This is a genomic window from Arthrobacter sp. NPDC080082 (genome assembly GCF_040686595.1).
Lineage (GTDB): Bacteria > Actinomycetota > Actinomycetes > Actinomycetales > Micrococcaceae > Arthrobacter.
On the sequence record NZ_JBFBKQ010000002.1, the window covers coordinates 260914 to 314738 of the forward strand.

60 protein-coding genes and 1 riboswitch (2 of these 61 only partly in view) are annotated in these 53825 nt (G+C 69.2%); of the genes, 31 read left to right on the forward strand and 29 right to left on the reverse strand.

Going from position 1 to position 53825, the window contains the following annotated elements; translation table 11 throughout:
• Positions 1-197 carry the 3' end of an ROK family transcriptional regulator gene (locus AB0O44_RS05535; protein ID WP_290257630.1) on the forward strand. 1006 nt of this gene lie to the left of the window's left edge, so only the last 197 of its 1203 coding nucleotides appear in the window; the start codon falls outside the window, past its left edge; the stop codon is at positions 195-197.
• A gap of 33 nt (positions 198-230) precedes the next feature.
• Here AB0O44_RS05535 and AB0O44_RS05540 read toward each other — a convergent pair whose 3' ends face one another.
• Positions 231-428: a hypothetical protein gene (locus AB0O44_RS05540; protein WP_290257631.1), complete on the reverse strand. Its 198-nt coding sequence runs from the start codon at positions 426-428 to the stop codon at positions 231-233.
• Between the two features lie 58 nt (positions 429-486).
• Positions 487-993, reverse strand: a complete 507-nt coding sequence (locus AB0O44_RS05545; protein ID WP_290257632.1) for a DUF2004 domain-containing protein — start codon at positions 991-993, stop codon at positions 487-489.
• 108 nt (positions 994-1101) lie between these two features.
• Between AB0O44_RS05545 and AB0O44_RS05550 the strand changes: the two genes are divergently transcribed.
• A complete protein-coding gene (locus tag AB0O44_RS05550) occupies positions 1102-2520 on the forward strand; it encodes an aldehyde dehydrogenase family protein (RefSeq protein WP_364135225.1) in 1419 nt (472 codons plus the stop codon).
• A gap of 27 nt (positions 2521-2547) precedes the next feature.
• Here AB0O44_RS05550 and AB0O44_RS05555 read toward each other — a convergent pair whose 3' ends face one another.
• Positions 2548-3468, reverse strand: coding sequence for a LysR family transcriptional regulator (locus tag AB0O44_RS05555; protein WP_364135228.1), 921 nt, complete (start codon positions 3466-3468; stop codon positions 2548-2550).
• Between the two features lie 172 nt (positions 3469-3640).
• Here AB0O44_RS05555 and AB0O44_RS05560 point away from each other — a divergent pair, with 172 nt between their 5' ends.
• From AB0O44_RS05560 to nrdF, 8 genes are all read left to right on the forward strand, one after another.
• Positions 3641-5017 (forward strand): FAD-dependent oxidoreductase, encoded by a 1377-nt coding sequence (locus AB0O44_RS05560; protein ID WP_364135231.1) that lies wholly within the window; start codon positions 3641-3643, stop codon positions 5015-5017.
• Positions 5018-5028: 11 nt separating this feature from the next.
• Positions 5029-5760 carry a DUF1365 domain-containing protein gene (locus AB0O44_RS05565; protein ID WP_364135233.1) on the forward strand — a complete coding sequence of 244 codons (732 nt, stop codon included), beginning with the start codon at positions 5029-5031 and terminating at the stop codon, positions 5758-5760.
• Positions 5761-5762: 2 nt separating this feature from the next.
• Complete coding sequence (locus AB0O44_RS05570; protein ID WP_364135799.1) at positions 5763-7175, forward strand: class I SAM-dependent methyltransferase; 1413 nt, start codon at positions 5763-5765, stop codon at positions 7173-7175.
• Positions 7172-8419 carry a cyclopropane-fatty-acyl-phospholipid synthase family protein gene (locus AB0O44_RS05575; RefSeq protein ID WP_364135236.1) on the forward strand — a complete coding sequence of 416 codons (1248 nt, stop codon included), beginning with the start codon at positions 7172-7174 and terminating at the stop codon, positions 8417-8419. The genes AB0O44_RS05570 and AB0O44_RS05575 overlap by 4 nt, the downstream gene beginning before the upstream one ends.
• A gap of 560 nt (positions 8420-8979) precedes the next feature.
• Positions 8980-9225 (forward strand): glutaredoxin-like protein NrdH, encoded by a 246-nt coding sequence (gene nrdH / locus AB0O44_RS05580; RefSeq protein WP_120949950.1) that lies wholly within the window; start codon positions 8980-8982, stop codon positions 9223-9225.
• 42 nt (positions 9226-9267) lie between these two features.
• Positions 9268-9765 carry a class Ib ribonucleoside-diphosphate reductase assembly flavoprotein NrdI gene (gene nrdI, locus AB0O44_RS05585; protein ID WP_364135239.1) on the forward strand — a complete coding sequence of 166 codons (498 nt, stop codon included), beginning with the start codon at positions 9268-9270 and terminating at the stop codon, positions 9763-9765.
• A gap of 50 nt (positions 9766-9815) precedes the next feature.
• Positions 9816-11936 (forward strand): class 1b ribonucleoside-diphosphate reductase subunit alpha, encoded by a 2121-nt coding sequence (gene nrdE / locus AB0O44_RS05590; RefSeq protein WP_290257886.1) that lies wholly within the window; start codon positions 9816-9818, stop codon positions 11934-11936.
• A gap of 92 nt (positions 11937-12028) precedes the next feature.
• Complete coding sequence (gene nrdF / locus AB0O44_RS05595; RefSeq protein WP_290257638.1) at positions 12029-13003, forward strand: class 1b ribonucleoside-diphosphate reductase subunit beta; 975 nt, start codon at positions 12029-12031, stop codon at positions 13001-13003.
• A gap of 97 nt (positions 13004-13100) precedes the next feature.
• On the opposite strand, the gene AB0O44_RS05600 is transcribed toward nrdF, so the two are convergent.
• The 10 genes from AB0O44_RS05600 to AB0O44_RS05645 form a co-directional block, all read right to left on the reverse strand.
• Positions 13101-13616 carry a hypothetical protein gene (locus AB0O44_RS05600; protein WP_364135244.1) on the reverse strand — a complete coding sequence of 172 codons (516 nt, stop codon included), beginning with the start codon at positions 13614-13616 and terminating at the stop codon, positions 13101-13103.
• 89 nt (positions 13617-13705) lie between these two features.
• Positions 13706-15196, reverse strand: a complete 1491-nt coding sequence (locus tag AB0O44_RS05605; RefSeq protein WP_364135247.1) for a DUF222 domain-containing protein — start codon at positions 15194-15196, stop codon at positions 13706-13708.
• Positions 15197-15321: 125 nt separating this feature from the next.
• Positions 15322-16386, reverse strand: a complete 1065-nt coding sequence (locus tag AB0O44_RS05610; protein WP_364135250.1) for a spore photoproduct lyase family protein — start codon at positions 16384-16386, stop codon at positions 15322-15324.
• Positions 16387-16415: 29 nt separating this feature from the next.
• A complete protein-coding gene (rlmN, locus tag AB0O44_RS05615; RefSeq protein ID WP_364135253.1) occupies positions 16416-17660 on the reverse strand; it encodes a 23S rRNA (adenine(2503)-C(2))-methyltransferase RlmN in 1245 nt (414 codons plus the stop codon).
• A gap of 191 nt (positions 17661-17851) precedes the next feature.
• On the reverse strand, positions 17852-18826 hold the full coding sequence (locus AB0O44_RS05620) for an aldo/keto reductase (RefSeq protein WP_364135256.1): 975 nt from the start codon (positions 18824-18826) through the stop codon (positions 17852-17854).
• Between the two features lie 90 nt (positions 18827-18916).
• Positions 18917-19585 carry an alpha/beta hydrolase gene (locus AB0O44_RS05625; protein WP_364135259.1) on the reverse strand — a complete coding sequence of 223 codons (669 nt, stop codon included), beginning with the start codon at positions 19583-19585 and terminating at the stop codon, positions 18917-18919.
• Positions 19586-19590: 5 nt separating this feature from the next.
• Positions 19591-20379: a class I SAM-dependent methyltransferase gene (locus tag AB0O44_RS05630; RefSeq protein WP_364135262.1), complete on the reverse strand. Its 789-nt coding sequence runs from the start codon at positions 20377-20379 to the stop codon at positions 19591-19593.
• A 9-nt stretch (positions 20380-20388) separates the two neighbouring features.
• A complete protein-coding gene (locus tag AB0O44_RS05635) occupies positions 20389-21927 on the reverse strand; it encodes an EAL domain-containing protein (protein WP_364135265.1) in 1539 nt (512 codons plus the stop codon).
• Positions 21924-22313, reverse strand: coding sequence for an STAS/SEC14 domain-containing protein (locus AB0O44_RS05640; protein WP_364135268.1), 390 nt, complete (start codon positions 22311-22313; stop codon positions 21924-21926). The genes AB0O44_RS05635 and AB0O44_RS05640 overlap by 4 nt, the downstream gene beginning before the upstream one ends.
• A gap of 108 nt (positions 22314-22421) precedes the next feature.
• Positions 22422-23045: a GNAT family protein gene (locus tag AB0O44_RS05645; RefSeq protein ID WP_364135271.1), complete on the reverse strand. Its 624-nt coding sequence runs from the start codon at positions 23043-23045 to the stop codon at positions 22422-22424.
• 138 nt (positions 23046-23183) lie between these two features.
• On the opposite strand from AB0O44_RS05645, the gene AB0O44_RS05650 reads away from it, so the two are divergent.
• Entirely contained in the window at positions 23184-23402 is a 219-nt protein-coding gene (locus AB0O44_RS05650; protein WP_364135274.1) for a three-helix bundle dimerization domain-containing protein, read from the forward strand.
• 204 nt (positions 23403-23606) lie between these two features.
• On the opposite strand, the gene AB0O44_RS05655 is transcribed toward AB0O44_RS05650, so the two are convergent.
• Together AB0O44_RS05655 and AB0O44_RS05660 are read right to left on the reverse strand one after the other, a co-directional pair.
• Positions 23607-24269, reverse strand: a complete 663-nt coding sequence (locus AB0O44_RS05655; protein WP_364135277.1) for a ScbR family autoregulator-binding transcription factor — start codon at positions 24267-24269, stop codon at positions 23607-23609.
• A gap of 202 nt (positions 24270-24471) precedes the next feature.
• Positions 24472-25176: a class I SAM-dependent methyltransferase gene (locus tag AB0O44_RS05660; protein WP_364135280.1), complete on the reverse strand. Its 705-nt coding sequence runs from the start codon at positions 25174-25176 to the stop codon at positions 24472-24474.
• Between the two features lie 81 nt (positions 25177-25257).
• Here AB0O44_RS05660 and AB0O44_RS05665 point away from each other — a divergent pair, with 81 nt between their 5' ends.
• Both AB0O44_RS05665 and AB0O44_RS05670 read left to right on the forward strand, forming a co-directional pair.
• On the forward strand, positions 25258-25554 hold the full coding sequence (locus AB0O44_RS05665; protein WP_364135283.1) for a hypothetical protein: 297 nt from the start codon (positions 25258-25260) through the stop codon (positions 25552-25554).
• A 256-nt stretch (positions 25555-25810) separates the two neighbouring features.
• Positions 25811-26359 (forward strand): AAA family ATPase, encoded by a 549-nt coding sequence (locus AB0O44_RS05670; protein WP_364135286.1) that lies wholly within the window; start codon positions 25811-25813, stop codon positions 26357-26359.
• On the opposite strand, the gene AB0O44_RS05675 is transcribed toward AB0O44_RS05670, so the two are convergent.
• Together AB0O44_RS05675 and AB0O44_RS05680 are read right to left on the reverse strand one after the other, a co-directional pair.
• Positions 26356-27114 carry a polysaccharide deacetylase family protein gene (locus AB0O44_RS05675; protein ID WP_364135289.1) on the reverse strand — a complete coding sequence of 253 codons (759 nt, stop codon included), beginning with the start codon at positions 27112-27114 and terminating at the stop codon, positions 26356-26358. The genes AB0O44_RS05670 and AB0O44_RS05675 overlap by 4 nt on opposite strands.
• A gap of 130 nt (positions 27115-27244) precedes the next feature.
• Positions 27245-28300, reverse strand: a complete 1056-nt coding sequence (locus AB0O44_RS05680; RefSeq protein WP_364135803.1) for a DNA polymerase IV — start codon at positions 28298-28300, stop codon at positions 27245-27247.
• Positions 28301-28388: 88 nt separating this feature from the next.
• Between AB0O44_RS05680 and AB0O44_RS05685 the strand changes: the two genes are divergently transcribed.
• Positions 28389-29186 (forward strand): class III extradiol ring-cleavage dioxygenase, encoded by a 798-nt coding sequence (locus tag AB0O44_RS05685; RefSeq protein ID WP_364135292.1) that lies wholly within the window; start codon positions 28389-28391, stop codon positions 29184-29186.
• Here AB0O44_RS05685 and AB0O44_RS05690 read toward each other — a convergent pair.
• Entirely contained in the window at positions 29183-31621 is a 2439-nt protein-coding gene (locus AB0O44_RS05690) for an alpha/beta fold hydrolase (RefSeq protein ID WP_364135295.1), read from the reverse strand. The genes AB0O44_RS05685 and AB0O44_RS05690 overlap by 4 nt on opposite strands.
• A gap of 69 nt (positions 31622-31690) precedes the next feature.
• On the opposite strand from AB0O44_RS05690, the gene AB0O44_RS05695 reads away from it, so the two are divergent.
• Together AB0O44_RS05695 and AB0O44_RS05700 are read left to right on the forward strand one after the other, a co-directional pair.
• Entirely contained in the window at positions 31691-32320 is a 630-nt protein-coding gene (locus AB0O44_RS05695; RefSeq protein ID WP_364135298.1) for a TetR/AcrR family transcriptional regulator, read from the forward strand.
• Positions 32321-32343: 23 nt separating this feature from the next.
• Positions 32344-33198, forward strand: a complete 855-nt coding sequence (locus AB0O44_RS05700; protein ID WP_364135301.1) for a 3-hydroxyacyl-CoA dehydrogenase — start codon at positions 32344-32346, stop codon at positions 33196-33198.
• A 33-nt stretch (positions 33199-33231) separates the two neighbouring features.
• Here AB0O44_RS05700 and AB0O44_RS05705 read toward each other — a convergent pair whose 3' ends face one another.
• Positions 33232-33648: a VOC family protein gene (locus AB0O44_RS05705; protein WP_364135304.1), complete on the reverse strand. Its 417-nt coding sequence runs from the start codon at positions 33646-33648 to the stop codon at positions 33232-33234.
• 9 nt (positions 33649-33657) lie between these two features.
• On the reverse strand, positions 33658-34092 hold the full coding sequence (locus tag AB0O44_RS05710) for a universal stress protein (RefSeq protein WP_364135307.1): 435 nt from the start codon (positions 34090-34092) through the stop codon (positions 33658-33660).
• A 237-nt stretch (positions 34093-34329) separates the two neighbouring features.
• Between AB0O44_RS05710 and AB0O44_RS05715 the strand changes: the two genes are divergently transcribed.
• From AB0O44_RS05715 to AB0O44_RS05740, 6 genes are all read left to right on the forward strand, one after another.
• The gene (locus tag AB0O44_RS05715) at positions 34330-34749 is read left to right on the forward strand and encodes a hypothetical protein (protein WP_290257664.1); all 420 of its coding nucleotides are present in this window, start codon (positions 34330-34332) and stop codon (positions 34747-34749) included.
• Positions 34750-34830: 81 nt separating this feature from the next.
• A complete protein-coding gene (gene mscL / locus AB0O44_RS05720; protein ID WP_364135310.1) occupies positions 34831-35238 on the forward strand; it encodes a large conductance mechanosensitive channel protein MscL in 408 nt (135 codons plus the stop codon).
• 52 nt (positions 35239-35290) lie between these two features.
• Positions 35291-35512: a hypothetical protein gene (locus tag AB0O44_RS05725; RefSeq protein WP_290257666.1), complete on the forward strand. Its 222-nt coding sequence runs from the start codon at positions 35291-35293 to the stop codon at positions 35510-35512.
• A 186-nt stretch (positions 35513-35698) separates the two neighbouring features.
• Positions 35699-36400, forward strand: coding sequence for a DUF4397 domain-containing protein (locus tag AB0O44_RS05730; RefSeq protein ID WP_364135313.1), 702 nt, complete (start codon positions 35699-35701; stop codon positions 36398-36400).
• Between the two features lie 128 nt (positions 36401-36528).
• Positions 36529-37098, forward strand: coding sequence for a sigma-70 family RNA polymerase sigma factor (locus AB0O44_RS05735; RefSeq protein ID WP_290257668.1), 570 nt, complete (start codon positions 36529-36531; stop codon positions 37096-37098).
• Positions 37085-37978, forward strand: coding sequence for an anti-sigma factor (locus AB0O44_RS05740; protein WP_364135316.1), 894 nt, complete (start codon positions 37085-37087; stop codon positions 37976-37978). Before AB0O44_RS05735 ends, AB0O44_RS05740 begins: the two co-directional genes overlap by 14 nt.
• A 65-nt stretch (positions 37979-38043) precedes the next feature.
• On the opposite strand, the gene AB0O44_RS05745 is transcribed toward AB0O44_RS05740, so the two are convergent.
• The 3 genes from AB0O44_RS05745 to AB0O44_RS05755 all read right to left on the reverse strand — a co-directional run bounded on the left by AB0O44_RS05745 (position 38044) and on the right by AB0O44_RS05755 (position 40982).
• Positions 38044-39078 carry a Gfo/Idh/MocA family oxidoreductase gene (locus tag AB0O44_RS05745; RefSeq protein ID WP_364135319.1) on the reverse strand — a complete coding sequence of 345 codons (1035 nt, stop codon included), beginning with the start codon at positions 39076-39078 and terminating at the stop codon, positions 38044-38046.
• Between the two features lie 50 nt (positions 39079-39128).
• The gene (locus AB0O44_RS05750; protein ID WP_364135322.1) at positions 39129-40391 is read right to left on the reverse strand and encodes an MFS transporter; all 1263 of its coding nucleotides are present in this window, start codon (positions 40389-40391) and stop codon (positions 39129-39131) included.
• Between the two features lie 240 nt (positions 40392-40631).
• On the reverse strand, positions 40632-40982 hold the full coding sequence (locus tag AB0O44_RS05755) for a metalloregulator ArsR/SmtB family transcription factor (protein ID WP_364135325.1): 351 nt from the start codon (positions 40980-40982) through the stop codon (positions 40632-40634).
• Positions 40983-41087: 105 nt separating this feature from the next.
• On the opposite strand from AB0O44_RS05755, the gene arsB reads away from it, so the two are divergent.
• The 5 genes from arsB to AB0O44_RS05780 are packed head-to-tail and all read left to right on the forward strand — an operon-like array spanning position 41088 to position 45237.
• Positions 41088-42185 (forward strand): ACR3 family arsenite efflux transporter, encoded by a 1098-nt coding sequence (gene arsB, locus AB0O44_RS05760; RefSeq protein ID WP_364135328.1) that lies wholly within the window; start codon positions 41088-41090, stop codon positions 42183-42185.
• 23 nt (positions 42186-42208) lie between these two features.
• Entirely contained in the window at positions 42209-42625 is a 417-nt protein-coding gene (locus AB0O44_RS05765) for an arsenate reductase ArsC (RefSeq protein ID WP_290257674.1), read from the forward strand.
• Between the two features lie 2 nt (positions 42626-42627).
• The gene (locus AB0O44_RS05770) at positions 42628-44040 is read left to right on the forward strand and encodes an FAD-dependent oxidoreductase (RefSeq protein WP_364135331.1); all 1413 of its coding nucleotides are present in this window, start codon (positions 42628-42630) and stop codon (positions 44038-44040) included.
• Positions 44037-44552: an N-acetyltransferase family protein gene (locus AB0O44_RS05775; RefSeq protein ID WP_364135334.1), complete on the forward strand. Its 516-nt coding sequence runs from the start codon at positions 44037-44039 to the stop codon at positions 44550-44552. Before AB0O44_RS05770 ends, AB0O44_RS05775 begins: the two co-directional genes overlap by 4 nt.
• A gap of 40 nt (positions 44553-44592) precedes the next feature.
• On the forward strand, positions 44593-45237 hold the full coding sequence (locus AB0O44_RS05780; RefSeq protein ID WP_364135337.1) for a DNA alkylation repair protein: 645 nt from the start codon (positions 44593-44595) through the stop codon (positions 45235-45237).
• A gap of 28 nt (positions 45238-45265) precedes the next feature.
• On the opposite strand, the gene AB0O44_RS05785 is transcribed toward AB0O44_RS05780, so the two are convergent.
• Positions 45266-45517, reverse strand: coding sequence for a hypothetical protein (locus AB0O44_RS05785; RefSeq protein WP_290257678.1), 252 nt, complete (start codon positions 45515-45517; stop codon positions 45266-45268).
• A 133-nt stretch (positions 45518-45650) separates the two neighbouring features.
• Positions 45651-45845, forward strand: a riboswitch (cyclic di-AMP (ydaO/yuaA leader).
• Positions 45846-45847: 2 nt separating this feature from the next.
• Between AB0O44_RS05785 and AB0O44_RS05790 the strand changes: the two genes are divergently transcribed.
• Positions 45848-46609, forward strand: coding sequence for an NlpC/P60 family protein (locus AB0O44_RS05790; protein ID WP_364135340.1), 762 nt, complete (start codon positions 45848-45850; stop codon positions 46607-46609).
• A gap of 53 nt (positions 46610-46662) precedes the next feature.
• Here the strand turns inward: AB0O44_RS05790 and AB0O44_RS05795 are convergent, their stop codons facing one another.
• The 3 genes from AB0O44_RS05795 to AB0O44_RS05805 all read right to left on the reverse strand — a co-directional run bounded on the left by AB0O44_RS05795 (position 46663) and on the right by AB0O44_RS05805 (position 49317).
• Complete coding sequence (locus tag AB0O44_RS05795) at positions 46663-47289, reverse strand: dihydrofolate reductase family protein (RefSeq protein ID WP_364135343.1); 627 nt, start codon at positions 47287-47289, stop codon at positions 46663-46665.
• Positions 47290-47298: 9 nt separating this feature from the next.
• The gene (locus AB0O44_RS05800; RefSeq protein ID WP_290257681.1) at positions 47299-47676 is read right to left on the reverse strand and encodes a cupin domain-containing protein; all 378 of its coding nucleotides are present in this window, start codon (positions 47674-47676) and stop codon (positions 47299-47301) included.
• 84 nt (positions 47677-47760) lie between these two features.
• Positions 47761-49317: a DUF5129 domain-containing protein gene (locus AB0O44_RS05805; RefSeq protein WP_364135346.1), complete on the reverse strand. Its 1557-nt coding sequence runs from the start codon at positions 49315-49317 to the stop codon at positions 47761-47763.
• 112 nt (positions 49318-49429) lie between these two features.
• Here AB0O44_RS05805 and AB0O44_RS05810 point away from each other — a divergent pair, with 112 nt between their 5' ends.
• Both AB0O44_RS05810 and AB0O44_RS05815 read left to right on the forward strand, forming a co-directional pair.
• The gene (locus AB0O44_RS05810; RefSeq protein ID WP_364135349.1) at positions 49430-49885 is read left to right on the forward strand and encodes a hypothetical protein; all 456 of its coding nucleotides are present in this window, start codon (positions 49430-49432) and stop codon (positions 49883-49885) included.
• Positions 49882-51618, forward strand: a complete 1737-nt coding sequence (locus AB0O44_RS05815) for a DUF5671 domain-containing protein (protein ID WP_364135352.1) — start codon at positions 49882-49884, stop codon at positions 51616-51618. Before AB0O44_RS05810 ends, AB0O44_RS05815 begins: the two co-directional genes overlap by 4 nt.
• A gap of 13 nt (positions 51619-51631) precedes the next feature.
• Here AB0O44_RS05815 and AB0O44_RS05820 read toward each other — a convergent pair whose 3' ends face one another.
• On the reverse strand, positions 51632-52783 hold the full coding sequence (locus AB0O44_RS05820; protein ID WP_364135355.1) for a cation:proton antiporter: 1152 nt from the start codon (positions 52781-52783) through the stop codon (positions 51632-51634).
• Between the two features lie 191 nt (positions 52784-52974).
• On the opposite strand from AB0O44_RS05820, the gene AB0O44_RS05825 reads away from it, so the two are divergent.
• Positions 52975-53361: a hypothetical protein gene (locus AB0O44_RS05825; protein WP_364135358.1), complete on the forward strand. Its 387-nt coding sequence runs from the start codon at positions 52975-52977 to the stop codon at positions 53359-53361.
• Positions 53362-53418: 57 nt separating this feature from the next.
• On the opposite strand, the gene AB0O44_RS05830 is transcribed toward AB0O44_RS05825, so the two are convergent.
• Positions 53419-53825 carry the final stretch of a HAMP domain-containing sensor histidine kinase gene (locus AB0O44_RS05830; protein WP_364135361.1) on the reverse strand. Its footprint extends 592 nt past the window's final position, so 407 of the gene's 999 nt are visible here — the last part of the coding sequence; its start codon lies off the right edge, out of view — the gene reads right to left on this strand; its stop codon occupies positions 53419-53421.

Sequence of the window (53825 nt, forward strand, 5' to 3'; positions counted from 1 at the left end):
TCTGGACCTGCCTCGCCCCGGCCTACCTGGAGCTGGTCCCCGGGCTCGTGGCAGGCAACAGCGACACCGGCAAGATCCACGGCGTGGAGGTGGTCAGCACGGGCGTGGGCGACGACGTCGGCGCTGTCGGGGCCGCCTGCCTGGTGCTGGAGCACATGCTCGCCCCGCGCTCCCAGAGGCTGCTGCTGGAGGGCTGACGCCCGCTGAGGACCTGCCGCCGGTGAACGGCGTCAGTCGATGTCCTCCAGGACCGTGCCGAACGGCAGGGTTTCGTCGATGTGGGCCTGATGATCGTGCGGGTGGACCACCACCCGCACCCCGTGGGACCTGTCCGCCGCGGACTGCATGAGGACCGGCCGGACGGTGTTCACAATGCCCTCGCTCTTGCCTGCGAGGTACTCCTGGTAACTGGCTGGAAGCTGGATCATGCCAGCAGGATAGACCCCGCCGCGTCCGCGGGGGAGGGGCTTCCGGCCGGGGGCCTGCTCAGGACTCCCAGAGGATCTCGTCGTCGACGACCCCGTCCTCGTCGGTGGAGGCCACCAGTACCTCATCGGTGAAGTGCGCGCCCAGGGTGAAGTCGAGGACGAAGTAGCGTTCGGGCTGGCCGGGATAGATGCCCACGTGGCCTAGCTTGAGGGCCTTGAGGAAGACCTGATTGGTCAGCTGGGACTTGTCCTCGACGCCGAAGACCTGCCGCAGGTGTTCGGGCTTGAGGGCGTTGCAGTGGAAGCGCAGGTACTCCTGCGGGCTGCTGCCCTCCTGGTCCAGCTCCTCGGCGATCATTTCCCGCACCTGGTCCACCACCTCGGGCAGGAAGCGCAAGCGGTAGTCCACCTTGTGCAGGGCCGCCTCGTCAAAGTGGTCATGGGCGTTGACGTTCAGGTCCAGTTCCAGCGGGTGGCCGGCCAGTTCATGGGTGGCGGCGAAGTTATGGTCGCGCCCGTGGTTGAGCTCGATTTCTCCAAAATGCCGGCTGGATACCTTGCTCATGTCTTCAACATAGCCCTGAACCGGTGGCTGTTCCAGCATCACCGGGATTTAGCAGAATTTACCTGAAACCGCAGTCCGGGACGGGTGCGGTGACGGTACATTGATCGGATGCAGACCGTAGCCGCCGCCGTCGCCCGCGCCCGCGAAGAGTTCGACAGCGGGGTGACCCGGCCGTTGCAGTGGCGGCTCCAGCAGCTCGCCGCCCTGCGCCGCATGCTGGTGGAACGCCGGGCCGAGTTCGCGCAGGCCCTTTCCGCGGACCTGGGCAAGCACGAGACCGAATCGCAGATGACGGAGATCGGCTTCGTCACCGCCGAGGCCGCGCACCTGGAAAAACACCTCGCTGCCTGGCTGCGCCCGCGGCCGGTGCCCGTCCCGCTCTCCGTGCAGCCGGCCAGGGCCTGGACCGAGCTGACCCCACTGGGAGTGGTGCTGGTGATCGGGCCGTGGAACTACCCGTTGCAGCTGCTGCTCGCCCCGCTGGCCGGCGCCCTCGCCGCGGGCAACACGGTGATCCTCAAGCCCAGCGAGCACGCCCCCGCCACCTCCGCGGCCCTGGCCCGGTGGGTCCCGGAGTACCTGGCCGGCGCAGTGCAGGTCGTGGAGGGCGGCATCCCGGAAACCACGGAACTGCTGGCCGTCCCCTTCGACCACATCTTCTTCACCGGCGGGGAGGTGGCGGCCAAGGCCGTGCTGCGCGCCGCGGCGGAGCACCTGACCCCGGTCACGCTGGAACTCGGCGGGAAGTCCCCGGCCTACGTGGACGCCACCACGGACCTGGCCAAGGCGGCCCGGCGGCTTGCCTGGGGCCGGTTCATGAACGCCGGCCAGACCTGCGTGGCCCCCGACTACGTGCTGGCCACCGCCGAGGTGATCGATCCGCTGCAACGGGAACTGGCCACGGCCGTCACCGCCCTGTTCGGCAAGGACGCGGCCTCGAGCGACTCCTACGGCCGGATCATCAACGACAGGCACTTTGACCGGCTCGCCGCGCTCGCGGACGGCAGCACCGTGGTGCACGGCGGGGCCCGGGACGCGGCCACCCGGTACTTCGAGCCGACGCTGCTCCGGCCCGCGCCCGGCGACGCGGTGATGGGGGAGGAGATCTTCGGTCCGCTGCTGCCGCTGCTGGAGGTTAGCGGCCCCGGTGAGGCGATCAGCGCCATCAACGCCCGGCCCAAGCCACTGGCGCTCTACGTCTTCAGCGACGACGCCGGCACGCGCCGGGCGTTTTCCGAGCAGACCTCCTCCGGGGCGCTGTGCTTCGACGTCCCGGTGGCGCACCTGACCGTTCCCGGCCTGCCGTTTGGCGGCGTGGGCGGCAGCGGGATGGGCGCCTACCACGGCGAGCACTCGCTAAAGACCTTCTCGCACGAGCGGGCCAGCCTGTCCAAGCCGCTGTGGCCGGAAACCCTCGGACTGATCTTCCCGCCCTACACCCGCCTCAAGCACCGGCTGATCAGCAGCTTCGTGTCCCCGGCGGGAAAGAACCCGGGCAGGAACCACGGCGGGAACCAGAGCAGCTAGCCCCGGGGCGGGGGCCGCGATAACGGACTAGTCGCGGCGCGTGGTGCCCAGTTTCTGCAGGGTGTCGGCCAGCAGCTCCACGAACAGCTGCACCTGGGCGGTCTGCTTCTCCTTCGGCAGCAACGCGAAGACGTTGCGCGCCAGCCTGATCTCGGGGACGTCCAGGACCACGACGCCGTCGGGCCGGTGCAGCAGGGCCAGTTCCGGGACCAGCGCCGCGCCCAGGCCGGCGGCGGCCATCTCCAGGCTGGCGTGGAAGTCGTCGCTGTAAGCCACCACCCGGGGGTGCAGGTTGCAGCTGGCGAACAGCCGCTCGATCACGGTGGCGTCCGAGGTGCCCGGGTGGTGCATGATCCACGGCATGTCCGAGAGGTGGTCGGCGGCGACCTTTGATTCCGGGCCGATGCCCCAGCCGGCGGGCAGCACCACGCGGAAGTCGTCGTCGCCGATCCACTGCCGGTTGACCGTGTGCGGCCAGGCCAGGCCGGACTGGCCCACCTGGTAGACCAGGGCGACGTCGAGCTCGCCACCGGTGCGCAGGCCCTGGATGGTCTGTCCGGGTTCGGCGACGGAAACCCGCAGCTCGATGCCCAGCTTCTTCCACGCCGGGTTCTGCAGGATCCGGGGCAGCACGTAGGTGGCCAGGGAGGGGAAGATGCCCAGCCGCAGCTCCTGGCGGGGGCTCTCGTTCGTGCGGGCCGCGGCCGCCATGAGCGCGTCGATGTCGGTCAGCACCTTCGCCGCGTGCCGGGTCATGGTGACGGCGGCGTCGGTGGGCTGGATGCTCCGGGCCGACCGCTGGAACAGCTCCACCCCGGTGTCCCGTTCCAGGGCGGACATCTGCTGGGAGACCGCCGAGGAGGTGTAGCCCAGCCGGGTGGCGGCCGCCGCAAAGGACCCCAACCGAACCACTTCGACGAGCGTCCTGAGGTGAACGGGGTTGATCACGGAATTGCCCTTCGGTGTTTGCGGTGGGGCGGGAGCGAAATCCCGCTTCATTCTGGCACATTGGTCCTAGGCGTCCGCCGGAAAAGTAAGACTCATCCGGCTGCCTCGCGGTGACGAATTGCCCTTAGCAAGTTCCACCAGGACGATTCAGGCGAAGCAACAGGAGCAACCAGTGCAGCAAGCAGCAAGCATCCCGGACGGACGCCGGGTTGCCGTGATCGGCAGTGGCGTGGCCGGCCTGACGGCGGCCTACGTGCTGAACCGGCGCGACCAGGTCACGCTCTTCGAGGCCGATACCCGGCTCGGCGGGCACGCCCACACCCATGACGTGCGCCAGGCGGACGGCTCCGTGCTGGGCATCGACACCGGCTTCATCGTCCACAACGAACGGACCTACCCCACCCTGTTGCGGCTCTTCCGGGAACTCGGCGTCCAGACCCAGGACTCCGAAATGAGCATGTCCATCCGCTGCGACGGCTGCGGCCTGGAGTACGCGGGGGCCCGGGGCGGTGCCCGCGGCATCATTCCCCGGCCCTCCACCCTGCTGCGCGGGCGCTACCTGCGGATGCTGCTGGAAGTCACCCGCTTCTACCGCCGCGCCCGGGCCCTGCTGGCGGAGGCGGACAAGACCGGCACCGCCGGCCCCGAACTGACCCTCGGCGAGTTCCTGGCCCAGGAGAAGTTCAGCGACTACTTCATCGCCCACTTCATGACGCCCGTGGTCAGCGCCGTCTGGTCCTGCGACCCGTCGACCGCCCTGGCCTACCCGGCGCGCTACCTCTTCACCTTCCTCGGCCACCACGGCCTGCTCGGCATCAAGGGCTCCCCGCAGTGGCGCACGGTCACCGGCGGCTCCCGCAGCTACGTGGACAAGGTCGCCGCCGCCCTGCCGGACGTCCGCACCGGCAGCCCGGTCCTGCGGGTCCGGCGCCACCCCGGCGGCCTGGAAGTCACCACCCGCGACGCCGCCGGCGCCGAGACGGCGGAGAACTTCGACGCCGTCGTCATCGCCACGCACCCGGCGCAGGCCCTGGGCATGCTGGCCGACGCCACGGACGAAGAACGCGACGCCCTGGGCGGCATGCCCTACTCGGTCAACCAGACCGTCTTCCACCGCGACGACGCCGTGCTCCCCGCCAGCGAAAACGCCAAGGCCTCCTGGAACTACCGGCTGCCCGCCTGCGACGCCCGGCCGGACCGCGTGCTGGTCAGCTATGACATGACCCGTCTGCAGCGGCTGGAGCCGGTGGACGGCAAGCGCTACATTGTCAGCCTGGGCGAATCCGAACTGATCGGGGACGGCACGGTGCTGGAGCAGATGGTCTACGAACACCCGCAGTACACGCCGGACTCGCTCCGGGCGCAGGAACGCATCCTGGGCCTGGGTGATGACCGGCTGGCGTTCGCGGGCGCCTACCACGGCTGGGGTTTCCACGAGGACGGCGCGCTTTCCGGCGTCCGGGCCGCCGCCCGGCTGGGCCGCGACTGGGAAGCCGACGGTCAGGGCACCCGCAACGCCGAACTGTCCCCGGCCGCGGAGGGCCTGTGAGCCGGGGTCCTGTGAACAGCGGTGCCGCCATCTACCGGACGTCCATCTCGCACGTCCGTCGCACCCCGCTGCACAACGCCTTCACCTACCGCAGCTACAGCTGGTACGTCGACGTCGACGCTCTCCCGGAGCTGCCCCGGCCGCTCCGGCCGCTGGCGGGCTTTACCGCCGCGGACCATCTGGGTGACCCCGACGGGACACTCCGCGGCAACGTCGAACGCTACCTCGCCACCCAGGGCATAGACCTGGGCGGCGGCCGGATTACCATGCTGGCCAGTGCCCGCGTCTTCGGCCACGTGTTCAACCCGCTGAGCCTGTTCTGGTGCCACGACGCCGCCGGGGAGCTGCGCTGCGTCGTCGCCGAGGTGCACAACACCTACGGGGAGCGGCACTGCTACCTGCTGGAGACCGACGGCGCCGGCCGGGCCACCGTGCCGAAGGCGTTCTACGTCTCACCGTTTAATGACGTCGACGGCCGGTACCGGATGAAGGTCCCCGAACCCGGCGACCGGCTGGCGGTCTCAATCGTCCTGGAACGCGAGGGGCAGAAGCCCTTCATCGCCACCATGGACGGCACCCGCAGCCCGGCCACCACAGCCAACATCCTCGCCGCGGCGATCGCTGTCCCGCTGGCCCCGCTGCGGGTAGCGGCCCAGATCCGCTGGCAGGGCATCAAACTTTGGGCGCGACGCCTGCCCATCATCAAAAGACCACACCACCCCTCACAGGAGGCAGTCCAGTGACCATGACCGAAGCGACCGGATCCCCGCAGGGATCCCAGGAACGCGACTTCGCTCCGGCCCCCGCCGGATCCCCGGTGCCGTACACCGTGCCCCCGGCACCCGCCGTCGTCGACGCCGCCATCTGGCCGAGCATCGCCACCGTCCCCGCCGGGATCAAGGCCAAGGTGGCCGGCCGCGTGGCCGACGCCATCTTCCGCACCGCCGTGCAGCGGCTGCCCCTGGAGGTCCGCTACCCGGACGGCTCCGTCCTGGGCGAGGCCGGCCAGGGTCACCCGATCATGACCATGCACCGTCCCGACGACTTTGCGGCCCGCCTGGGCGACGGCGGACTGATCGGCCTGGGCGAGTCCTACATGGCCGGCGACTGGGACGCCGATGACCTCACCGCCGTGATGGAGGTCTTCGCCGCCCGGGTGGGGAAGCTGGTGCCCGAGCCGCTGCAGAAGCTCCGCGGGCTCTACCTGCCCCGCACGCCCCGGACAGAGAAGAACACCGAGCAGAACACCCGCTCGAACATTTCCCGGCACTACGACCTCTCGAATGACCTGTTCGCGACCTTCCTCGACAGCACCATGACCTACTCCAGCGCGCTGTTCCCCGAAAGTGGCGACGCGCTGCGCGCCGTGGTTTGGGACGACCTCGCCGCGGCACAGCAGGCCAAGATCGACCGGCTGCTGGACAAGGCCGGCGTCACCGCGGGCACCCGGGTCCTCGAAATCGGCACCGGCTGGGGCGAGCTGGCCCTGCGCGCGGCCGCCCGGGGGGCCACCGTCTACTCCGTCACGCTCTCCAGCGAACAGCAGGAGCTCGCCCGGAAGCGGGTGGCCGAGGCCGGGTACGCCGACGCCGTCACCATTGACCTCAAGGACTACCGCGCCGTGCAGGGCCAGTACGACGCGATTGTCTCCGTCGAGATGATCGAGGCCGTGGGCTACGAGTACTGGGCAACCTACTTCAAGACCATCGAGCGGGTTCTGGCGCCCGGTGGCAAGGTGGCCATCCAGGCCATCACCATCGGCCACGACAGGCTGATCGCCACCCGCACCAGCTACACCTGGGTGCACAAGTACATCTTCCCGGGCGGCGTGATCCCTTCAGTCCGCGCCATCGAAGAGATCACCGAGAAGCAGACCGGCCTCCGGGTCCGCGAACGCCTCGCCATGGGTGAGCACTACGCGCAGACACTGCGCCTCTGGGAGGAGCGGTTCATGGCCCGGGGCGGCGACGTCCGCGCCCTGGGCTTCGACGAGATCTTCCAGCGGATGTGGCTGTTCTACCTCTGCTACTCGCGGGCCGGGTTCGAAACCGGATACCTGAACGTGCAGCAGATCGTGCTGGACAAGGTCTCCACCCGGGCCTCCGCCGCCAAGGCCGCTGCCACCCAGGCCTCGGCTCACGAGCGGGGCACCAAGTGAGCGGGGGACTGGCCGGCACCATCGCCGAGGTCCTGCGCCCGGTGGTCCGCGGCGAACTGCCGGTGCGGCTGGTCGTCTGGGACGGCAGCGAGGCCGGTCCGGCCGGCGCCCCCACGGTGCGGCTGAACTCGCCCGCCGCGATCCGGCGCCTGCTCTGGGCGCCCGGGGAGCTCGGCGCCGCGCAGGCCTACGTCACCGGCGAACTCGACCTCGATGGCGACCTCAACTCGGCCCTGGCCCACATCTGGAAAGTGGTCCGGGACCGCAACCTTGCCGGCATCCGCCCCACCCCGGCCCTGCTGGCCGGCGTGGCCAGGATCGCCAAGGAAGCCGGAGCCCTGGGCGCCCCGCCCGAGCCGCCGGCCAGCCAGGCCAAGGTCAAGGGCCGGCTGCACAGCCTGCTCCGGGACCGTGCCGCCATCAGCCACCATTACGACCTCAGCAACGATTACTACGAGCTGATCCTCGACCCGCAGATGGCCTACTCCAGCGGGTATTGGACCAACCACCTCGAAGACAGCCACGCCGCCGAGGGCTACGGGCTCGAGGACGCGCAACGGGACAAGCTGGACCTGGTCTGCCGCAAGATCGGGCTCAAGCCCGGCATGCGGATGCTCGACATCGGCTGCGGCTGGGGCTCGCTGAGCCTGCACGCGGCCCAGCACTACGGCGTCGACGTCGTGGGCGTCACCCTCTCCGTGGAGCAGAAGGCGTTCATCGACCGCCGGGTCAAGGAACGCGGGCTCGAGGGTCGCGTCGACATCCGCGTCCAGGACTACCGGGAAATCCCGGACGGCCCGTTCGACGCCGTCGCCTCCCTGGAGATGGGCGAGCACGTGGGCCAGAAGAACTACCCGGTCTACGCGGCCGCGCTGTTCAACAACGTCAAGCCCGGCGGCAAGGTCCTGATCCAGCAGATGTCCCGCCACGGCAAGCACCCCGGCGGAGGCCCCTTCATCGAATCCTTCATCGCGCCGGACATGCACATGCGTCCGGTGGGGGAGACGCTGGGCTTCCTGGAGGACGCCGGGCTGGAGATTGAGGGCGTCCAGGGCATGCGCCGGCACTACGTCTACACCCTGGAGGCCTGGTACGAGCGGTTCGAGGAGAACCACGACGCCGCCGTCGCCATGATGGGCGAGGAGATCGTCCGCGTCTGGCGGCTCTACCTGGTGGGCGCGCTGCGCAGCTTCGCCGAGGGCCGGATGGGCGTGGACCAGATCCTCAGCAGCCGCCCCGAGTAGGAGCGCTCCACACTAAATACAGAAGGCGGCCACCGGAGGGTGGCCGCCTTCTGTCGTGCCGGCCACCCTGCTTTTCGTCCACCCGGGGGCGTGCCGTCACCCACTCCGGGACGTGCCCTCACCCACGCGAGCCCGTGGCCTCACGCACAGGAACGCGTGCCGTCACCCACAGGCGCCCGTGCCGCGGTGCACTACATGTAGTGCCGCCGCCCACTCAGGGCCACCAGGGACGCGCCCCGCGACACGCCGTGAATGTGCGACACGCGGGGTGGTTAATTGTGGCTAACCTGTCCACAGGGTGTGGACGGGGCCGCGAAAAAAGCCGCGATTCCGGACATTTTGAGACCCTCTGCTTGTGGATTAACGGTGGGTTAAATGACATACTTGTAATACATCATCTTGGGGTCCGCGCCGGGCTCTTGCACTACATGTAGTATCGACATACAGTTCGAGCGGAGCGGTTACAGGCCGCAAGGCGAGGCGGGTTCCGGGACGCGAAAGCAATACCGGGCAGGCCCCACCGGACCCGAACCACAGACTTCAACTAAGGGGACCAGGACATGACCGTAACGGTTTACACGAAGCCGGCCTGCGTGCAGTGCAACGCAACCTACCGCGCGCTCGACAAGAAGGGCATCGCCTACCAGAGCGTCGACATCTCCCAGGATGCCGAGGCCCTCGAGCGCCTCAAGTCCCTGGGCTACATGCAGGCCCCGGTCGTCGTGACCGACCAGGACCACTGGTCCGGCTTCCGCCCGGACAAGATCGAGGAACTGGCCCAGGCCTCCGCCGTCGCGGTCGCCTGAAAGCCTTCCCACAGCAGCACCACACCGGATGAGGTGACGACCATGGCCGCACCGGCAACCGCCGGGCCGCCGCTGGCAGCGACGACCGTGGACTCAGCCACGGATTCAAAGTCAGTGCAGACCACCGGCAGCCACCTCATCTACTTCTCCTCCACGTCGGAAAACACCCGTCGCTTCGTCCAGAAGCTCGGCGTCGACGCCGCCCGCATTCCCCTCCTGGCGAGGGAACCGGCGCTCGTGGCCACCGAGCCGTATGTCCTGGTGGTTCCCACCTACGGCGGGACCGGGGGAGAAGGATCCGTTCCGAAGCAGGTCATCCGCTTTCTGAACGACCCGAGGAACCGGCAACAGCTCCGTGGAGTGATCGGGGCGGGCAACACGAATTTCGGGGACAACTACTGCATGGCCGGCGACATCATTGCCGCCAAATGCAACGTCCCGCACCTATATCGATTCGAACTCATGGGGACGCCGGAAGACGTCGGCCGAGTACAACAAGGATTGGAAGAATTTTGGACACGACTGTCGCAGACGAAGTGACCGGGGCTCACGCCGTCGAAAAGCACACCGTGGCGGGCGAGAAGCCGGCGCTGCCGGCCGCCTACCAGGGCCTGGGCTACCACGAGCTCAACGCCATGCTGAACCTCTACGGTCCGAACGGCGAGATCCAGTTCGAAGCCGACCGCGAGGCCGCTCACCAGTACTTCCTGCAGCACGTGAACAACAACACCGTGTTCTTCCATGACCTCGAGGAAAAGCTCGACTACCTGGTGAAGAACGAGTACTACGAGCGGGAAACTCTCGACCAGTACACGATGAACTTCATCCGCGAGCTCTTCAACCGCGCCTACAAGAAGAAGTTCCGCTTCGAGACCTTCCTCGGCGCCTTCAAGTTCTACACCTCCTACACGCTGAAGACGTTCGACGGAAAGCGCTTCCTGGAGCGTTACGAGGACCGCGTCTGCATGGTGGCCCTGCACCTGGCCCGCGGCGACGAGCAGCTGGCCACCCAGATGGTCGACGAGATCATCGAGGGCCGCTTCCAGCCGGCCACTCCGACGTTCCTGAACGCCGGCAAGAAGCAGCGCGGCGAGCTGGTCTCCTGCTTCCTGCTCCGCATCGAAGACAACATGGAGTCGATCGGCCGCTCCATCAACTCCGCACTGCAACTGTCCAAGCGTGGCGGCGGCGTGGCGTTCGCCCTCACCAACATCCGCGAGGTGGGCGCCCCGATCAAGCAGATCGAGAACCAGTCCTCCGGCGTCATCCCCGTGATGAAGCTCCTCGAAGACAGCTTCTCCTACGCCAACCAGCTCGGTGCCCGCCAGGGTGCCGGTGCCGTGTACCTGCACGCGCACCACCCGGACATCTACCGCTTCCTCGACACCAAGCGCGAGAACGCGGACGAGAAGATCCGCATCAAGACCCTCTCCCTCGGCGTCGTGATCCCGGACATCACCTTCGAGCTCGCCAAGCGGGACGAGGACATGTACCTGTTCTCCCCGTACGACGTCGAAAAGGTCTACGGCATGCCGTTCTCCGACGTCTCGGTCACTGAGAAGTACTACGAGATGGTGGACGACTCCCGGATCAAGAAGACCAAGATCAAGGCGCGCGAGTTCTTCCAGACCCTCGCCGAGATCCAGTTCGAATCCGGCTACCCGTACATCATGTTCGAGGACACCGTAAACCGGGAAAACCCGATCGACGGCAAGATCATCATGTCCAACCTGTGCTCCGAGATCCTCCAGGTCTCCCAGCCCACGACGTACCACGATGACCTGTCCTACGACGCCACCGGCAAGGACATCTCCTGCAACCTGGGCTCGCTGAACATCGCGAAGACCATGGACTCGCCGGACTTCGGCCTGACCATCGAGACGGCCATCCGGTCCCTCTCCGCGGTCTCCGACATGTCCAACATCACCTCGGTGCCCTCGATTGCCCGCGGCAACGACCAGAGCCACGCGATCGGCCTCGGCCAGATGAACCTGCACGGCTACCTGGCCCGCGAGCGGGTCCACTACGGCTCCGAAGAGGGCCTGGACTTCACGAACATCTACTTCTACACGGTGCTGTTCCACGCGGTCCGCGCCTCCAACAAGCTGGCCATCCAGACCGGCCAGACCTTCGGCGGCTTCGAGAAGTCCAAGTACGCCTCCGGCGAGTTCTTCGAGAAGTACATCAACCGCGAGTGGGTCCCGGAGACGGCGAAGGTTGCCGAGCTGTTCCAGAACATCCACATCCCCACCCAGGATGACTGGCGCGAGCTGAAGGCTTCCGTCATGGAGCACGGCATCTACAACCAGAACCTGCAGGCCGTCCCGCCGACCGGCTCGATCTCCTACATCAACAACTCCACCTCCTCGATCCACCCGGTGGCGTCCAAGATCGAGATCCGCAAGGAAGGCAAGCTGGGCCGCGTGTACTACCCGGCGCCGTACCTGACGAACGACAACCTGGAGTACTACCAGGACGCGTACGAGATCGGCTACGAGAAGGTCATCGACACCTACGCCGCCGCCACGCAGCACGTGGACCAGGGCCTGTCCCTGACCCTGTTCTTCAAGGACACCGCCACCACGCGTGACATCAACAAGGCCCAGATCTACGCCTGGAAGAAGGGCATCAAGACCATCTACTACATCCGTCTCCGCCAGCTCGCGCTGGAAGGGACCGAGGTAGAGGGCTGCGTCTCCTGCATGCTCTAGCCTCCGACTGAGGCATGCGAGTACGACGGCGGGCGCCCGCCCGCCGTCGTACGCTTTAACTTAGAGAACCAACCCAACATTGAGGGGATGACATGACCGAGAAGGTCAAGCTGCTGAGCCACGTCGAGGCGATCAACTGGAACCGTATCCAGGACGACAAGGACGTGGACGTCTGGAACCGCCTGGTCAACAACTTCTGGCTGCCGGAGAAGGTGCCGCTGTCCAACGACGTCCAGTCGTGGAACACCCTGACGCCGGCCGAGCAGCAGCTCACCATGCGGGTGTTCACCGGCCTGACCCTGCTGGACACCATCCAGGGCACCGTCGGCGCCGTCTCGCTGATCCCGGACGCGGTCACCCCGCACGAGGAAGCCGTCTACACGAACATCGCGTTCATGGAGTCCGTGCACGCCAAGAGCTACTCCTCGATCTTCTCCACGCTGGCCTCCACCAAGGAGATCGACGAGGCGTTCCGCTGGTCCACCGAGAACGAGAACCTTCAGAAGAAGGCCCAGATCGTCATGGACTACTACCAGGGCGACGACCCGCTGAAGCGCAAGGTGGCCTCCACCCTGCTGGAGAGCTTCCTGTTCTACTCCGGCTTCTACCTGCCGATGTACTGGTCCTCGCGAGCCAAGCTGACGAACACGGCCGACCTGATCCGCCTGATCATCCGCGACGAGGCCGTCCACGGCTACTACATCGGCTACAAGTTCCAGAAGGGCCTGGAGAAGGTCTCCGAAGAGAAGCGCCAGGAGATCAAGGACTACACCTTCGAGCTGCTCTTCGAGCTGTACGAGAACGAGGTCCAGTACACGCATGACCTCTACGACGGCGTCGGCCTGGCCGAGGACGTCAAGAAGTTCCTTCACTACAACGCCAACAAGGCGCTGATGAACCTGGGCTACGAGGCCATGTTCCCGGCCTCCGTCACCGACGTAAACCCGGCGATCCTCTCGGCCCTGTCGCCGAACGCCGACGAGAACCACGACTTCTTCTCCGGGTCGGGCTCGTCGTACGTCATTGGCAAGGCTGTCAATACCGAGGATGAGGACTGGGACTTTTAGTCTCCACAGTCAGCATCGCATTTGAGAACGGCCCCGCACCTCCTGTGCGGGGCCGTTCTGTGTTGGCGGCGGGGTACCGGGGGATATCCGCGTCGCTTCAGCACTCGTCGATGATCTTTCCGACCACGCTGCCGACGGCGGCACCCAGGGCCGCACCACCGGCGCCACCGAAGTAGCCGCCGATCACTCCGCCCGCGCCGGCCAGGGTGCCCTGCCAGTTGCCTCCGGACTTCTTGTAGACCACGGTGGTTGATCCTCCGCCGCCGCCGTCGTCGGAGACGTAGGATCCGACGGCGCCGGAGGCGTAGGCCAGGGCGACCGGGCTGGCGTTGCCCTTCATCATGAGTTCCTCGTACGCCTTTTTGACCTCGTGGTAGGCCTTGGCGGCGTCGTGCTTGCCTCCGGTGGCCTTGTGGCCGAGCTCGCAGATGTGGGTCAGTACCGGCAGCTCTGCCTCGGTGATGAAGTTCAGCTCGTGCAGTTTGCTGAGCACGATCTTGTCGGCCTTCAGGCGGTCGCCTTTGGCCTCGGCCATGATGCGCTGCATCTCCCTGGCCGCCGCGCTTTGCATCTCGTAGACGCCAATTCCGCTGAAGGATTCGATGCTGGACATTGGAATGCCCTCCTAAGTGCTGGTTGAGGCGCAGGTCCGCGCAGTGGAATCTTGCTCCCGTCGCGGACGGAAGGGAATACCGAAACTATTCAGAAGCCGGCAGCGTCTTCGAGGCTCGGTTCACCGGAGTATCCGGGCAGGGCTGAGAGGGAATCCGGCCAAAGCGGCGGTTCCCAATCCTGCTGTTCGCTGCGGTAGCGGCGTCCGGTGGGGGAGACCCATTCCGGCGGCTCCTGAGGCGTAGCCGGCGTCGGCTGCCAAGCCGTGGTGTGTCTGAGTCGGTGGTGCTTCCGGCAGGGCTGGCCGAGGTTGCTAATCCCGGTGGTCCCGCCCTTCGCCCAGGCCAGCAGGTGATCTGCATCCGTATCGAGGGATGAGTTGTTACAACCTGGGAAGGAGCACTTGGCGTCTCGCAGCCGAAGCCATTGCCGCATTGCCTTGGGGATCCGGTAGCTGGTGCGGCCGATCTCCAGTGGCGCACCATCCCGGGGATCCACCAGCACCCGGTAGAATGAGTCCGCCCCGTCCGCCACCAGCCTCCCGGCCGTCGACGGCGGGATCGGTCCGAAGCCATCCAGCGTTGCAGGCTCATCGGTCAGCCCCAGTAGTGATAGCACCGGGACGGTGACCAGCACCTGCGCCCGCGGGACCGGCGCCCGGCTAATGGTGGACGCGGAGGCGGTCCCTTCAAGACCAGGGCCGGCGTCGCCGTCGACGTAGCCATCGGAACGGTCGGCCAGCAGCAGGGTAACGGCCACGTCTGCACGAAGCTGTGCCAGGGTCCGCGGCTCGTCCGGTCCCTGCAAAGCACGGGACGCGGAGGTGAGCCGGTCGAAGATTCCGGCCGCATCCACCGCCGGCAAATACGCATTGAGCCAGGCCATGCCGTCGCGGTCGGGATGGAACTCCACCCGCCGGTCGGCCGCGCCGCGGGTGTGCCGGGCCTCGATGCTGTCAGGATGATGCCGCTCGCGCCAGGTCCTGGCCTTTGCCCGGAACCGTCCGGGGACGAGTTCACCTGCGTAACAGCCGCGGGCCGGTGAGGAGTCGTCCGGGTCGAGGAAGTGACTCTCCAAGGCCGTGGCACCGGCGGGGGAGAGACTCGAGGCTTCGTCCACCATGATCCGAGCGTGCTGCCAGGAAACCTTGCCGGCACGCAACGCGCCCAGCGTCAGGGGCAGCGACGTCGTCAGGGACAACGCTTCGCAGATCAGTGCCGCGGCGGACCGTTCACTGACCGTCAGCACACCCGCGATTTCCGCGACCGTGCCCATCTCCCGTGCGGTGCACTCCTGGGGCGATGAGCTAATCCCGGCAACGACCTCCGCAAGCCGGACGTATTCGGCAGTCAGATGCACTTTCAGCGCGGCGGCCCGGGCTTCCAGACGCGTAACTTCCGCGAGCCCGTCCAGACAGGCGTCGGCGAGCAAAAGGGCTGGATCGGCGTCGGGCCCAAGTGCAGGGCCGGTCATAGGGCAGGAGAGCAGCTGCTCGAGCGCGGCGGCGGACTGCGTCAGGGCCGCTACCGCCGCCCTGATGCCTGCACTGGCGCCAGACTCGAAAGCCTCTCCGCTCTCCATGACTCAACACTAGGGCGAAGCACCGACATTTAAACCCGGACGCAGGCCCATCCGTGTCCGGGACCGGCGAGAGATAGCACGCCGGCGCGTAAGATAAGGGACTGCCAACCAGCTCCAAGCCTCCCTCAGAACGCGTAGCGGATACGACAATAGGGCGCGATGTCTGCAATGAGCTGCGTCAGTTGCCGCACGTAGCCAGCCTTGGTTCCAGACCGGTAGCGGACGTTCGTGAATCCGTTCGACGAGACCTTTGACTCCTGCAGGTCCGGGCGCCAGAGTGCCTTCTCAGCCTGCGGGTGCCAGCCCAGATTTACCTCGTGGAGCCCCTCGTTGTGCGTCAGAAAGATGACCTCCGCCGCGAGTTGGGCCTTCGCGGCGTCAGTCAGGGTGGCGTCGAGTTGACGCAGCAGTTCCTCCCAATCGTGCAGCCAGGTGTCCGTGATGATGACGGGGGAGAAGTTCACGTGCACCTCGTAGCCGGCTTCAACGAAGTCGTTGATGGCGGCCATTCGTTCAGCCATCGGCGAGGTCCGGACGTCGACGGACTTGGCCAGGGCCGCGGGCATCAGGGAGAAGCGGATCCTGGTGTGGCCGCCGTGGTCCCACGCGAGCATCGCCGGGTTCACATATTTGGTGGCAAACGAAAGCTTCGCGGTGGGCAGGTCGCGGAAGAGCATGACCAGGTCTTCCACGTTGTCGCTGATCAGGGCGTCGACGGAGCAGTCGCTGTTCTCGCCGATGTCGTAAACCCAGAGCTCCGGATCGCACTGGTTGGGCTCCAGCTTGATGCCCTGGCGCGTGGCGTGCCGCTCCAGCGTCCGGGCGATGTCGTCGATGTTCGCGAACACGGTGACCGGGTTGCTGTACCCCTTGTGCCGGGGCACGTAGCAGTAGGCGCATGCCATGGCGCAGCCGTTCGCCGTCGAGGGTGCAATGAAGTCCGCCGACCGGCCGTTGGGTTTGACGGTCAGCGCTTTTTTGACGCCGAGGACCAGTGCCTCCGTCTTGATCCTGGACCAGCGGGGCACGTTCGTTTCATCCCCGTGGACCTCGGGGATGTTCCAGTGGCTATCGATAAGGACGACGTCGGCGTCCGGCCATCGTGCGACGATCTCCCTGCCCCGGGGAAGCTCAAGCGCCGCAGGCTGGGCATAGATCCGCCGGATTTGTAGCAGGCGATTGAACTCCACGATTCCGTTCCCCTGCGGGCCCGAAGGGACTACTCGTCGGCGGCGGCGAGCTGGCCGCAGGCGCCGTCGATCTCCTTGCCGCGGGTGTCACGGAGGGTGCAGGGGACCCCGGCGGCGCGCAGCCGGGCGATGAACTCCTGGGCCACCGGCTTCTCCGAGGCGGTCCAGATGGAACCCGGCGTCGGGTTCAGTGGGATCGGGTTGACGTGCACCCAGCCGCGGCCGCGCTGGTTCAGCTTCTTGGCCAGCAGGTCGGCGCGCCACGGGTGGTCGTTCATGTCCTTGATCAGCGCGTATTCGATGCTGACGCGCCGGCCGGTCTTCCGGTAGTACTCGTACGCGGCGTCGATGGCCTCGTCGACCTTCCAGCGGTTGTTCACCGGGATCAGCTCGTCGCGGAGCTCGTCGTCGGGCGCGTGCAGTGACAGTGCGAAGGTGACCGGAATTTCCTCGTCGGCCAGCTTGCGGATGGCCGGGACCAGGCCCACGGTGGAGACGGTGATGTTGCGGGCCGACATCCCCAGTCCCTCGGGGGACGGGTCCACGAAGCGGTGCAGCGCCGCCATGACACGCTTGTAGTTGGCCAGCGGTTCACCCATGCCCATGAAGACAATGTTGGTGACGCGCTCGTCGTCGTGCTCCTTGGGGCCCAGCTCGCCCGCCGCGATGGCACGGTTGGCGGCGACCACCTGGTCCACGATCTCCGCGGTGGACATGTTGCGGGTCAGCCCCGCCTGGCCGGTGGCGCAGAACGGGCAGTTCATGCCGCAGCCGGCCTGCGAGGACACGCAGAGTGTGATCCGGCCGGGGTAGCGCATCAGCACGGACTCGACCAGGGCGCCGTCGAACAGCCGCCAGAGGAACTTGATGGTGTCCCCGTTGTCCGTGCGGAGGCGGCGGACCTCGGTCAGCAGCGGCGGGAACATCTCGGCCACGAGCTCCTCGCGCCCGGCCTTGGGCAGGTCGCTCATCGCCGCCGGATCCGTGGTCCAGTGCTGGAAGTAGTGCGTGGAGAGCTGCTTCGCGCGGAACGCGGGAACACCCATCTCCTTGAGCTTCGCGGCGCGCTCCTCCAGCGTGAGGTCAGCGAGGTGCGCCGGCGGCTGCTTCACCCGCGGCGAAGCGAACTGGAGGACCGGCCGGCCCTCCGAGGTGCGCGCCTGCTCCCAGCCTTCCGCCGTCGGGCGGACCTGCGGGCGTGCGCTGCCGACGGCGTCGCCGCCCTTCGCGCGGGTAAGGTCGGGGGCGTCGGAGGGAGAAGTTGAGGAAGTCATCCTTTCCATTGTCCCACGCCGGCCTACCACACGCTAAGCGCGGGGAAGCCCTGCGCCCGGGCGCGGCACCGGCGCGCCGCACCCAGGTGCCGCGCCCGCTGCTGCATCCGGCGTCCGGCCGCTGGCGTCCGGCACCGGCCGTCCGGCACCCGGCGTCCGGCGTCCGGCGGCCAGTGCACCGGGTACGGTCCCTAGTAGCCCGCGACCTCGTGCGGGACGTACGGGCTCTCCAGCTCCGCCATCTCCTCCGGCGTCAGCGTCAGCTCCAGCGAGGCGAGGGCGTCCTCCAGGTGCTGGGCCTTGCTGGCGCCCACGATCGGGGCGCTGACCACGCTGTTGGCGCGTACCCACGCCAGGGCAACCTGGGCGCGGGGCACGCCGCGGCGCTCGGCGATGGTGCGCACGGCGTCGGCAACGGCCCGGTCGCTGCTCTCGGCGCTGTAGAGGGTCTTGCCGAACTCATCCTTTTCCGAGCGGTTGGTCTTCTCGTCCCAGTCCCGGGTGAGCTTGCCGCGGGCCAGCGGGCTCCAGGGCAGCACCCCGATCTTCTGGTCGGCGCAGAGCGGGAACATCTCGCGTTCCTCCTCGCGGTAGACCAGGTTGTAGTGGTCCTGCATGGTGACGAACCGGGTCCAGCCGTTGAGCTGCTGCAGGTAGAGCGCCTTGCTGAACTGCCAGGCCGCCATCGAGGACGCGCCGATGTAGCGCACCTTGCCGGCCTTGACGACGTCGTGCAGCGCCTCGAGCGTCTCCTCGATCGGCGTCGAAGGGTCCCAGCGGTGGATCTGGTAAAGGTCGATGTAGTCGGTGCCCAGCCGGGTGAGGCTGGCGTCCAGTTCCGCGAAGATGGCCTTGCGAGAGAGTCCGCGCCCGTTGGGGCCGGGGCGCATGACGCCGTGGACCTTCGTGGCGATGACGGTGTCCTCGCGGCGGGTGAACTCGGCAAGGGCGCGGCCCACGATCTCCTCGCTGGAGCCGTTGGAGTAGACGTTCGCCGTGTCGAAGAAGTTGATTCCCGCGTCCACGGCCTGCCGGATCAGTGGACGGCTCTCCTCCTCGGGCAGGGTCCACGGGTGCGGTCCCCGCTCGGGGTCCCCGTACGTCATGCAGCCCAGGGCCAGCGGTGAGATGTCCATGCCGGTGTTGCCGAGTTTGATGTAATCCACGTCTGCCTTCCGTCGCAAATCCCACGGCCGCCGGTGCGGCCTTCGCCCCACGTTAGGCGACGAGTCTGGCAAATTGCGAGGAACGCACAGTCAGTGGGAGGAGAGGATTGCGACGACGGCGTCCGCGACGGCGCCGGGCTGGCTAAGGAACGGGGAGTGGCCCGAATCCAGGGCCTCGTACGTGGTGCACCGGCGGGCCATCCGCAACTGGAGCGTGGGGTCGAGGGCCTTGTCCTGCCGGCAGACGATGTACGTGCTCGGCGTCGTCAGCCAGGCGGTCCGTGCCGGGACACCGCGGCCGTGCCCCGAACGCTGGGGAACGAGCAGGGACGTGGCCCTGGCTCGGTCTTCGGGACTGCAGTCGGCATAAAGGAGGTCTCCGGCTAACTCCGGCCGCAGGCGTGAGGTCCCGTCGTCGTGGTGCTCGACGATGCTGTTGATGAGGGCCGCCCGTCCGCCGAGGGAGGCGCCGCTCTCTCCCGCCGCCGGGACGAAGGCCGCGACGTAGAGGAGGTGGCTGATCCGCTCAAGCCCGGTGATGACGGACCCGCCATAGGAGTGCCCCAGGACCAGCGGCGGGGATGCGCAGGAATCGACGACGGATTGGACGGCGTCCGTGTCGGCGGCGAGCGAGCCGCGATGAAGGTGGGGCGCATGGACCGTCAGGCCCCGCGAACGCAGTTCCTCGACGAGCTTGGCGAAGTGCCGGGGTTGGTGCCACAGGCCGTGAACCAGGACCACCTCGGCACGTGCCGGCACCGGCCCTACACTCCCTTGAGCAGGGCGAAGTAGCCGGGAACCTGCTGGGGGAGCCCCTCCGGCTTCATCGGAACGACTTCGATGTTGATCGGCCCCTCGGAACGCAGCTCCCACTCAGAGGCCGGGAAGGCCCGCTGCCGTTCCTTCCCGCCGAACCGTCCCGGCCGGGGGAGGTGCTGCAGGGCCCGCTCCAATTGCCGGGGGACGTGGTGGTGGCTGGCGCCGAGCGCGGTGAGGTAGTCCAGGCTCGATCCGGGGAAGTTGGTTTCGGCGAGGAACACCTGGCCCTGGCCGGCCACCAGCGTGCGAAGGTTCGCGGCCAGTGCGGCCTGGTGCGCGGGATCCAACACGTGGAAGACGCCCCGGACAAACACGTTCGCCGGACCGAGCCGGTCCAGGAGCTGCGCTCCGGCACCCTCGCCGGTGGCGTCGACGGCCAGGAAGTCGGCGTTGGGGATGTTCCGGGCCTCGTGGGCCGCGCGGGCGACGGCCCCGGGGGAGACGTCGATGCCGAGGACCTGCGGGAAGAGCCCGGCCAGCCAGCGGGTGTGCGTGCCGTTGCCGCAGCCGACGTCGATGACGGGCAGGGCCGGATCGAAGGCGTCCAGCAGGACGCTGGCATACTGGGCGTGTTCCGCAGCGGAATCCGAATCCCAGAGGACATCGCCGTCGCTGCCGGTCGCGCGGACGCCGGTCCAATACCGGTCCCACGCCGTGTGCGGGTCCCGCGGGGCCTTGGAGGTCAGGCGCACCACCGTCGGGACAAGGAGCAGCTGCTGCCAGAGCTTGGACATCCGCTTACTCTACCGGGGCTGGACCGCGCCGCGGAGCCGTTCGAGCACCTGCGCGGCGTCGACCGGGCGCCCGTACAGGTAGCCCTGGCCGTACTGGCAGCCCATGGCCTGCAGCCGGGACGCCTGGCCCTCGGTTTCGATGCCTTCGACGATGGCGTTCAGCTCGGCGGCCGCGATTAGCTGCAGCACGGCGGCGACAAACTTGTGCTGCCGGGGGTCCGATTCGAGGTTGCGGATCAGGGACTGGTCCACCTTGACGGTGTCCGCCGGGAGGGACCGCAGGTAGCTGATCGATGAGTAGCCGGTTCCGAAATCATCGATCTGAAGCCCGACGCCGAGGTCCCGCAGCCGGTGCAGGATTTGCTCCTCACCGGCGCCGCGGGACATGAGGACGGTCTCGGTGATCTCGAGGACCAGGCGGCGGGGCTCCACGCCGTGGCGTGCCAGGGTTTCCCGGACGTCGTCGACCAGGTCGTTGCGCAGGAGTTCCGCGGCGGAGAGGTTCACATGGAGTCCGAAGTTGGCCAGATCCGGGGCCTCGGCCTTCCAACGGCCCAGCTGGGCGATGCCTTCCTGGAGCACCCATCGGCCCAGTTCCAGGATCAGCCCGGTCTCCTCGGCGATGCCAATGAACAGGTCCGGCATGATGGTGCCGTGGACGGGGTGGTGCCACCGGACCAGGGCCTCGACGCCGGCGATCCTCCCCGTGGCGAGCTCCACCACCGGCTGGTACAGCAGGGCGAGTTCCCCACCGGCGGCGGCGCTGCGCAGCTCGGAGGTGATCCGCGACCGTTCCAGGACGGCGTCGAGCATGTCCGGATGGAAACGGCGGACCTTATTCCGGCCCTCGGACTTGGCCTGGTACATGGCGATGTCCGCGTCGCGGATGAGGTCCTCGGGCGAGTAGCCGGCGCGTTGGATGCAGACGCCGATGCTGGCCGTGGTCCAGACGGTCTCGGAGCCGATCTTCACGCTTTCCTGCAGCGCGTCGCGGGCGCGCTGGGCGATGGCGAGGGTCTCTTCCTCCGTGGCGCCGTCGATGAGGACGGCGAACTCGTCGCCGCCGAGGCGCGCTACGGTGTCCTCGGCCCGGACCACCGAGAGCAGGCGCCGGGAGACCTCCACCAGCACCGCGTCGCCGGCACTGTGGCCGAGGGTGTCATTGATGGCTTTGAAGGAGTCGAGGTCCAGCACCAGCACGGCGGGGACCCTGGCGGCGTCGGAGGTGGCCGCGATGGCGTCGCGGATCCGTTCGCTGAGCAGGTGCCGGTTGGCCAGGCCGGTCAGGGCATCCGTCTTGGCCATAAGTTCCAGTTCCACCTGGGTCCGGCGCAGCATGGCCGTCCGGGCGGCCACGCGCTCCTCAAGTTCTGCGTGGATGTGGCCGAGTTCCTCCGCCAGCAGGTTGATGCCGGTGATCACCGCATCGATCTCGTCACCGTTCTCGGAGGCAACGAGCCGTGCCTCGAGGTCGCCGGCGGCCAGGCGGACAATTCCTTCGACGAGTTCCTGCAGCCGTGGATCGGCGGTCTCCCCGTCAGGGCTCACGCCGTGGGACCAGCTTGTCCGGTAGTGAGCCACGCCAGGGCGTCGTCACGGGAGGTAAAGAACCGGGTGGGACACGGCGGGATGTGCACGCCGAGGAAGAAGTTCGCCAGGACACGGTCCACGGGCGACCGGCCCAGCAGCGCGATGCGCGAGGCGCTGCAGGGGATGGACCAGATGGCCCGAGCCTCCCGGCTCACCGACGCGACCGAGGCCATGTCCACGAGCATGGGATGGGGCTGGTCCTGGCAGACGTCGTTCACGGTGGCCATCGCGGCACGGGCGTCCTCGACCTGGATGTCCACCTTGGGCAGCCAGCGCAGGTGCACGAAACCGCCGTCGTCGAGCTCAACGCTGCCCTTGCCGCCGTCGACAATAACCGGTGCCATGTCCCCTTACCTTCCAACAGCGATGCCGAAATGTTCGGCAACTCCCTAAAGGTACCCCGGGGCGGGCCGCCGCCCGGCAAAACACGCAAATATTCGCCTCCGGCAGCGCTAGGCGGGAGCGCCCAGGGCCCGCCGTGCGGCAGCAATCGTCCGCACCGCCCGCGCCCGGGCTTCGGGCCAGGCTTCCGCGGGGAGGACGAGGACGGCCATGTCCCGCCAGCCGGAGTCCGTGGCGGGCGACGGGACCCTGCGGAAGCCCTCGACGGCGAACCCCAGGGTGGTCAGCGACTTCAGCGAGCGGACGTTGCGAGGGTCCACATCGCACTCGATCCCGTCGGCTCCGGCCGCGAACAGCCAATCGAAGACGGCGACCTTCGCCTCGTGGTTGGCGCCCGTGCCCCACAGCGCCGGGTCGATCACGGTGCGGCCCACCCTGACCCTGCCGTCCGAGACGCCGGTGATGCCGGTGGTGCCGGCGAACAGCGGCGATCCGGGCATCCTGTGGTGGTGGATGGCGAAGACCGCCAGTCCGTCGTAGCGCCGGTGGATGAATTCGATGAGTTGGCCGTAGGTGGCAGGCCGGGGGCCGCCGTCGCCGTAGCCCTGCGACCACACCGAGTCGTGCGTCAGCAGGCGGGCCAGGGGGTCGACGTCGGCGGCGGCGAAGGGCGAGAGTGCAAACCGGCCGTAGTGGGTCACCAGAACGGGCAGCCGGCGGGGGAGACGCACCATGGTGACCTTTCCTCAACAACGCCCCGGGGATGCGGGGTTGGAGGAAACTGTGCGGCAGGAAGATGAATGCCGGGTGACGCCGTCCGGAACGGCAGTGGATTCATTGACGGCGAATATCCGCTGGCTCACAATGACAGCATGAGCGACGCTGAGCAGGAATCGACCATCAGCCAGGTTACCGAGCGCCTCGCGGCACGCTTTCCCGAGGCTCCCCGGCACCGCATCGAGAGCATCGTGGGGGAGGAATACCACTCCCTGGACACGGGCCGGATCAGGATCTACGTCCCTACCCTGGTGGAAAACAGCGCCCGTTCCCGGCTGCACCGCGAGGCGGGCCGGCCGGACGACGGCGAGTAGCCGCCCCGATCCTTGGTTCCGCTGTCGGCGCCCGAAAGCCGCCGCTTAGTGAGTCCGGACGTGGGGAAACGGAAAAAGCCGTGTCGGCGCCCCCCAAAAAACTTGTGCGCCGACACAGCTACCGCAAAAGTGCGGTTCCTAATGGATATGTCACAACCTTAGGGCACGGCAGTCCCGTAAACAAGACGGGCGTCCGGTTTTTGTCTAACCCGTTACCGGGGCGGGTTCCAGGACAGCCTGGGGAATGAGCGCGGACAGCTTCTTGGCCTGTTCCAGCAGGTCTTCATGTAGGATTCCGGGCAGCATGATGTCCCACATCTGCTCGATGCGCTGCATGACATCCTGGCGTTCGGTCAGGACACAGGAGACCATCTGCACGCCGGTGAAAGAGGCCACCAGGTAATGAGCGAAAGCTTCCGCGTCGACGGAGGCCCGCAGCTGATGCGCGGCCCGGGCCTGGGCGGCCAGCTCCTCAATGGTGGCGATCCAGTCCACGTAGGGCTCCCGGACCGGTGGCCCGAACGATGTGGCCTCGAACGTCAGGCGCGTCCCGGCGCGGACCACGGGTTCCTCAAGCAATTGGCGCCCGAACGTGGCGCAGATCAGAATCATCGACTCGAGGGGTGGCAGGCCTTTGGCCAGGACCCGCTGGCCCTCGGCCTCCGCCAAGCGGTGCTGTTCGGCTATGACCGCCCGGGCGAGGGCTTCCTTGGAGGGATAGTGGAAGTACATGGCGCCCTTGGTCACCTGGGCCCGCTCCGCCACCTGGGTCAGGCTGGTGCTGCCGTAGCCCTGTTCCTCGAAAACCGCTGCGGCACCGGCGATGACCGCCGCTCGGGTAGCTTTTGCGCGATCCTGAAGGACCATCTATCAACCTCAGACTGGTGGACGTGCACTGCGCGCCGGACGCCGCAGGGCGCGCCGCCGGTCCCCGCGGTTTCCGCGGACCCCTCGATCGTAACAAGGCGGGGCGAACGACGGCGCACGGCGCACCACCAGCTGCCATGCGCCGGGAGCCCATTCTTCGTTCAGGGGACGCCCAGCGCGGGGGGCCTGCTGAGGCGGCGCGTCAGGGTGCTTCGAGGACGAAGAAGATGAACGACAGGAACGCGGAGCGTTCGCCGGCGGCGATGCGGCGTGGAAGCAGCTCCGAGGGTGTGGTCGGCGAGGGGGCCGGTTCGGCGACCCGGACCACTCGGTAGCCGGCCGCGGAGAACGCATCAAACATGGCGTGCAGCGGCCGGTGCCAGAAGGTGAGCACTGCGGGCTCGCCGTCGAACTCGAATTCCTCGGAGTACTCCCGGGTCACGAAGTAGTCCTCGCCGGGATAGTTGACGACGCTGACCGTCGGATGGTTCACCGACAGCATCAGGCGGCCGCCCGGGACCAGGATGCGGCGAAGCTCGGCCAGGGGTGCCGACCAGTCCTTAAGGTAGTGAAGGGCCAGCGAGCAGACGACGTCGTCGAAGGTGTTGTCCGGGAACGGCAGTACTTCGGCTAGGTCAGCGACGTGGAGGTCCGCGTCCGGTCCCAGGCGCCGCCGCGCGAGGTCGATCATGGCCGGGCTGACATCGATCCCGGTCACCGAGGCGCCCCTGGTCAGCAGCGCCTCCGCCAGCGGGCCGGCCCCGCAGCCGGCATCCAGGATCCGCTTGCCCTGGACGTCGCCGGCTAGGTCCAGCATCGCGGGCCGCTCGTAGTGCGCGTTGAGGAGACTGGACTCGTTCTCCGCGGCGTACCTCGCCGCAAAGCCGTCGTAGAGTGCTGCCTTCATGGATCCTCGCCTTCGTGGATGTCACTGCTGCTTCGGACGGTCCGGCCGATCCTAGCAAAGGGCCCGGGTTAGAGTGCAGCCATGATTGTGTGGATCAACGGAACCCACGGGGCGGGCAAGACGACGACGAGTGCCCTGGTGCAGGAGCTCTTGCCGAATTCCCGGGTCTTCGACGCGGAGAAAGTGGGGGAGGTCCTCATGGACGTCACCCCGGCGCTGCCGGATATGGGGAACTTTCAGCATTGGGATCCCTGGCGGCCGCTGGTGGTGGAGACGGCCCGCCGGCTCCTCGAGTACACCGGCGGCACGCTGGTCATTCCGATGACGGTGCTCGTAGAGAGCTACTGGCGGGAAATCAGCGCCGGACTGGACGGCTAATGGCATCCCGGTTCAGCACTTCGTCCTGCATGCGGACGAACAGACGCTCCGGGACCGAATCCAGAAGGATGAGGTCCTTGGCCCGTCGTCGTTCCGCTTCGCCTACGTCGAGCCGTATGCCGAGGCCGCCGAGGCTTGGCTGCATAAGGAGGCCGAGGTCATTGATACGACCCGGATTTCACCGGAACTGGCAGCCCGCCGGATCGCAGAGCGGGTGCTCCGCCGGGACACACACGCAACGGTCGGGTCCTGACCCGTGGCCGCCTCCCTGATTCTGATCAACGGGCTGCCCGGATCCGGTAAGACCACCCTCAGCCGACAGCTCGGCGATATCCTGCAGCTCCCCGTCATCTCCAAGGACGTACTCAAGGAGACGCTCGCGGACACCGCCGGCGGCTGCGTTTCCGGCGGCCGGCTGGGGCAGATCGCGTCCGACACCATGTGGCAACTGGCGGCGGCGGTGCCGGGCGCCGCCGTCGTCGAATCCTGGTGGTACCGGCCCCGCGACCTGGAGCACGCGAGGCGAGGGGCCGCCCTGTCCGGCGCCCCCGCCATTACGGAGATTTGGTGCGACGTCCGCGCGGAGACCGCCCGGGCGCGCTATGAACGGCGGGTGCGCCACCCCATCCACGCCATGGACCCGGCGACCGTCGACGCGACCTGGGCGGAGTGGTCGGAGCACGGCGCCCCGCTGGAGCTGGGGGCGACCCTCCGGGTTGACACGGAAACCGCCGTGGATCTGGCCGGCCTTGCGGACCTGATCCGGGCCGCCGTGGAGCGGCCCGGATCGGTCGGTGCGGGCTAACCCGCGGGTGCCACGACGACGGCGGGCGAACCCTGGTTCACCGGGTTGGCGGACGACGACGGCGCCACCACCCCGAAGTCGTAGCCCTCGGCGCGCAGGGCGTCGATGGTGGACGACAGGTAGGTCCACTGCGACGCCGGGCAGTTCAGGACGTCTTCGGCATCGTGGAGCAGGATAATCGCTCCCGGGGCGGCCTCTGCCATGACGTAGTTCTGTACGCCCGTGGCACCGGGGCACTCGAAGTCGCCGGGATTACCGACGTCCCAGTGCCAGAGGACCCCGCCGCTCATGCCGAGCGTCTTGAGGTAGCCGGCCGCATAGGTGGTGCTGTTGCCGAACGGGAAGCGCAGCAGTTTCGGGGTGGATCCGGTAACGGCCGAGATGGCGTCGTTGGTGCTGTCGATCTGGTCCTTCTGCTGGGCGTTGCTCAGCTCCGGGAAATTGGGGTGGTTCCAGGAGTGATTGCCGATCACGTGCCCCTCGGCCTTGATCCGTCGGACCAGGTCCGGGTACTGCTGGGCGTTCACGCCCTGAAGGAAGAAGGTCGCCTTCACGCCCTTCTGCTTCAGGACGTCGAGGACGAAGGCCGTTCGCTGCGGTGAGGGCCCGTCGTCGAAGGTCAGGCCGATCAGGGGCTTGTCCTCCGCCCGGGCGACCGCCGCGGGGCCGCCCAGGAGCGCCGCCACCACCAGACCCGCGGTGACCAGCGCCTTGATGAGAATGCTCTTTCTTGTGGTGTTTCGGGTGGTTTGCATGGTGCATCGATCCCTTCCCAAGGTTGTCTAAACCCTTGTTAACCGAGCACCCTACGGCCGCCTCCGTGGGCTGTAAACACGTAATTTCCAAGCAGCGCCGGGGAAAAAACAGGTACCGCGCCAGCCGTCCTCACCAGCCTCCGCGGGTAGGCGTGTGCCCCTGCCGCGCATCGTCGGGCATGGTCATCTCGGCCCGCAGCCCGAGCAGCCGGATGGGCCGCCCGGGGTCGATTTCCGCGGCGATGGCCAGGGTGCGGGCCAGGATGTCCGCGCCGTCCGAGGTTTGCGGAATCTTGCGGGCCAGGGTTTTGGTGGTGAACGGCGCGTAGCGGACCTTCAGGGTGAGTCCGACGACGGGCCGGCCCTCGGCGGCGACGTCGCCCAGGACCTGGGCCACCAGCTCCCGCAGGGCGGATTCGACCTGGCCGGGGCTGGTGAGGTCCTGCTGGAAGGTTGTCTCCCGGCTGTGCCCCCTCACCACCCACGGGGTGCTGTCCACGGTGGCGGAACCGTCACCACGGCCAAGCTCCGCATACCAGGGGCCCATCTTTGGCCCGAACTCCGGGACCAGGGCGGCCGGGTCCGCCGCGGCCAGTTCGGACACGGTGGTGATGCCCAGCGCGGCGAGCCGGGCGGAGACCTTGGCGCCGATGCCCCACAGCTCCCGGGTGGGCCTGGCGCCCATGACCTCCAGCCAGTTCTCAGCGGTGAGCCGGAAGATGCCCGCCGGTTTGCCGAAGCCGGTGGCCACCTTGGCCCGGACCAGCGTGTCGCCGATGCCCACGCTGCAGTGCAGCCGGGTCTCCTCCAGCACCGCGGCCTGGATGGCCCGGGCGTAGGCCTCCGGGTCCGCCGTCGTGATGCCGACGAATGCTTCGTCCCAGCCGAGTACCTGGACGGTGGCGCCGGGCTGGTCCCGCAGCACCGCCATCACCGTCTCGGAGGCCGCGAGGTAGGCGTCCCGGTCGACGGGGAGGATGACGACGCCGGGCACCTTGCGGGCGGCGACCCGCAGCGGCATCCCGGAGCCGATGCCATAGGCCCGGGCCTCGTAGGACGCCGTGGAGACCACCGCGCGCTCGGCGGGATCGCCGCGGCCGCCGACGATCACCGGCCTGCCGGCAAGCTCGGGCCGCCGCAGGACTTCGACGGCGGCGATGAATTGGTCCAGGTCGACGTGCAGCACCCAGGGGTTTCCGGTCACGCGACCAGTCTGCCGCAAAGCAGTTTAAACAACACTTGAAACTTCAACTAAAACCTCATAAACTGGAGGTATGACATCGACAGCTGACCGCGCACCCGTCCTCTTCCTCAGCCACGGCGCTCCGCCGCTCGCGGATGACGCCACCTGGACCCGGGAACTCAGCGACTGGTCCGGCACCTTCGCCAAGCCCAAGGACGTCCTGATGATTTCCGCTCATTGGGAGAACGCTCCGGTCACGCTCAGCGCCACCACCCGCAGCCCGGGCCTTGTCTACGACTTCGGCGGCTTCGCCCGGAAGTACTACGAGGTCACCTACGACGCGCCGCAGGCCCCGGAGCTGGCCGCCGAGGTGGCCAGGCTGGTGGCGGACCACGGCCACCACGTGGAGCGGGACGAGAGCCGCGGCCTGGACCACGGCGCGTATGTGCCGCTGAAGGAGATGTTCCCCCAGGCTGACGTCCCGGTAGTGCAGATGTCCATGCCCACCCTGGACCCGGAAGGCCTGTTCACCCTGGGCCGGTCCCTGGCCCCGCTGCGCGACCGTGGCACCCTGATTGTCGGATCCGGGTTCACCACCCACAACCTGCGCTGGTTCAACCCCGCGGGCGGCCCCGACAGCACGCCGCCCTCGGTCTCCCGCGAATTCGACCACTGGGCCGAGGAAGCCATGGCCCGCGGCGACGTCGACTCCATCCTGGACTTCCTGCACAAGGCGCCGGCGGCCCGCGAGGCGCACCCGCGCAGCGAGCACTGGGCACCGCTGTACGTGGCGCTCGGTGCCGCCTACGAATCCGGTGACCTCAACGCGAAGACGGCGATCGACGGCTTCTGGTTCGGACTGTCGAAGCGGTCCTGGACCCTGACCTAGGCCGGGTCCGGCAGTAGTTCGGCCCCTGCCTGCGTGGCGGGGGACTGGGTTGCGGGGCTGGTGCGCCGGCCGAGGAAGTCCTCAACCACGGCGGCGAACTCGTCCGGGCGCTCGATCTGGGGCATGTGGCCGGTGTTGGCGAAGACGTGCGACTCCGCCCCCGGGAGGGCCGCGAGCGCTGCCTCGAGGTGGTTGAAGGGCAGGATGTGGTCGTGGTCGCCCCAGACCACGAGTGCCGGAACATCCCTGTGCGCCAGGGCGGCGAGCAGCTCGCTCCGCCACTCCGCGCGGACGCCGGTGATGGTCCCGAGGTCGCGGGCAACATCCAGCAGCGTCTTCCGGTGCGAGGCGCGCCGGGACAGGGCCAGGGCGTGCGCCACCCGGTCCCGCGTCACCAGCGACTTGTCATAGAACAGCGACTGCACCGTCCGCAGCGAGGCCGCTTCCGCCGGGCGCATCAGCAGCGCGGCCACGGGCCGCAGCGCCAGCAGCCGCAGCACCAGGGTGACCTCCTTGCCGAAGCCGGCGCTGTTGGCCAGCACCAGGGCGGCGACCCGCTCCGGGTGGTCCGCCGCCAGCTTCATGGCGACGGCGCCCCCGAGGGAGTTGCCCATGACCGGCAGCGGCTCCCGCACCCCGACGGCGTGGAGGAAGCCAGGGAGGATGCCGGCGAGCCGGGCGAGCGTCGCCGCTCCGGGCAGCCGCTCCGAATAGGCGAAGCCCGGCAGATCGACGCTGTACACGGTGTGCCGCCCGGCCAGCAGCTCATGCTGTTCGTTCCAGTCCTCCAGGCTCTGTCCGATCCCGTGGAGCAGCAGCACCGGGCTGCCGCTGCCGGTCTTCCGGTAGCGCAGCCGCGTGCCGCCTACCTGGATGTAGCCGGTGCCCGGCAGTTCCAGCGGGTCCTTCGGGGCCGGGGCCGCCGGCGCCCCGGCGCGGACGCGCTGGCCGCGGCGCCCGAACCGGACCCGGTCGGTCAGCCGGCCGGCGCGCAACAGGGCGAAGTCGCGGAAATAATTCTGGTGCAGCCGCCACGGCGAGCCGGCCCCCTGGCGCGGCAACAGGTCCGAACCGCGGAAGATGTACCCGGCCTTCAGGTCGATCAGCGACGTCAGCTCACCCTGGGAAACCTCGGCCGGTGCGGCCGGAGCCACCCACTGCCGGTCCCGCCGGTCCATGTGCTTCAGGAGCCGGACCACGTAGCCGGCCACCAGGTCCGCCTTCAGGGTCCAGGAGGCGTTGGTGTAGCCGATGGTCAGCGCAAAGTTGGGGACGCCGTCGAGCATCATGCCCTTGTAGGTCAGCGTCCGGCCCACGTCCACCGGCTCCCCGTCAACGGTGAGCGACATGCCGCCGATCACCAGCAGGTTCAGCCCGGTGGCCGTAACAATCACATCGGCCGGCAGGAAGCCGCCCGAGGCCAGTTCGATGCCTTCGGGGGTGATCCGCGCGATCCGGTCCGTGACGATGTCCGCGGTACCGGCGCTGATGGCGCGGTACAGGTCGCCGTTGGGGATGGCGCAGACCCGCTGGTCCCACGGCTGGTAGGTGGGCGCCAGGTGCGTGTCCACCGCGAACCCGGACGGCAACTTGGCCACCGCCGACTTCCGCAGGATGGCCTTCATGGTCTCCGGGCGCCGCCGGCTCAGCTGGTAGGTGAACATCGAGAACAGGATGTTCTTCACGCGCACGACGTCGTAGGCCAGCTGGGCGGGCAGCTTGCCGCGCAGCCGGTCGGCCAGGTGGTCGCGGGCGGGGACCGGGGCAATGTAGGTGGGGGAGCGCTGCAGCATGGTGACCCGCGCGGCCGTCTTAGCCATCGAGGGCACCAAGGTCACGGCCGTGGCACCGCTGCCCACCACCACCACCTGCTTGCCGGTGTAGTCCAGGTCCGCGGGCCAGTGCTGCGGGTGCACGATGGTGCCGGCGAAGTCTTCCGCGCCCTCGATGGCCGGGCTGAAGCCCTCGTCGTAGCGGTAGTAGCCGGAGCAGACCGAGAGGAACGAACACGTCAGTGTCTGCCGCTCACCGTCCTGAGCCTCGTCGGGGCGGTATTCGCCGTCGCCGGTCCGGACCACGGTGACGGTCCACTGCGCGGTCTCACTGGACCAGTCGGCCGAGACTACCCGGGTGTTGAGCCGGATGGCGGGCTCAAGCCCCTCGTCGGCCACCGTGGACCGGATGTAGTCGCGGATGGAATCGCCGTCCGCGATCGCCTTGGCGCCCTCCCAGGGCCGGAACGAATACCCGAGGGTGTACATGTCGCTGTCCGAGCGGATGCCCGGGTACCGGAAGAGGTCCCAGGTCCCCCCGACCGCCCCGCGGGACTCCAGCACCGCAAAACTCTTCCCCGGCAGCTCGCGCTTCAACCGGCTGGCAAATCCGATGCCGCTCAGGCCCGCTCCGACAATCAACACATCCACGTGTTCGCTCATACGGCCAAGTTATCGACTCGGTGTCGAAAGAGTCAACAGTCTGTTGAGACGAGGCGCTACGATGGGCGCATGGCTGAACGAGGCAGGCGAAGCGCCCGGATTTCGGGCGACGAACGCCAGGACGCAATCCTCATCACCGCCGAGGCGCTGCTCGCCGAGCGGTCCTTCGACGACGTCTCGATCGAGGACCTGGCCCGCGGTGCCGGCATCTCCCGGCCCACCTTCTACTTCTACTTCCCCTCCAAGGACGCGGTGCTGCTGGCGCTCCTGGACCGGGTCATCACCGAAGTGGAGCACCGGGTGGGGGCCCTGCCGCGGGACTTCGGCCGGGACGCGGTGGCCGCCTGGACCCGCTCGATCGGCGTCTTCGTCGACGTGTTTACCGACCACCGCGGCGTTGCCACCGCCGCCATCGCCGCCCGCGCCCGGAACGAAGAGGTCCGCGCGCTCTGGTCCCGGTCCATGCAGTCCTGGGTGGACTTCTCCAGCGACGTTATCGCGGCCGAACAGGCCCGCGGCGCGGCGCCGGACGGAGCCGATCCCCACGACCTGGCCGTCAGCCTCAACCTGATGAACGAGCGGGTCATCACCGCCGTACTCAACCGGGAAACCCCGGCGCTGGAGGAGTCCCGCGCCTTGGATGTCCTGTCCACCATCTGGATCCGCAGTATCTACGGCACCACCAACCCCGGCGCGTAGCCGGACGGAAAGGAAGTACCCGCATGGCCCCGATCCACAACCTGACGGTCCTAGGCGCCGGCGTGCTCGGCTCGCAGATCGCCTACCAGGCCGCCTTCCACGGGTTCGCCGTCACCGCCTACGACGTCGACGACGACGCCCTCAGCGCGGCACGGGTACGCTTCGACCGGCTCGCCGCGATATACCGCAGCCAGGTGCCCGGCGCCGCCGACGGCAAGGCTGAAGAGGCACTCACCCGGCTGCGGCTCACCTCGGACCTGGGCGACGCCGCGGCCGACGCGGACCTGCTGATCGAGGCCGTGCCCGAGGTACTGGAGCTCAAGCGCGAGATATACCGCTCCCTCGCGGCCCTGGCCCCGGAGCGGACCATCTTCGCCACGAACTCCTCCACCCTGCTGCCGAGCGACCTCAAGGAGTCCACCGGCCGGCCGGACCGCTTCCTGGCCCTGCACTATGCCAACAACATCTGGGCGCAGAACATCGCCGAGGTCATGGGCACCGCCGAGACCAGCCCCGAGTCGTTCGACGCCGTCGTCGCCTTCGCGCGGGAGAGCGGCCTGGAGCCGGTGGAAATCCGGAAGGAGAAGGCCGGCTACGTGCTGAACTCGCTGCTGGTGCCGCTGCTGAACGCCGCCGCGGGCCTGCTGCTGCAGGGCGTCGCGGATCCGCAGACCATCGACAAGACGTGGCGGATCGCCACCGGGGCCCCCAGCGGGCCCTTCCAGATCTTCGACGTCGTCGGCCTCACGACGGCGTACAACATCTCCTCGAACGCGCCCGACGCCGGCTCGCAGGCCTTCGCACGCTACCTGAAGGAGAACTACATCGACCACGGCAAGCTGGGCGTGGCAACGGGCGAGGGCTTCTACCGGTACTGAGCTGTAGCCGGCGGTGCCCGGTTGCGGACGCGGCTAGGGCTGCGTCTGCTGCCGGGTCTGCTCGTCGTCCCGCAGGACGTCCTGCACCGTGCGGGAGAGCAGGCAGAATTCGTTGCCCTCCGGGTCGGCAAGGACCACCCAGCTGACGTCCGGGCCCTGGCCGACGTCGGCACGGATGGCGCCGAGATCGAGGAGGCGCTGCAGTTCCGCGGCGGTGGAGATGCCGTCGGCGCGCAGGTCCAGGTGCAGCCGGTTCTTTCCCGCCTTGGCTTCCGGGACGGCGATGATGTCCATGCACGTCCCGGAGCGGTCCCGCGCGGCGATGCTTATCAATTCTTCGCCGTCACCGTCCTCGGGCACCACCTCCCAGTCCAGGACGGCGCACCAGAAGGCGGCCAGGAGTCCGGGGTTGGCGGCGTCGAGCGCTATTCCTGCGATACGGCTGGGCATGGGATCACCCTAGGCGCCGGGTTCGCGGATCACCAGTACCGGGCAGTGGGCGTGGTGGACCGTCTGCGAGGACACGGAGCCCAGCAGCATTCCCGTGAATCCGCCGTGCCCGCGGGATCCGACGGCCACGAGGTCGGCGTCCCGGGAGGCTTCGATGAGGGCCGACGCCGGGTTGCCCTGCACCGCCCGGCCGGTCAACGCCACGCCCCGGTTCCCGGCCCGGGCCAGTTCCGATTCCAGGATGGTCTCGGCGTCGCGCTGGAACACTTCGTAATCCCAGGCCTGGCCTAGCGCGTCGCTGACGTAGGGATAGTGCCAGGCGGCGATCGCCAGCACCTCTCCCGAACGCAGGCCGGCCTCCTCGACGGCCCAGTCCAGCGCCGCCTGCGACTGCGGCGAGCCGTCCACCCCCACCACGATCCTGAACTTCCCGTCTCCTGCCATGGTTCCTCCCCTCCTCGTTGGAAAGGTCCGATGAATGGGCCCGTTGGATAGACCGCCGAATGCGGGGTTCCTGTGCCGCGGGCTCCGGTGCCGCTCCCATGCTGACAGAACACGGCGCGTGAGGGGAGGGGCACCCGGCCCCGCGAACCGCACCGGGGTCTGGCGGAGGCGGCCCGGGGGTCACTAGGCTCTTGCGTATCCGGCACCACCCACAACCACACAGCCAAGGGGACCGCCATGAGACTGAGCCAACTTCCACTGCGCCTGACCACCGGAGCCTTCATCCTCAACTCGGGTTGGGGTAAACGGAACCTCGACGCCGAGAGCGCCGCCGGAGTCCAGGCCATGGCCGCGCGGGCGCTTCCCCCCGTCGCCAGCATGGACCCGGTGACCTTCGGGAAGATGCTGAGCTACGCCGAGATGTCCCTCGGCGCGGCGCTGCTGGCCCCGTTCATCCCGAGCCGGCTGGTGGGCCTGGGCCTGGCCGCCTTCTCCGGTTCCCTCGTCACCATGTACCTGAAGACCCCGGGGATGACCGAGGCGGACGGGATCCGCCCCACCCAGCAGGGCACCGGTCTGGCCAAGGACATCTGGATGCTGGGGATCGCGGCGTCGCTGATTCTCGACCGGAAGCGGGTCCGTGCCGCCAAGCGGTGATTTCCGTTCCCGTCAAAAATAATTCCGGAAATTTACCCCAAGGTATCTGCTGGTGTATTTCCGGAGTGTAGCTTGGTGAACATGTTAACCGGATTCAAGAATTTCATTCTCAAAGGCAACGTCGTGGACCTTGCCGTCGCCGTCGTGATTGGCGCAGCTTTTGGCGCCGTGGTCACTGCCCTCGTCCAGAGCGTCCTGATGCCGTTTATCGCGGCGCTCGTTGGTTCGCCGAATTTCGATAGCTTTGCCGTCGTCACCCTCAACGGCAACGACATCAAATTCGGCGTCCTCCTCACCGCCATCGTCAATTTCCTCCTGGTGGCGGCCGCGATCTACTTCATCATCGTCGTCCCCATGAACAAGATGATCGAACGCCGCAACAGGCGCCTCGGCATTCACCCGAACGTTAAGGACGAGGCGGCGGAAGACCCGCAAATCGCCCTGCTCACCGAAATCCGCGACGCGTTGCAGGCCGACCGCAGGCCCTGACACGGCGCAGTTCCCACCAATTTTTCCACCCCACCGATGAAAGGAAATGACCATGGCAGTTTCCATCGAATTGGGCAAGGCCCTCGATAAGGCATATGAGAATGCCACGCTGGATGAGGTTTTGGCGGCACCGCCGTCGGCCCTCGCCGGCCTGACGGAAAAGCACGACGAACTGCTGGCCGGCATGGGTATCAAGACCCTCAAGGACCTGGGCAGCAACAAATACTTCGCCACGGCGGGCGTCCTGGTGGCGCTCTCCGGCAAGGTTGGCTGACCCTCCTCCTAGAGCTGCCTCGAATCCTCACAGCGTGGCCCGGCGGTCTCATCCGCCGGGCCGCTCTGCGTTCGGGGCCCACGTGCGGAAAAAGTTTGGTGCGGGTGCATCCGGGCGGACCTTTGGGCCAGTAGTACGGGTGTCAGCGCATCACCCGCCCGCACGGGCCTCAATGAGGAGCTCCACATGTACAAGAAATCACTCTCCGCAGCCGTCGGTGCCATGGCACTGCTCGGCAGCCTCGCGTTCGCCGCCCCCGCCCAGGCGGGCGGCTACTGCCCGGACCCCGGCACGGCGAAACTCTCGGTCCTCCACGGCGTCCCGGGCCTGACCGTGGACGTCTGGGTGGACGGCAAGCTCACCTTGGACAATTTCACCCCCGGCACGCTGGCCGGTCCGCTGGACGTCAGCGCCGGCGACCACAAGATCGCCATCACGGGAGCGGACGCCTCCAGCGCCGACAACCCCGTCATCGGTCCGGTCAAGGTCGACCTCAAGGCCGGCCGCGACTACACCGCCGTGGCACACCTGAACGCCGACGGCGAACCCACCGCCACGCTGTTCCGGAACGACACGAAACCCGCGCCGGAGGGCAAGGGCAAACTGACGGTCCGGCACGTGGCCGCCGCACCCGCCGTCGACGTCCTCGCCGGGGGAACCGCAGTGATCGAGGGCCTGGAGAACCCCGACCAGAAGAAGCTCACGCTCGACGCCGGAACAGTTGAGGCGTCCGTGGCCGCCGCCGGCAGCACCGAGGCGCTGATCGGACCGGCCCCCGTGACAGTCACCGCCGGAGAGAACACCATCGTCTACGCCTGGGGCAGCCTCGCGGACAACAACCTGGCCCTGGCGGTCCAGGTGGTCAAGTCCCAGAACCACGACAACTAGGACCGGCCAGACAGGCGCCGGGCGGGCCGCATGTAGCGGCCCGCCCGGACCTTAAGACCGTTGCCGCGCCTCCGCCGAGTCGGAATAATGACGTTCCACGGTCTCACTGTCGCTCGAAGGGGCACACGGTGGAGACTGCCGTTCGCGAATGGGACGCCGGCATCGACCATGCCTTCGCGCAGGGGGAGGAGTGGGCCCTCGCCGAGGCCTACCGCCTGCTGGCACCCCTGATCCACACGCTCGCGCTCCGGGCACTGTGCGAACACGGGGCCGCCGATGACGTCACCCAGGAGGTTTTCATCCGCGCGTGGAAGTCCAGGACCAGCTACCGCCCCGAGGCCGCCCGGTTACCGGCGTGGCTGATCGGGATCACGCGGAACAAGATCTCCGACGCGCTCTCGGCCCGGGCCCACCGCCGCGACCTCGAGCAGTCTGCCCGGCAGCTGGTGTCGGTGCCGGGCGAAGTCGCCGGCAGGCCCACTCCCGAGGCGCTAGCGGACCGGCTCACTCTAGAGGATGAGCTGGACCGCCTGGGAGACCCGCAAGCCCGGATCATGCGGCTGGCCTTCTACGAGGACCTGACCCACGACCAGATCTCGTCCCGGCTGAATCTCCCGCTCGGCACGGTCAAGAGCCACATCCGCCGCAGCCTGGCGCGGCTTCGTTCCCGGCTGGAGGTGGAACATGGCGCATTGTGACGAGGACCTCCTGGCCCTGTTGGCTCTCGGCGAGCGGGACGCCACCGCGGGGGAAACCCTCCACCTGGACGGCTGCGGGGTATGCCGGGACCTCCTGGACGGGTTCCGGCGGACCGTCGCCGCGGCGAGGGTGGACCCCGCCGGGGCGGAGCTGGCCGCGCCGGGCGGACACACCTGGGCCGCGATCCACGGGACGCTGGGCCTGGCGCCGGCACTCGCCGCCGACCCGCTCGCCGCCGACGCGCCGTCGCCCGCTCCGTTGGCGGTCGACCCGTTGGCCGCACCGGCTCTGGCCGCTCCGGCGCCGTTGCGGCCGTCAGCCAGCCGGCGGCGGCCCGAGGCGCCGGCCCCGGAGGAGCCGCCGCGGACTGGTACCGCGGGCCGGCTGCCCCGCCGGGCCGTGTGGCTCCTCGGCGCGGCGGCCGGAATCCTGCTCGGCGCCGCCGGCGCGTGGACGGCCTGGAGCGTCCTCGGCCAGTCCACCCCGCCGGCCGCCGGTCCCGCTCCCAGCACCGCTCCGGCCCCGGGCGCCGGCCCCACCGGGGCCGTGATCGGTGAGGCCGTCCTAACGCCGCTGGGCGGGCACTCCGCCCGCGGCAGCGCCCTGGTGGAGCAACTGCCCGACGGTACGCGGCAGGTTGTGATCACCCTCCCGGGGCAGCAGCTCACGGGCTATCGCGAGGTGTGGCTGGGCTCCGCGGACCTGACCAGGATGGTCAGCCTGGGCGTCCTGGGGCAGGGGAGCCAGGCCTTCGTGGTGCCCGGCGGGTTGGACCTGACGGCGTATCCGGTGCTGGATGTTTCCGACGAACCGTACGACGGCGATCCGGCACACTCCACGGACAGCCTGGCCCGGGGGAAGCTGTCCCTCCGGGGCTGACCGCCGGCTTCCGGTGGGTCCGGCAGCCGGCCCCGAGGCGGTGTCTGCCCGGGGGTGGACCGGTCCTACGCGTCGTCGGCGTCGTATCGGAGGCCGATCCGCCCCCGCACCGTGTCCAGGGCCGCCATGATGCCCACGGTTTCCTCCGGCGGGAGGATGTCGTTTCCGGTGGCGCCGGCGGCGATCAGGCGCTCCATCTCCCACGCCTGGTACTGCATGCCGCGCCCCGTGACCGGCTCCTCGAAGCGCTCCACCAGCGTGCCGGCGTCGTCGTAGCGGCTAAAGCCGGTGGGGGTGTACCAGACCGGGTCGATCTCGATCCGGCCGCCGGTGCCCAGGACCGCGGCGCGGTTGGGGCCCGCGGTGTCCAGGGCGCAGTGCAGGACGGCCTGCTGCCCCCTGGTGTAGTCGAAGATCATGGCCGTCTGCCGGTCCACCCCGGTGGCTGTCATGCTGGCCGAAGCCTGGATCCGCTCCGGCACCCCCAGCACGTCGAAGGCAAAGGACACCGGGTAGATCCCCAGGTCCAGCAGGGCGCCGCCGCCGAGGGCGGGGTCGTTGAGCCGGTGGGCCGGGTCCTTGGGCAGGTTCTGGGTGTGGTCCGCCAGCAGGGTCCGGACCTCTCCGAGCGCGCCGGAGCCGATCAGCTCCCGGATCCGGACCATGTGCGGCAGGTAGCGGGTCCACATCGCCTCCAGTGCCACGAGCCCCTTGGACGCCGCCGCCTCGGTGACGTGCCGGGCCTGCCAGGCGTTCATGGCGAATGGCTTCTCCACCAGGACGTGCTTGCCGCCATCGAGGGCCAGCATCGCGTGCTCATAGTGGAACGGGTGCGGCGAGGAAACGTAGACGACGTCGACGTCGGGGTCGGCGGCCAGCGCTTCGTAGCTCGAGTGCGCCGTGGCCACGCCGAAGCGGTCCGCGAACTCGCGGGCCGTGCCCGCGGCGCGGGAGCCGACCGCCTGGACGCTGAAGCCGTGGTCGACTAGGTCCGAGGTCTGCAGACCGGCGATGAGGCCGGTCCCGAGGATGCCCCAGCGGACGGGCCGGGCGCTGCCGGCGGGGCCGGACGGCTGCGGAGGGGTGGTGGCGTCTGGCATCGGAGCTCCCTTGCGTGCGGCCGCGGGGTGCGGCCGACCTGGGAACGACGCTACCGCACCGCCGGGGTAGCGGTGCGGTCCGCGCGGGCCCTCAGTCCGGTCCAGGCCAGCACGATCGCTACCAGCACCATCGCCAGGAAGCCCAGGCCGGAGTAGCCCGCCGCGGTCAGCACGGGCCCGGCCAGCGCGCCGCCCAGGGCGCCGGCGGCGTTCATGCTCAGGTCCGAAATGCCCTGCAGGGCGGGCCGGTCCCGGCCGGCCACGGACTCGGCCACCATCGCGGAGCCGGCCACCACGGAGGCGGACCAGCCCAGGCCCAGCAGGATCAGGCTTACCGTGACGCCGGCCTGCGAGTCGGAGTAGAGGCCCGCGATCAGCAGCGAGGCCAGCAGCGTCGCCTGACCCGCCAGGACCACGGGCACGCGGCCGGCGCGGTCCGCAAGCCAGCCGAAGGCGGGGGAGAGCGCATACATGCCGGCGATGTGCAGGCTGATGGTGAAGCCCACAATGGTCAGGCTCGCGCCGTGCTCGCGCAGGTGGATGGGCGTCATGGACATCAGCGCCACCATGGTGGCATGGCTGAGGGCGACGACGGTGACGGCGTACCGCGCCCGGTTGTTCTGCCGGAGAATCTGCCGGCCGGTCTGCGGCGGCTCCGGAGTGTCGGCGCGGGCGCCGGCGCGGAGGGACTGCAGCAGCGGGTCGGGCCGGAGCCCGGTGAGGTAGACCGCCGCGGCGGCCAGCTGGCCGGCGACGGAGAAGGCGAAGGCTCCGGTCATGGGCGGCAAGCCGAGGGCGGCACCCACGGCCTCGCCGGGGCAGAAGAGGTTGGGGCCGAGGACTGCGCCGACGGTGGTGGACCAGACGACGACGGACAGGTCGCGGGCGCGGGTGCCCGTGGTGGCGAGGTCGGTGGCCGCGAACCGGGCCTGAAGGTTGACGGCCGAGCCCGAGCCCAGCAGCATCAGGCCCAGCAACAGCAACGGGAAGATGCCGAACGCCGCGGAGCTGATGGCCGTGGCGGCGCCCAGGCAGGCGATCAGGGCTCCGGTGGAGAGGGACACCCGGCGGCCGCGCGCCAGGGCCAGGCGTGAGAGCGGGATGGCAGCCACGGCGGCACCGAGGGTGCTCATAGTCGCCGCGGTGCCGGCCCAGGCCGGGGACCCGGACAGCTGGGCCGCGAGCAGCGATCCCAGGGACAGGGTGGCGCCCATGCCGATGCCGCCGAGGACCTGGCCGCCCACCAGCACGGAGAGCACCTTCCGCTGCGACGCCTGCCGCGGAGGGTGCTCCCGTGCCGGCCGGGGGGTCACTTGCAGGTGCAGCGCTGGTCAGCGGGAACGTTGGCCATCACGGAGTCGACGTGCTCGCCGCAGCCGGCCCAGGTGATCTTTCCGCAGGTGTTGCATCGAACGGGACTGCACATGGTGTTCTCCTCAAAAGTTGTGGTGCCGGGACTCCGAATGGATGCCCGCCCTCCAATAATACCCCTAGGGGTATTATGCACAAGGTGACTCGGCGCTTGCGGAGCCCGGTTTCCCGGCGGTGGGTCCCTAGAGGGATTCGACGAGTCCGGCGGTTCCGGCGATCGCCCCCGGGACAAGAGAATAGTAGGCCCAGGTGCCCCGCTTCTCACGGTGCAGGAGGCCTGCGTCGACAAGGATTTTCAGGTGGTGGGAAACGGTGGGCTGGCTCAGGCCGAGCGGTTCGGTCAGGTCGCAGACGCAGGCCTCGCCCCCGCCGGAGCCCTTGACGATCGAGAGCAGCCGCAGCCGGTTCGGATCGGCGAGCGCCTTGAAGACCGACGCCCTGCGCCGGGCCTCCTCCGGCGCCAGGGCCGGGGTGGCGGAGGGTGTGCAGCAGCTCCCGGCGGAGGCCTGATCAAGAATGTCCAGCGACGTCATGCCCTCATTATGCCCATAGATTGACATTCGTCGATATAGCCGCCGATACTTCATATCGACAAGTTTCGATCTCTATCGCGAATCCCTTTACCCGCCAGGAGCCCCGTGAGCACCCAGACTGACCCGACGCCCACCCGTGAAGGTGAGGCCGCCGTCGTCGGCAGGCTTTCCACCCTGGACAGGTTCCTGCCGGTCTGGATCATCGTCGCGATGGTTTTGGGCCTGCTGCTGGGAAGCGTCATCCCTGGCCTGAACGCCGCGCTCGACGCCGTGAAGATCGGCGAAGTCTCGCTGCCGATCGCCGTCGGCCTGCTGGTGATGATGTACCCGGTGCTGGCGAAGGTCCGCTACGACCAGGCGCACCGCGTCATCGGCGACCGGAAGCTCATGGTCACGTCCCTGGCGCTCAACTGGATCGTGGCGCCGGCGTTCATGTTCGCCCTGGCCTGGATCTTCATTCCGGACCTTCCCGAATACCGCACCGGGCTGATCATTGTGGGTCTGGCCCGCTGCATCGCCATGGTGATGATCTGGAACGACCTCGCCTGCGGCGACCGGGAGGCGGCGGCCGTGCTGGTGGCCATCAACTCCGTTTTCCAGGTCATCGCCTTCGGCACCCTGGGCTGGTTCTACCTCCAGCTCCTGCCGTCCTGGCTGGGGCTGCCGACCACCAGCGCCGGCTTCTCCTTCTGGGCCATCACCAGCTCGGTGCTGGTGTTCCTCGGAATCCCGCTGCTGGCCGGATTCCTCACCCGCACCATCGGCGAAAAAGCCAAGGGCCGCGACTGGTACGAGGGGGCGTTCCTGCCGAAGCTGGGCCCCTGGGCGTTGTACGGCCTGCTCTTCACCATCACCCTGCTGTTCGCCCTTCAGGGCGGCACCATTACCTCCCGGCCGCTGGACGTTCTCCGGATTGCCCTGCCGCTGATGGTCTATTTCCTGGTGGTCTTCGGCGCCGGGATGGCCATCGGCAAGGGCCTCGGTCTGGGATACGGCAAGACCACCACGCTCGCGTTCACGGCCGCCGGCAACAACTTCGAACTCGCCATCGCCGTGGCAATCGGGACCTTCGGCGTCACCTCCGGGCAAGCGCTCGCCGGCGTCGTCGGGCCCCTGATCGAAGTTCCCGTCCTGGTGGCACTTGTCTACGCCGCCCTCTGGGCCCGCCGGCGTTACTTCACCCCCCGCACCCTTCCCGCCTAACCCCGCACACTCAGGAGAATCGCATGAGCACCGAAACGGCCAAGAAGCCCTCCGTCCTGTTCGTCTGCGTCCACAACGCCGGACGCTCCCAGATGGCCGCCGCCTTCCTCACCACCCTGGGCAAGGGCGAGATCGAGGTCCGTTCCGCCGGATCAGCGCCCGCGGACAAGGTCAACCCCTCCGCCGTCGAGGCCATGGCCGAACTCGGCATCGACATGTCGGCCGAGATCCCCAAGGTCCTCACCACCGAGGCCGTCAAGGAATCCGACGTCGTCATCACCATGGGCTGCGGCGACACCTGCCCGATCTTCCCCGGCAAGCGCTACGAGGACTGGGAACTCGCCGACCCGGCCGGCAAGGGCGTGGAGTCGGTCCGGCCTATCCGCGACGAGATCAAGGCCCGCATCGAGGAACTCATCGCATCCCTGAAGGAGGACTGACCATGGCCGTCACCGGATCCCTTCCCGTCGCCATCATCGGCGCCGGTCCGGTAGGACTCGCCGCCGCGGCGCACCTGCTCGAGAGGGGCCTCGAACCCGTGATTTTCGAGGCCGGGGCGGCCCCGGCCGATGCCATCCGGCAGTGGCGCCACATTCGGCTGTTCTCGCCGTGGCAGTACAACACCGACCCGGCGGCCGTGCGGTTGCTCGACGCCGCCGGTTGGGAAGCGCCGAAGCCGTCGGGTCTGCCCACCGGCGGGGATCTCATCGACCGGTACCTGGAGCCGCTGGCCGCGCTGCCCGCCATCGCCGGGCGCCTGCACGCCGGTGCCCGGGTCACCGCCGTCACCCGTGAGGGACTGGACAAGACGCACAGCCGGAACCGCGCCGGTACGCCGTTCCTGCTCCGGATCGAGGAGTCCGGGGGCGGCACCCGCGAGGTGCGGGCCGCCGCCGTCATCGACGCCTCCGGCACCTGGTCCACCCGCAACCCGCTCGGCACCTCCGGCCTGCCAGCCCGCGGCGAGCCGGCCGCCACTGCCCGGATCTCTCCGCCGCTGCCGGACGTGCGGGGCCGCGACCGTGAAACCTTCGCCGGCCGCACCGCCGTCGTGGTCGGTTCCGGACACTCCGCCGCCAACACCCTGATCCACCTCGCCGACCTGGCGGCCCAGGAGCCCGGCACCCGGATCCTCTGGGCAATCCGCGGCGCCTCCGCCGCCAAGGTCTACGGCGGCGGAGACGCCGACGGCCTCGCCGCCAGAGGCCTGCTCGGCAGCCGGCTCCGCGGCCTCGTCCAGGACGGGACCGTGCAGCTGCACACGCGGTTCGGCATCGCCGCCGTCTCCCTGAACGGCACCCAGGTCACACTCACGGCCACCGACGGGCGCACGCTCAGCGCCGACGTCGTGGTCCCCGCGACCGGCTTCCGCCCGGACCTGGACGTGCTGCGGGAGCTCCGGTTGGACCTTGACCCGGGCGTGGAGGCGCCGCGGCAGCTCGCGCCGCTGATCGACCCGGAGTTCCACTCCTGCGGCACCGTGGAACCGCACGGGGCGCGGATGCTGGCGCACCCGGAGGAAGACTTCTACATCGTGGGCATGAAGTCCTATGGCCGCGCCCCGACCTTCCTGCTCGCCACCGGCTACGAACAGGTCCGTTCCGTGGCCGCGGCGCTGGCCGGCGACCGGGAGGCGGCGGACACCGTGCACTTGGAGCTGCCGGAGACCGGGGTTTGCTCAACGGACATCGGCAGCAGCTGCGATGCGCCCGCCTTAGCCGATGCGCCCGCCACGGCCGGGACGTCGGCGCCAGCCGGGGCAGGCGGCGGCTGCTGCACTGCACCGGAGCCCGTCCTCCTCGGTTTTCCCACGGGATTGCTGCACGGGCGCGGCGGCGAAGCGGACGCCGGATGAGCGCCGGGGCGGGCCTCCGCATCAGGGATCTCACCGCCGCGGACTGGGCCGCCGTCCGGGCGGTCTGGGCCGAAGGCATCGCCACCGGCCACGCGACCTTTGAGGCGGAGCCGCCGTCCTGGGAGAGCTTCGATAAAGGACGCCGCCCGGACGTCCGCCTGGTGCTGGAGGACGACTTCGCCGTCCTCGGCTGGGCAGCCGTCTCGCCGGTGTCCACCCGCCCCGTCTACCGCGGCGTGGTGGAACACTCCCTCTACCTCGCCGCCGCCGCGCGGGGCCGCGGCCACGGTGCCCGACTCCTCGCGGAGCTCATCGGCCGCTGCCGGGAGGCCGGCATCTGGACCATCCAGTCGACCATCTTCCCGGAGAACACCGCCTCCCTGGCCCTGCACGAACGCCTGGGCTTCACCGTGGTGGGAACCCGGCGCCGGATTGGCCTGATGTCCTATGGGCCGCTCGCCGGGCAGTGGCGGGACACCGTCCTGATGGAGTACCGCAGCCCGGACCACTAGCCGGACACGGGGCCCACGGCCGGTGCGGAAGAATGGGACGGTGAGCGAGGCCGGTGACTTCATAGACGCGACACTGCAGCGTGAGAGTTCCTGGCAACGCGCCGAGGCCGGGCAGGACCGCTTCGGGCCCGGGCTCTCGGTCTACGGCGCCTCCGTTGGCGCCGTCCGGGGCACCGTCCGCGACGCGCTCCGCCGGCACCGGCAACTGGACCGGGACGGTCTCACCGCGCTCAGTTCGGAACTGTGGGCCGTGCCCGTGTTCGAGCGCCGCCTGGCCGCCGTCGTGCTCCTCCAATCTGCCCTGCGGCACCTGGACAACTCGGACCTGACCCGGATCGAAGGCTTCCTCCGCGGCGCGCACCTGCCCGACCTCGCGGACCCGCTGGCGGTGGACGTGGTGGGGCCGCTTATCGCCGGGCTGGGCGGGCAGGCCCGGGCCCGCGCCGAGGCCGTCCTGGACCGGTGGCTGGGCGATCCCGACCCCTGGCTTCGCCGCGCGGCCCTGCTGGCGCCGCTGCGCGAACTCCGGAAGGGCGCGGGGGACTGGGCGCGGTTCCGGCGCCGGGCGGCCCAGGCCCTGGCCAACGGCATGGCGGACGGCGGCCGCGACGGCGGTCCGTCGGCGGAGGAGATGGTGAGGGCCGCCATCGAGCGCGTCGAACGGGAAGCGGGCGGCGAACTCTAGGGATACTCGGTGCGCGGGGCGGCGGGACTCAGGCGGGCCGGCGCTCGACGACGGCGTAGGCCTTGCCGTCCAGGAACTCCCAGTCCGTCACCACCATGAAGCCCAGCGCGTCCACCCTGTCGTTCAGCACGTGCAGGTCGAAGCCGCCGTCGCGCGGCTCGGCATCCCAGGTGGCGACGTGGATCTCCTTCCCCTCGAGAACCAGCAGCTCGGTATTCACGTCGAAGTCTTCCTGCGGCTGATCGCTCAGCTGGCAGATCGCGACACAATGGGGATTCATCGGATCCTCCGCTCGGGACATGGTGGGATCATCGTAGCCCCGCCGGGACGCCTCTGCCGTTACCTTAATGTGACATTCGGGAGGATGGCCGTTACCGTGGAGAGGTGCCCGTTGGTTTCCGAGACGGGCACCCCCGGACCGATTGCCTAACTCTGCCGCGGTCCAGGGCATCCTCGCAACCAGCTGGCAGAGACGGGGAAACCAATCGCGACCTGCCCACGGGCGGGTCTTGGGGTGAAGCCGCGCAGTGTCCGCCCAGACGGACCCGCGGCCGGGTGTCTCCCATCCGAATCCGACAGCTCACCTCGCAGGCTTTGGGAGAGGTACATCATGACTTCACGCTCTACTGACGCGCGCCCCGGCACCACCGCAACTACCGGTCGGGGTGCCGCCTTCGCCGCGGCGACCGGCACCGTGGGCCGGCAGGCCGCCGTCGTCCTCGCAGCCTCCGGCCTGGTCCTGACCAGCGGCATGGCGGCCAACGCCGCCGGCAACGTCCCCGCCGAACGGGAATCCGCACCCGTCTCGCACGCCGACGTCGCCGGCAAGGTTACCGCCCCGGTGACCGCCGACTCCGCCGTGCAGATCAGCTTCGACCGCCCGGCCGTGGCCACCACCCCGGCGCCCGTTGTCGAGGCCCCGGCTCCGGCACCTGCCGCCGCGCCCGCCGCCGTCAAGGCCCCCGTGGCCCAGGTCCCGGCCGCCCCGGTGGCGAAGGTGACCGTCCAGGCCGCCGCACCGGCGCCGGCTCCGGCCGCCGCCCCCGCCGGTGGCGTCAACGCCGCCATGCTTTCTGCAGCGTACAGCCAGATCGGCATCACGCAGGACTGCACCGCCATGGTGGAGAAGGCGCTCGGCGCCGCAGGCATCCCGGTGGGCGACCTCGGCCCGCAGCAGTTCCTCAACTACGGCAAGGTCGTCTCCGACCCGCAGCCGGGCGACATGATCGTCCAGTCCGGCCACGTCGCCATCTACGCCGGCAACGGCCAGGCGATCAGCGGCGGTATGAACGGCTCCAACCAGACGATCGTCCACCCGCTGTCCTGGCTGACCGCCACCGGCGGCGTGACCTTCGTCCGCGCGGGGGCCTAACCCCCGCGTTCAGCAGTAACGTTAAGTAGTACCGGGCCGGCGCCCGGCAGCCCTCACGGCTGCCGGGCGCCGGTTTCGTTGTCTGAGATCGCGTGGTCTGCGCTCTGGTCCGCCGCGTCGGGATTCGCCGCGTACCGCAGCAGTGCCACGCCGTTGCGGAACGTCCGGGTCTCCAGCAGCGTCAGGTCGGTTGGCGCGGCGGCGGCCTTGAACAGCGGCGTTCCGCGGCCCACCAGCACCGGGTGGACGTAGATCCAGTACTCGTCGATCAGCTCGAGCCGGCGGAAGGAATCGGCCAGCTCCGCCCCGCCCAGTGCCAGGTCGCCGCCGGGGGCTGCCTTGAGCGCCCGCACCTGCCCGGCGTCGACGTCGCGCACCACCGTGGTGTTCCAGCCGGCCTCCGGCAGGGTGCGGGAGTAGACGTACTTGGGCATCTCCCGCCAGATGGCGGCGAAGTCCGCGACGGCGGGCGGGCAGTCCGGGTCCTGGTCCGCCGTGGGCCAGAACCCGGCCATCAGCTCGTAGGTGACCCGGCCGTCGAGGAAGGCGCCCATGGTGCGCAACTGGTCGTTGAAGTGCTCGTGCAGTTCGGCATCAACCCGGTGCCAGCTGAGGTCCGCGTGCGGGCCCTCCATGAAGCCGTCGAGGGAGACCTGGAAGGACAGGATGATCTTCCGCAAGGATCCGCCCTATCCGCCGGGCTTCGCGTAGCCCGCGGCGCTGACGAATTCGATCCCCACGAACGGATCCCCGCCCTCGACCCACGCGTCGTGCCCCGGCGGGATGGTGTAGGAGTGGCCGCCTGCGATTTCCGCCCGGTTGCCGTCGGTGGTCTCGACGGTGAGTCTGCCGGAAACACAGAAGCCGACGTGGCTTAGCTGGCACATTTCGGTGTGGACCACCGGTTTGATGCAGTCGGACCAGCGCCAGCCCGGCTGGAACGTGAAACGGCCGATTGTGTAGTCGTCGAGGGTGACGATATCCACCTCGGTCTTGTCCGGGCGGCGTTTTTCGTCCGGCATGTCATGGGACTTCACCTGCAACTGGGAAACAGCGACAGCAGGCATCGCTCTGCCTCTTTCCTTAGGGAATGGTAACTACGGACAAGGCCTACGATCCTCGCTTGCGCAGGGGTTGTCGATACGGTTTTCCTAGAAGCTGGAGGAGCTTCCGGAGCCGGAAAAGCTGCCCCCGCTGACTCCGTACCCCGTGGTGCCGCCCCGGGCCGAATTGATGCTGGTCACCCCGGTGGTGAAGCCGGAGGAGAACGCGGGAACGGAGAAGAAATAGGTGGACGGGTAGACCGTGCCAAGGATGCTGGGCTCGTAGCCGGGCCGCTTCCTGCCGCCCGTGCCGGACCGGGCCTCTTCCATCTCCCGGCGCATCAGCCGCGCCTCCCGTTCGGTGCGGGCGAAACCCTCGATCACGGTCTCCGCGTGCCGGTTCAGCAGTTCGGTCAGTTCCGTGCGGGCGTCCCGGAGCCGGTCCAGCGCATCCTCCGGGCCGAGGGTGCCGCCCGCGAGGTCCGCGGTCCAGCCCTCCATGTCGCCCTGGCTGCGGTCGCGGAAGGACCGCAGCGCGGCGGCGGTCGCCGAGTCGCCCGCGCCGTGGCTCTTGCGGAGGAGGTCCTCGATGCCGGCCAGGTCCCGCCGAAAGGGAGCGAGTTGGCGGTCCCATGCGGTGGGCCAGAGCGGGCTCCGGTTCAGCAGCGCGTTCGCGTCGGAGATGACGTCATCCAGGGCGTCCAGTTCCGCGGCGGCGTCCGCGAACTGCCGGGCCAGCGCCAGGGACGAGCGTTTCCCTTGCTGCCGTCGGGTGAGGGCGTGGACCCGGTTGGAGAGCGCCGTCGCGGCGTCGTACCGGCCGAGGAAACTGCGGTGCTTTTCCAGGACCGTGCCGCCGTAGCGGGAGGCGGCGGGGATGGTGCCGGCATTGAGTTCGGTGACCGGCAGGTCCATGCTCACCCGGGCGTAGGCGGCATCTCCCTTTGCGGTCTCCCGGCGGCACCCCACCCGGGTGCGCCAGCGGACCAGGAGCCAGGCGGCGGCTGCGGCGGCGGCGAGTCCCGCGCCGATCCACAGGGAGATGAGGAACGCGGCGCTGCGGTACCAGGGCTGGTTGATCAGTTCCGCGCCGCGGCGGATGCCGGCGATGGTCCCGTCCGTCCACTGCGCGTCGCGGAGCAGGTCCTTGGACGCGTCCTGGATGTCCGTCCGTGCCCCGGGGGAGACCTTCCGGTCCTCACCCATGTAGGTGCCGACGTGGCGGCCCACCGGGTCGAGCGCGAAAATGAAAAGCCCGTCCGCCCACTTCTGACCGTCGGGGCTGATCCAGTCCGGGTGCTCCGCCCGGGCGTAGCGCAACACCTCCTCATTCAGGTTGTCCGAGGCCGTGCCGTTGTACGTGTAGACCGCGACCTTGGTGGGCTGGTAGAACTCGATCCGCCGGACCGCCGGCAGGAGCGTGGCGAGGTCCAGGACGCCCGCCCGGTCTACGACGACGACGTCTGTGGGCGTGGTGCCGGCGCGGACTAGGTCTGTGCGGACTTCTCCCGTGGGGCCGGCGGCGGTGGTGGTGCCCGTGACGATCGCCGCAGCCGGTGCCGCGACGACTGCTCCGGTCACGGCGGGTCCCTGAACGAGCGCCAAGGCGAGGGCCGCGGCGAGTGCCAGGAACGCGGCAAACCTGGCGGCGGTAAAGGTCCCCATCGGTCCCACCATCTGCAGAAGGCGTGTTGTCCCAGACTCGCGGCGGACCGGCCGGGCTGAAAGGGTCCAAAGACACCATGACCGGTGCGGGTGGTCCTCGCATACTGTCGGCATGAGCCAGCCGAAGCCGGACCGGGTCCTCGTGGGCATCGCCGCGGCCATCGTGCTGCTGATCGTCGCGGCCCTGGGGGCCGTGCTGCTGCGCGGACAGCCGCGTCCGCTGGACCCGGGCACTCCCTCCGGCGTGGTCCAGCAATACAGCAAGGCCGTGGTGGAGGGCGACCTGACGGCGGCGCAGGGCTACTTGACCGGGAACGCCAAGTCCCGGTGCACGGGCTACTTCGGGACGGTTCAGGCGGCCCGGGTGGTGCTGGTGGGCTCCACGGAACGGGGGCCTACCGCCACCGTGCGGGTCTCCATCGTCCACCCCGCCGGGGAAGGCCCCTTCGGTCCCTCCGAATTCACCGAGGACGGGGTATTCGTGCTGGTGCGCTCCGGCACTGGCTGGTTCATCGACGACCTTCCTTACAGCCTGCAGGCCTGCACCGGCGGGACACCGGTCAAATGACCACAACGCCGGTCCGGCTTCCCGCCGGAAGTACCGCCCAGGCCAAGGTCCGCCGGCTGGTGGTGTACGTCCTGCTGGCGGCCCTGGTGGTGATCGCCGCCAACGGGGCCGCCGGCCTGCTGGAACGCGCACTGACCGCCGGGCAGCTCCTGGCCGGTGAAGGGATCGCCGGGCTGGCGCTGTCCCTGGCGTTCGCACTCGTGGGCGGGCCGCTGGCTGCGTTGCTCTGGTGGCTGGTGTGGCGCCGCCTGGGTGCGGAGACCGAACGTGCGGCGCCGTCGTGGGGTCTCTATGTCAGCGCCCTCTATACGCTGTCGCTGCTGATCTCCACCACCTCCCTCCTGGCCGCGGCGTCGTCGCTGGTCACGGAGCCCCAGCCGCAGTGGCGTCCGCCGCTCGCGGTGGGGGTCACCTGGTTCCTGGTGTGGGTGTGGCACCGGTGGATGTGGCGGCACCCGGCCAAGGGGCCCCTGGCGCTCGCGCAGGTACCGGGGGTCATCGGAACGACGGCGGGGCTGGCGATCGGGGCGGGCGCGGCGGTGGCGGCCCTCTCCGGGCTGTTCGACGTCGCCCTGCGCGGCTCGATGGAACTGACCGGCGCCGCGGACCCGTGGTGGCGGGCCGTCCTGGGGAACACGGTGTGGGCCGCCGGGGGAGCGCTGGTGTGGTGGTGGCACTGGTTCCGCGGCGGGGCCCGAAGGCTCAGGGGCGGCTTCGCCGACGTGGCCCTGCTGCTGGCGGGCGTCCTCGCCGCCGGACTGCTGGCGCTCGGGGGTGCCGGGACGGTGCTGTTGGTGCTGCTGCGGCTCGCGTTCGACCGGACCGAGACGCTGACCGGCCTGCTGTCTCCCCTCGGCGCAGCGCTCGCCGCCACCGCCGTCGGCGCCCTTGTCTGGCGGTACCACCGGGCGGCGGCACGCGGCCGTTCGCTTCGGGTCAGGCAGGCCGGGACCCTGATCACCTCGGGGGTGGCGCTGGCGGCCGCCGCATCGGGGATCGGCGTGGTGCTCAACGCCGCGCTCTCCCTGGCCGTGTCCCCGTTGGCGGAGACGCCACCGGGCGAGGGACCCGGCGGCGGGAGTGCCCTGACCCTGCTGCTGGGCGGGATCAGTTCGCTCTTCGTGGGCGGCCTGGTCTGGTGGCTTACCTGGCGGCCCCGGGAGCAACACGAAACGCAGGGCGTGACGCCTGGCCGGCGGGTCTACCTGGTGACCGTCTTCGGGCTCAGTGCGGCGGTGGCGCTGGCGGCCCTGCTGGTGATCGGCTACCGGCTCTTCGAACTGGCGCTCGCGGACATCACCGGCGGCAGTGTGGTGGACAGGATCCGCGCCCCGCTGGGCTGGCTGGTGGCAGCGGGGCTGGCCTCCGGCTACCACTTCTCCGTCTGGCGGCAGGACAGGACCCTCAAGGACTCCGAGGCACCAGCGGCCCGTCTCCGCATCGGGAGGATCATCCTGGTCACCGCCGCGGACCCCGAACCGCTCCGCAGGATTCTCGAGGAACAGACCGGGGCGCCGGTCACCGTGTGGCGCCGGGCCGGCGTCTTCCCGTCCGGTGCAGTGGCGCCCGCCGTCGCCGACGTTGCCGCCCCGCCCGGCGCGGTGCTGCCCGCCGTCGCCGACGTTGCCGCCCCGCGGTCGCTCGCCGGCGCGCTCGCCGGGATCAGCGCTCCGCGGGTGCTGGTCATCGCCGACACCCCGGACTCCGCCCAGGTCATTGCCCTCCGCGACTGACGGCGTCGGACGCCTACCGGGTATCGGCCCCGGGCGGCGGGCCAAACGTCCCCGCGGCCCGGGACCCGGCCACCGCACTTGCCCCGATCGTGACCAACGCGCCCAGCAGCAGGGCCGCGTCTTCGCCCGGAAGCAGGACATGCAGCTGGGTGCCGATGCTGGCCGCCGCCACCGGGATGCCCAGCTGCGCCGCGGACATGACCCCCAGCGGCAACGGCAGGCCCACCGCCCTGAGCCCGGCGTGCAGCGCGACGGTCCCCAGCCCCAACGCCAGTCCGAGAGCCACCATCTCCGGCCGGCCGGCCAGGTCGCGCAGGTTCAGGGTGGCACCCAGCCAGACGAAGAACACCGGCCCCAGGAACCCGTCGCTGACGGCGAACAGCTGGCGGGCCAGGCGCCGGGGCTCCCCGACGGCCGCGACCACCAGCCCGAAGGAGAAGCCCGCCAGCATCACCGACACCCGGCCCAGGTTCGCGATGCCGGCCAGGGCGAACAGCAGCGCCAGTTGTATCCGTAGTTCCAGGGCGAACTTCCGCTGCTCGGAGAGCCGGTGAACGCGCTGGCGGGTGCCCCTGCGCTCCAGGGCGCGCAGGCCGAAGAAGAGGACGACGGCGGCCGCGGCCACGGTGACGGCGCCCAGGGCGCCGCGCGCGGCGTTGGGCGGGTCGAGTGCCAGCGGCAGTGCGACGATGCAGGCGATGTCGGCGATGGCCACCTGCGCCATCATGGCAACGACGTGCGGCCCGCCCAGGCGCAGCGAGTCCACGATAGGCAGCACCAAGGCGGCGGAGGAGGACGCCAGCAGCACCACGTAGAGCGGGGCGTGTCCGGTGCCGAAGAGCAGCCCCAGGCCGGTCCCTGCTGCCGCCGCCGCGGCCGCGGCCAGCAGCGCCCGTCCCGCCCCGCGTCCCAGGGCCGTCCGGATCACCGGGTCCCGGACCGGGACGTGGGTTCCCGCGACGAACATCATCAGGGCGAATCCGATGTTGGCGAGCAGGCTGAACGTGGGGTCACCCGGGTCCACCAGGGCCAGCCCGGTGCGGCCGATCAGGACGCCTGCCAGCAGTTCCCCGAGCACCACCGGCAGATGCCAGCGGACCGGCAGGGCCAGTAACGGCCCGGCCAGTGCGACGACGGCGATCAGCGCCAGGGTCAGGAAGCTCACGCGGCCCGGTCCTCCCCGGATCCGGCCCCGCCGGGATATCTCAGCATGGACTGAGAGTAGTCCCGCCGGGCCGTTCCGGTCCCGCTTCCCGCTCCGCCTTCCAGGCTTGGAAATTGCCAGCAATCTCCCAGCCTGCGTGGATAAGGTCCCGGAGGCGGTCCGCTCCGCCGTGTTATCACCAAGGAGGATGCATGGGCCCCATCAAGAGTCTCTGGGCAATGGTCCAGGGCGACCCTGTCTTCATGCGGCGCGTGAACGGCTGGCTGGCGATCATCTGGATCCTGATGATCCCGATCTCGCTGATGATGGGCTGGCTGGACTCGGTGGTCTACGTCTCGGCCCTCTCGCTCTGGGCGCTGGTATCAGGACACTGGTCCGCGTGGCAGGCTGCCCGGGTGGAAGTGGCGCAGATGGAGGACGCCAAGCGCCGCGACAAGGAAGACCTGGTGGCCGAAGTGGTGGAGGCCCTCCTGGCCCGGACCAACGTGGAACCTGCCGGCGCCCCGGCCTGCGACTGTGCGGACAACCGGGCGGCGAACCGGCCGGAGAACCGCGTGGAGACCAGCGCCGCGCTGTAAGCGGTTGCATCCACGTTAGGCGGGCCGGTCAGGCCCCTTGAGCCCTGCTGTGGCTGCCTAGTCCGTCGCGGCCGGCAGCTCGATCCGCAGCACCGTGCCCTCCGGACTGGTGCCCGCCACCGAAACCGTGCCACCGGCGGCCATCGCGATCTCGCGCACCAGCGACAGCCCGATCCCGAAGCCGCGTCCGCCGTCGGACCCCGCGGGCCGGGCGGCGTGGACGAACCGGTCAAAGATGCGGTCCTGGTCCACCCCGGTGATGCCCGGGCCGGTGTCGGAGACGGTGATCACGGCGGACCCGTCCTCTTCCGCGGCCCTAATCAGGACCTGGCCGCCTGAGGGGGTGTGCGCCAGAGCGTTGTCCGCCAGGGCCAGCACCGCCCGCCGCAGGGCATTGGCCTCGATCCGCGCCCGGGGGCGGCCACTGGCCTCGAAGCCGAGCACGATGCCCTTGCCGTCGGCCA

What these genes read in the sequence shown, in the direction of transcription:
- AB0O44_RS05540 (WP_290257631.1), bottom strand. Translation starts at nt 428, where the DNA reads ATGATCCAGCTTCCAGCCAGTTACCAGGAGTACCTCGCAGGCAAGAGC.
- AB0O44_RS05545 (WP_290257632.1), bottom strand. Translation starts at nt 993, where the DNA reads ATGAGCAAGGTATCCAGCCGGCATTTTGGAGAAATCGAGCTCAACCAC.
- AB0O44_RS05550 (WP_364135225.1), top strand. Translation starts at nt 1,102, where the DNA reads ATGCAGACCGTAGCCGCCGCCGTCGCCCGCGCCCGCGAAGAGTTCGAC.
- AB0O44_RS05570 (WP_364135799.1), top strand. Translation starts at nt 5,763, where the DNA reads ATGACCGAAGCGACCGGATCCCCGCAGGGATCCCAGGAACGCGACTTC.
- nrdH (WP_120949950.1), top strand. Translation starts at nt 8,980, where the DNA reads ATGACCGTAACGGTTTACACGAAGCCGGCCTGCGTGCAGTGCAACGCA.
- nrdI (WP_364135239.1), top strand. Translation starts at nt 9,268, where the DNA reads ATGGCCGCACCGGCAACCGCCGGGCCGCCGCTGGCAGCGACGACCGTG.
- nrdF (WP_290257638.1), top strand. Translation starts at nt 12,029, where the DNA reads ATGACCGAGAAGGTCAAGCTGCTGAGCCACGTCGAGGCGATCAACTGG.
- AB0O44_RS05600 (WP_364135244.1), bottom strand. Translation starts at nt 13,616, where the DNA reads ATGTCCAGCATCGAATCCTTCAGCGGAATTGGCGTCTACGAGATGCAA.
- AB0O44_RS05605 (WP_364135247.1), bottom strand. Translation starts at nt 15,196, where the DNA reads ATGGAGAGCGGAGAGGCTTTCGAGTCTGGCGCCAGTGCAGGCATCAGG.
- rlmN (WP_364135253.1), bottom strand. Translation starts at nt 17,660, where the DNA reads ATGACTTCCTCAACTTCTCCCTCCGACGCCCCCGACCTTACCCGCGCG.
- AB0O44_RS05630 (WP_364135262.1), bottom strand. Translation starts at nt 20,379, where the DNA reads ATGTCCAAGCTCTGGCAGCAGCTGCTCCTTGTCCCGACGGTGGTGCGC.
- AB0O44_RS05640 (WP_364135268.1), bottom strand. Translation starts at nt 22,313, where the DNA reads ATGGCACCGGTTATTGTCGACGGCGGCAAGGGCAGCGTTGAGCTCGAC.
- AB0O44_RS05645 (WP_364135271.1), bottom strand. Translation starts at nt 23,045, where the DNA reads ATGGTGCGTCTCCCCCGCCGGCTGCCCGTTCTGGTGACCCACTACGGC.
- AB0O44_RS05650 (WP_364135274.1), top strand. Translation starts at nt 23,184, where the DNA reads ATGAGCGACGCTGAGCAGGAATCGACCATCAGCCAGGTTACCGAGCGC.
- AB0O44_RS05655 (WP_364135277.1), bottom strand. Translation starts at nt 24,269, where the DNA reads ATGGTCCTTCAGGATCGCGCAAAAGCTACCCGAGCGGCGGTCATCGCC.
- AB0O44_RS05660 (WP_364135280.1), bottom strand. Translation starts at nt 25,176, where the DNA reads ATGAAGGCAGCACTCTACGACGGCTTTGCGGCGAGGTACGCCGCGGAG.
- AB0O44_RS05665 (WP_364135283.1), top strand. Translation starts at nt 25,258, where the DNA reads ATGATTGTGTGGATCAACGGAACCCACGGGGCGGGCAAGACGACGACG.
- AB0O44_RS05675 (WP_364135289.1), bottom strand. Translation starts at nt 27,114, where the DNA reads ATGCAAACCACCCGAAACACCACAAGAAAGAGCATTCTCATCAAGGCG.
- AB0O44_RS05685 (WP_364135292.1), top strand. Translation starts at nt 28,389, where the DNA reads ATGACATCGACAGCTGACCGCGCACCCGTCCTCTTCCTCAGCCACGGC.
- AB0O44_RS05690 (WP_364135295.1), bottom strand. Translation starts at nt 31,621, where the DNA reads ATGAGCGAACACGTGGATGTGTTGATTGTCGGAGCGGGCCTGAGCGGC.
- AB0O44_RS05695 (WP_364135298.1), top strand. Translation starts at nt 31,691, where the DNA reads ATGGCTGAACGAGGCAGGCGAAGCGCCCGGATTTCGGGCGACGAACGC.
- AB0O44_RS05700 (WP_364135301.1), top strand. Translation starts at nt 32,344, where the DNA reads ATGGCCCCGATCCACAACCTGACGGTCCTAGGCGCCGGCGTGCTCGGC.
- AB0O44_RS05705 (WP_364135304.1), bottom strand. Translation starts at nt 33,648, where the DNA reads ATGCCCAGCCGTATCGCAGGAATAGCGCTCGACGCCGCCAACCCCGGA.
- AB0O44_RS05710 (WP_364135307.1), bottom strand. Translation starts at nt 34,092, where the DNA reads ATGGCAGGAGACGGGAAGTTCAGGATCGTGGTGGGGGTGGACGGCTCG.
- AB0O44_RS05715 (WP_290257664.1), top strand. Translation starts at nt 34,330, where the DNA reads ATGAGACTGAGCCAACTTCCACTGCGCCTGACCACCGGAGCCTTCATC.
- mscL (WP_364135310.1), top strand. Translation starts at nt 34,831, where the DNA reads ATGTTAACCGGATTCAAGAATTTCATTCTCAAAGGCAACGTCGTGGAC.
- AB0O44_RS05725 (WP_290257666.1), top strand. Translation starts at nt 35,291, where the DNA reads ATGGCAGTTTCCATCGAATTGGGCAAGGCCCTCGATAAGGCATATGAG.
- AB0O44_RS05730 (WP_364135313.1), top strand. Translation starts at nt 35,699, where the DNA reads ATGTACAAGAAATCACTCTCCGCAGCCGTCGGTGCCATGGCACTGCTC.
- AB0O44_RS05740 (WP_364135316.1), top strand. Translation starts at nt 37,085, where the DNA reads ATGGCGCATTGTGACGAGGACCTCCTGGCCCTGTTGGCTCTCGGCGAG.
- AB0O44_RS05745 (WP_364135319.1), bottom strand. Translation starts at nt 39,078, where the DNA reads ATGCCAGACGCCACCACCCCTCCGCAGCCGTCCGGCCCCGCCGGCAGC.
- AB0O44_RS05755 (WP_364135325.1), bottom strand. Translation starts at nt 40,982, where the DNA reads ATGACGTCGCTGGACATTCTTGATCAGGCCTCCGCCGGGAGCTGCTGC.
- AB0O44_RS05765 (WP_290257674.1), top strand. Translation starts at nt 42,209, where the DNA reads ATGAGCACCGAAACGGCCAAGAAGCCCTCCGTCCTGTTCGTCTGCGTC.
- AB0O44_RS05770 (WP_364135331.1), top strand. Translation starts at nt 42,628, where the DNA reads ATGGCCGTCACCGGATCCCTTCCCGTCGCCATCATCGGCGCCGGTCCG.
- AB0O44_RS05775 (WP_364135334.1), top strand. Translation starts at nt 44,037, where the DNA reads ATGAGCGCCGGGGCGGGCCTCCGCATCAGGGATCTCACCGCCGCGGAC.
- AB0O44_RS05785 (WP_290257678.1), bottom strand. Translation starts at nt 45,517, where the DNA reads ATGAATCCCCATTGTGTCGCGATCTGCCAGCTGAGCGATCAGCCGCAG.
- AB0O44_RS05790 (WP_364135340.1), top strand. Translation starts at nt 45,848, where the DNA reads ATGACTTCACGCTCTACTGACGCGCGCCCCGGCACCACCGCAACTACC.
- AB0O44_RS05800 (WP_290257681.1), bottom strand. Translation starts at nt 47,676, where the DNA reads ATGCCTGCTGTCGCTGTTTCCCAGTTGCAGGTGAAGTCCCATGACATG.
- AB0O44_RS05805 (WP_364135346.1), bottom strand. Translation starts at nt 49,317, where the DNA reads ATGGGGACCTTTACCGCCGCCAGGTTTGCCGCGTTCCTGGCACTCGCC.
- AB0O44_RS05810 (WP_364135349.1), top strand. Translation starts at nt 49,430, where the DNA reads ATGAGCCAGCCGAAGCCGGACCGGGTCCTCGTGGGCATCGCCGCGGCC.
- AB0O44_RS05815 (WP_364135352.1), top strand. Translation starts at nt 49,882, where the DNA reads ATGACCACAACGCCGGTCCGGCTTCCCGCCGGAAGTACCGCCCAGGCC.
- AB0O44_RS05825 (WP_364135358.1), top strand. Translation starts at nt 52,975, where the DNA reads ATGGGCCCCATCAAGAGTCTCTGGGCAATGGTCCAGGGCGACCCTGTC.